Source organism: Ligilactobacillus salivarius DSM 20555 = ATCC 11741 (assembly GCF_001435955.1).
Taxonomy (GTDB): Bacteria; Bacillota; Bacilli; order Lactobacillales; family Lactobacillaceae; genus Ligilactobacillus; species Ligilactobacillus salivarius.
The window spans coordinates 115,344-173,014 of the sequence record NZ_AYYT01000001.1 but is presented as its reverse complement, the minus strand read 5'-3'; the positions used below and the strand labels follow the sequence as shown (position 1 = coordinate 173,014).

Here is a 57,671-nt window from a genome sequence, read left to right as displayed (position 1 = left end):
AGCATCCATGGTGTAATAACATTCAATTCCCATTGAACGTAATTCTTCTACAAGATTCATAACTTGAATACTTTCAGGAGAAAAATAACTAAAATGAGGATGAGCGCTTAAATTTAAAGCATGCATCTTCATAGCATTTTCTTCGGCTAATTCACCCATAGTAGTAAAATCTTGTTTGCTAATAGCTTCTTTCATCAATGGAATAGAGCAGTTAGCCTCTTTTATCCAAGAATTATAATAAGGAGAAGTATTAACAACAGTTTGCATACCAGCACGCGAAGTTATTTTTTTGGGTTTACTATTTATAACAACTGCAATCATTTTTATGTCCCAAGACACATTTTCAATAAATGGAACAGCATAAGAATTTAGATCATTATCACCTGCTTGCCATTCAACAAAACCACCATAAATAGAGCGAGTAGCTGATCCCGATCCACGTCTGGCTAAACGAGATAAATCGCGACGAGATAAATTCATACCACTAGCTTTACTTGCAGCAGCAGCTAATGCAGCAAAAGCAGAAGCGGAAGATGCTAATCCAGCAGTTGTAGGAACATGATTAGTTGAGTTAACCTTTGCGAATTCTGAAATACCAGCTTTTTCTCGAACGATGTTTAAAAATTTATGCACATTTTCATTAGGAATTTCTTTTCCATTCAGAATAAAAGTATCTTTAGTATAACTTGAATCAAAAGTAACTGAAGTATCAGTATAGAAATGATCCAAAGTTAGTGATAAAGAATTATTCATAGGTAGAATAAGCTCTGTATCTTTTTTTCCCCAATATTTAATTAATGCAATATTTGTGTGTGCTCGTGCAGCAGCGTGATTGGACACGATAAATTCCTCCTAAAGATTCGATAGGGGTTCTATCCAATTTTTAGTAACCCCGTGTTGATTTAAAATTTTAGCAAGTACTTCTGCCTCTTTTTTTGTCTTCAATAAACTGATAAAACATCCACCACGACCGCCACCAGTAAGTTTACTACCTAGTGAGCCGTTTTTAAGTGCTATAGTAATAAGATTATCTAATTTAGGAGTGCTAACACCTAAAGAAATTAAATCTTTTTGGGCTAAAGTAAATGTTTTTCCGAGTCCTACTATATCATTATTAGCCAGTTGATCTCTAGTGGTTTGTGCTAATCTACCTAATGCAGCTAACTTTGATGAAGTTGATATTTCGTCTGTATTAAGTTGGTCTTTAACAATTTTTATTGCTTCACTTGTTTGACCTTTAATACCGCTATCACTAATTAGTAGATAAGCATCTAGGTTAATTGGAATAGGTGTAATTTCTTTATTACGAATTAACCAGATAGGATTATCGCTAGCACTAGTTGTAGCATCTAAACCACTAGGATTGTTATGAGTAACTTTTTCAGCAATATCAGCGTATGATAATAGTTTTTTATGATTAATTCTAGTATCGGTAGCGTTGTAAAAACAACGAATAATAGAAATCGCAACGGCAGCTGAAGATCCCATACCTCTTTCTGCGGGTAATTGACTGGATAAATGTAACTCAAATCCATTTTCTATACGTAAATCAGAAACTAATTTTAAAATTAATTTCTTAATACCGAGCATATTTTTAGGCATATCATCAACTGAACCATCATAGTAAGAACTTGTAATAGTTTGTTCACTTGATGATGGTATAACTTTAATACTTGCAGTTGCGGTTACGGTTTTTAATGGCAGAGCGATTGCTGGATGACCATATACGACAGCATGTTCACCAATTAAAATAATTTTTGCATGACTAGAACCCTTAGCATCATGAAATATATGCAAATCACTCTTCTCCCTTCGAATTTTATATACCTCTATAGTAGTACAAACAGTGTAATTATACATGTTATTAATGATATAAACAATAATATAGCTAGGGATTTTTAAAAGAATATTTTTAAATTTAGATAAAGAAATAGGAAGTAGATACCTATAAAAAGTACGTGGAACAGTAAAGTATGTATACTGGTAATAAGAAATTATGCTAAGATTAAGATGGTTGAGAATTTTAGCAATGAAGGTGAGATTAATGATAAAAGAAAGAATATATGCAGTGGTTGATTTAGAAACTACAGGTCCTAAACAAGATGGTAGCGATAAAATAATTCAATTTAGCTGTGATTTTGTACAATCAAATAAAATTGTAAATCATTTTTCTACCTTAATAAATCCAGGGATGCCTATACCAGCTGAAGTAAAGAAACTTACAGGAATAAAAGATAAAGATGTACGGTACGCGCCATATTTTGATGAAGTTGCAGGAACAATTTATGCGATGTTGCAGAATACAACTTTTGTAGCGCATAACGTGAATTTTGACTATAGTTTCTTAAGTTCTGAATTAGAAAGGGCTGGATACCCAGAATTGGAATTACCAATGATGGATACAGTTCAGCTGACACAAATAATTTATCCAACATTAGTCTCATATAGGTTAATAGATGTTAGTAAGTATCTACAACTTTCTCATATACATCCTCATAAAGCGGATAGTGATACTAAAGCAACAGCTGAATTATTAATTAATTTAAAAAAGAGAATTGAAACTTTCCCCTTAATTCTATTGCAAAGATTAGCGAAAATGGGGGATTCTTTAATTGCTCAAACAGGTGAATTTTTTAATGAAGTATACCTTAATAAAAAGGATAGAGAAGAGAAGTTACCTAATGATTTAATGGTCGTAGAAGATATTGTCTTAAAAAGGCCTAAACTCATAGACGAAAAAATATCAAAACAAGAATATCCTGAGACAAAGGATGAAAAGCAAAATCTTTTTTCTGAAGTCTTGGAATGGCGTTCTAGTCAAATAAAAATGATGGATGATATTAATAATGACTTGAATGAAAAAAAATCAAAAAAATATATATATGATGCCGCAACTGGGATTGGTAAAACATTAGGCTATCTAATGCCTATTGCATATAAAGCTACTGAAGAAAAAGTTGTAATAAGTACCGCTACTACAACTTTACAAAATCAGTTAATAGATAAGGATATATCAATGTTAAAAGAAGTTATTCCTTTTAATTTGAATATTGTAAATTTAAAGGGAAGCCAGCATTATATTGATATAGATAAATTCTACCAAAGTTTATCTATCCCTCAGTCAAAAAAGGCCACTCAAATACAGATGACTTTATTAGTTTGGCTTATGGAAACTTCAACTGGCGATATGGAAGAACTTAACTTATTGAGTATGCAAGATACAATTTTTGCACAAATAGAGCATCATGGGATAAGAGGACTAAATAAAAAAAGTGCATTTTATTCAGTAGACTTTTTAAAGCGGCAAGAAATTTTGAGAAGACATGCGAATATAATTATTACAAATCATGCTTATTTATTAAGTCATGTTGATAAATTAGGCGGAAATGACACGGTATTAATAGTTGATGAAGCACAGCACCTGAATGATAATTTGCTTAAAGAAAATAGAAAAACAATAGATTTTGATCAAATAAAAATAATTTCTGATTCATTACTAGTAAAAATGGAATCACAATTATCTTTTTCATTTAGAGATTTAGTAGAGATAAATTTTATTACTAAAGCACAATATACTGAGTTAATAAGACCAATTCAAACTATAGACTATGAAATAATGAATCTAAGAGAAATTTTTATGACTTATCTTAATTCAAATATGAACAAAGCATCAGATGTATATGTTGAAGTTCCAATAAAACCTTTGAATCTTAGAGGAATGATTAAGGCAAATTTATTTATATTCAAAAAAATTGAGAAAGCTTTAAGAAATTTAAAAAGGCTTCAAAATAAATTTTCTCAAAAGTATAGCATAGCCATTGTTACTGGGAGATTGGGATTGGATGAAATTCAGTTAATAAATGATTATCAAAAGTTACTTAATCTTTTATTAAGCGAAATGAAAAGTTGGTCATATCTAGATTTAAATAGATTGGAAGATGAATTGGAAACAGAGTTTATCTGGTTGACATATCCATATAAACAAGAAAATGGACATTTACGTTTGAATTTTATCATGTTAGATGGTGAGAACTTCTTAAATGATAGAGTATATAAAAAATTTTCTACAGTTTTACTGGTAGGTGCAAACCTAGCTATGAAAGAAACTAGGGATTACATGTTTAGACAATTAGATCTCAATAGTCAGGTTAAGATTAAGAAATACGATAATATTTTTGATTATAGCAAACAAACTAGAGCCTATATTTTAAAAGATATTCCGGATATAACGTCGATTTCAAAAAAAGAATACATAGAGTATTTATCTCATGATTTAGAGAAAATATTGCTGAATAATAATAGACAGACATTGATATTATTTAATTCATTAGAAATAATTGAATCAGTCTATCCTAAGTTAGTTAAGAAAATTGGAAGTAAACGTGAGATTTTAGCGCAAGGTATAACTGGTAGTGTAGAAAAAATTAAAAAAAGATTTATGCTAGGAGAAGGAAAAATTTTATTAGGAGCAGGTGCTTTTTGGGAAGGTATTGATTTACCTGAAAATAATTTAGAGATGGTAATAGTCACACGATTGCCGTTCCAGTCTCCAGATACTGTCCTTAATAAAGCTAGGTATAGAAAGTTAGAAAAAAAAGGAATTAATTCATTTTATAATCTAGCTTTACCAGAGGCAATTTTAAGATTGCAACAAGGGTGGGGAAGATTAATAAGAACTCCTAAAGATAAAGGAATATTTGTATTACTTGATTCAAGAATTGCTAATAAAAACTACGGAGAAAAATTTATTAGTTCGTTTCCAGATGGAGTTAATCTTAAAAGTTTGAAAATTGATGATCTATTAAAAGAAATTACTTCATTTTTGGGTGAATAAAGAGAAAATATGAGTTTTTTACACATTTTTTATCAATTTTAAATTTTAAAGTTTGCTTTTTTTATTGTATAATATTGCTCAGATACTAATGATTTAATAGTATAGAATCAAATAGAAATTTTGGTGAGAAAATTGAGAAGAAAACATGATTCAAGGATAAATAAGAAATTTTATTTTTGGAGTACAATTATTATTATTGTTCTTTTAATAATTTTAGGTTACGCAAAAGCTCAAAGCCCGCAAGTTCAAGAAAAAAAAGAAGCTTATTTGGTGGCTAAGAAATATGGTAACGTAAGAAAAGTTGAAGACTTTTATGTATTTAATAGAAAACAGACTTATTACACTATTTACGGAACAAATGCGCGTGGTCAAGAGGTATATGTTATTACTTCTCAAAATGGCAAAAAAGTAAATATATATGCACAGGATAAGGGGATTTCTGTAAATAAAGCTAAGAATATCGTTAAGATAGAAAGAAATCCTAAAAAGATAACAAAAACTTCCTTAGGATTGGTAAATAACAAACCTGTTTGGGAAGTAACATATTTGAATAATCAAAATAATATTTGTTATGATTTGATAAGTTTTAAAACTGGAAAGATCATAAAATCCATTCAAAATATATAATTTGGAGGCAGTTATCTATGCAAATTTCACAAAGAGCTAAAAATATACAACCATCTGCAACGCTTGCACTATCAACTAGAGCTAATGCAATGCGTGCTGAAGGAATTGATGTAATTAATTTAACGGTAGGAGAACCTGATTTTCAAACACCTAAGAATATAAGAGATGCTGCTATTGCTGCAATTAATGATGGAAAAGCAGATTCATATACTCCTGTATTAGGTATAAAGGAATTGAGAGAAAAAGTAGCAGAGGTTACTAACAAAGACTATAACACTAACTTTACGAGTGATAATGTTGCAGTTACGACTGGTGGGAAATTTGCTTTATATGCCATAGCACAATGCTTGCTAAATCAGGGAGATGAAGTGATTATTCCACTCCCATACTGGGTAAGTTATGGTGAGCAAATTAAATTATCGGATGGGAAACCTGTATTTGTTAAACCAAGTAAGGGACTAAAAGTAACAGCATCAGATTTAGAAAGTGCTAGAACCGACAAAACAGTAGCGATGATTTTAAATTCACCACAAAATCCATCCGGCTTAGTATATACAAAAGAAGAATTGGAAGAAATTGGAAATTGGGCTGTAAAGAATGACATAGTTATAATTTGTGATGACATGTATGGAAAGTTGGTTTATAATGGTACTCGGTTCGTATCATTAATGGATTTAAGCGATGATATTAGAAAACAGACAATTTTAGTAAGTGGATTATCTAAATCTTATGCGATGACAGGCTGGAGAGTTGGATATGCGGTAGCTGATGCAGAATTTATTAAAAAGATTGCTGCAGTAGCTGGACATTCTACAAGTAATTTGACAGCAGTTAGTCAATACGCAGCTTTAGAAGCTTTAAATGGAGATCAAAGTAGTGTGTCTACTATGCGAGAGGCTTATGAAGAAAGATTAAATAAAATCTATGAGGAACTTAAAGAAATTCCGGGATTTGTGTTTGATTCAAAACCTCAAGGAGCTTTCTACCTATTTCCTAATGTTGCTAAAGCCGCAGAGTTGGTAGGATGTAGTAATGTCTCTGAATTTGCAGAATTTTTATTAGAAAAGGCACATGTTGCTGTGGTTCCAGGAGTTGCATTTGGAATGTCTGATTACATTAGAATAAGTTATGCTGCAAGTTTAGATAATCTTGAAGAAACGGTAAAACGTATTAAAATGTTTGTTGAAGAAAGAAAATAGGAGGTTATATTAGTGAAGACGATTAGTATTATTGATGCTAAACACCATGTTAACGAAAAAGTAAAAATAGGTGTATGGCTTACTAATAAACGTTCCAGTGGGAAGATTGCTTTTTTACAATTGCGTGATGGATCAGCATATTTCCAAGGAGTAGTTGTGAAAAATGCTGTTAGTGAGGAAACATTTGCTCTTGCTAAGGAAGTAAAGCAAGAGACTAGTTTGTATGTTACAGGTGTCATTCATGAAGATAAACGTTCACATTTCGGATATGAAATCGAAATTGAAGAAATAGAAGTTGTTGGTGAAAGTAATGAATATCCTATTACACCCAAAGAACATGGTACAGACTTTTTGATGGACCATCGCCATTTATGGCTACGTTCTAAGAAACAATTTGCTATTATGCAAATTCGTAATGAAATGATTCGTGCAACTTATGAATTCTTCAACAAAGAAGGTTTCATTAAATTAGATGCACCTATTTTGACTGGTAGTGCACCAGAGGGAACAACTGAATTGTTCCATACAGAATATTTTGACAGAGATGCATATCTATCACAATCTGGACAGTTATATGAAGAAGCTGGAGCAATGGCTTATGGAAAAGTATTTTCATTTGGTCCTACTTTCCGTGCTGAAAAATCTAAGACACGTCGCCATTTGATTGAATTTTGGATGATTGAACCTGAAATGGCATTCATGCATCAAGAAGAAAGTCTAGAAATTCAAGAACGTTATGTTGCATATTTAGTACAAAGCGTTTTAGATAACTGTCAATATCCTCTACAAATCCTAGGTAGAGATACAGAAGTTCTTAAGAGATATACGGAATTACCATACCCACGTATTTCTTATGATGAAGCAATTGAATTATTGCAACAATCTGGTAAATTCCCAGATGTAAAATGGGGAGAAGATTTCGGTTCTCCTGAAGAAACATATTTAGCTGAACATTTTAGTAAACCAGTTTTTGTTATGAACTATCCAAAAGCCATTAAGCCATTCTACATGAAACCACATCCAACTCGTGATGATGTAGTAATTTGTGCTGATATGTTAGCACCTGAAGGATACGGTGAAATCATTGGTGGATCTGAACGCGCTACAGATCCAAAGTATTTGGAAGAACAAATTATTAAAGCTGGCCTAGATGTAAAGGATTATGAATGGTATTTAGACTTGCGTAGATATGGTAGTGTTCCACATTCTGGTTTTGGTTTAGGATTAGAACGTGCTGTAACTTGGATTACAGGTGAAGATCATATTCGTGAAGCAATTCCATTCCCAAGATTATTGAATAGGATTTATCCATAAATTTATTTTGAAGAGGTCTGATGAATTTTCATCGGCCTTTTTAAATTGCTTTTTAATAGTAATATATGTTTAAATCAAGGTAGTGAATTAAGAAACGGGTGATAAAAAATTGGACAGTACATTAAGAGAGTTTCTACATCAAGGAAATACGGTAATTTCAAACCTGGTATTGAAAAACTATAAGAAATTAGGAATGACTGATACGGAATTTATTTTGTACTTACAACTTAATAGTTATCTTCAAAAAGGGGAAACATTTCCTGAACTAGAAAATATAGCTAAAAGTTTGCAAATATCTGTTAATGATGTATATACACAATTACACAATTTAATAGAGAAAAAAATACTGAAGATTGAAACAATTATAAATCAACAAGGACAAAAAACTGACAGTTATAGTTTTGATTTCTTATACCAAAAACTAGATTCATTGATAGATGAAGAAAAAAAAGAACTATTAAATGTATCGGCAGAAAAAGATAGACAAAAAATATTTAATGCTTTCCAAGTAGAATTTGGTAGGGATTTATCTCCAATAGAATTAGAAATGATAAATGATTGGATAGAAGAAGATAAATATAAAACAGACCTAATATTACTTGCTTTGAGGGAAGCTGTTTTAAGTCAGGCATATAATTTAAAATATATTGACAGGATTTTACTCAGTTGGGAAAAACAAGGAATTAGATCTAAGGTAGATGTAGAAAATTTAAAGAAAGCTAGAGAAAAAAGGAAAGAAAACATTAATACAATAAGCGACAATAATAAAAATAAAGAGAACAAACCTAAAATACCATTGACAAAGTGGTTGGATTAAGTGGGGGAGATTATATGTTAGATAGTAAAGAAACACAATATGCGCTACAAGAAATGGGAAAAATGTTTCCAAATGCGACAACTTCATTAATAGCTGATAGTGATTATCATTTTTTATTAGCTGTTATCTTGAGTGCACAAACCACAGATAAAGCGGTAAACAAAATCACCCCAGCATTGTTTGATAGGTACAAATATCCGATAGATATGGCTAAGACTGATCCAAAAGAAGTTGCTAAATATATCAAGACTATCGGTCTTTATAAAAATAAAGCCAAATATTTAGTAGAATGCTCGAAAATGCTAGTGGAGAATTTTAATTCTGTTGTGCCTAAAACACATAAGGAGTTGATGTCCTTATCTGGTGTTGGAAGAAAGACGGCAGATGTTGTATTAGCTGAGAGATTTGGTGTTCCTGCTTTTGCAGTTGACACACATGTACATAGAATTTCTAAGCGTTTAGCAATAGTTCCAGAAGATGCTACAGTTAGGGAGACTGAAAGAATATTAATGTCAAAGGTTCCTAAAGAAGATTGGATAAAATCTCATCATCGAATGATTTTCTGGGGACGCTATCAATGTATGGCGAGAGCCCCTAAATGTGAAACTTGTCCATTATTGGAAATCTGTCAAGAAGGGCAAAAAAGGATAAAATAATATTAGAAAACATGATATAATCAATCTAATGAGTTTAATGAACGAGGTGACTTATATGAGTAAAGATACTGCTATTTTTGCAGGTGGATGTTTCTGGTGTATGGTAGAGCCGTTTGATAAGATGCCGGGGATTATTAGTGTTCGTTCAGGATATACAGGGGGCTTTGTTGAAAATCCAACTTATGAGCAAGTATGTTCTCATACAACAGGTCATACAGAAGCTGTAAAAATAGTTTTTGATCCTGAAATCATTTCCTATGCAGAATTAGTGAATATCTATTGGCGCCAAACAGATCCGACTGATGCAATGGGGCAATTTCAAGATAGAGGGGATAGTTATCGCCCTGTAATTTTTGTTCATGATGAAGAGCAACGTAAAATTGCTGAAGAATCAAAGAAAGCCTTAGCTGAAAGTGGAGAATTTGATAAGCCAATCGTAACACAAATTGAAAATGCTAAACCCTTCTATGAGGCAGAAGAATATCATCAGGATTTCTACAAGAAAAATCCGGAAAGATATGCTTTAGAAGAAATGGGCGGTAGGGAACAATTTCGTAATCAGCATTGGAATTAATAAAAAGAGAGGAATTATAGATTATGGATGAGTTGCAAAAGGTGTGGAAGAGACACCAGTATTTTGCAAAAGCATCAATGGCTTTTATTTATGGTATTTTGGTATCAATTGCATTAAATTTCTTTTGGGATCCTGGTAAGATTTATTCTTCAGGTATTACGGGGTTAGCTCAGTTGATTTCTACATTAACTGCTTCAAGTGGAATTCATTTGTCGACAGCTCTAATGTTATTTGTGTTGAACTTACCTTTGTTTATATTAGCATGGTTCCAAATTAGCCATAAATTTACAATTTTTACAATTTTGGCAGTTGTTTTTTCTAGTATTATGATGAAAGTTATTCAGCCAGTTACTTTGACCAATGATCCCATTATTTGTGCAATTTTTGGTGCTACTATTAATGGCTTTGGAACAGGATTAGCATTAAAAAATGGTATTTCAACTGGTGGATTAGATATTATTAGTTTAACTGTGCGTAAACGTACTGGGAAATCAGTTGGTACAGTAAACTTGGTTTTTAATATGTTTATAATTATAGCTGCTGGTTTCGTTTTTGGTTGGCCACATGCCTTTTATTCAGCTTTGGGAATTTTTATTAATGCTCAAGTAATGGATATGGTTTATACTCGTCAACAAAAAATGCAAGTGATGATAGTTACTAATAAACCAGATCTTGTAGTTAAGACTATTCAACATCATATGAGAAGGGGAATTACAATTATTCATGATGCTGAGGGGGCATATCAGCATGATAGAAAGACAGTATTATTAACTGTAATTTCTCGTTATGAAATGTTTGACTTAAAAGAAGCCATGCGTGAGTCAGATCCTAAGGCATTTGTCAGCATTGCTGAAAATGTACATATATTAGGAAGATTTTATGAACCAAGTATGTAAAAAAGAGGAGTAGGGATGGTTTCCATTTCCTACTCTTTTTAGTAGATATTAAGATTGAGGTAGGTTATGTATGAATAACATAATTGTTTCTATGTATAATAAGAGTCAAAACGAAGCTGGCCCCAAGGCAAAGATAGACGTTGAAAATTTTTTAAAAATTTATGATTTTAAGATACAAGACTTCTATTTTTATGGTGGAAGACGTGCAGAGTTAGTTAGTTATAGACAGAGTTTATTTGATATACCCTTTAGATTAAAAGGAAGATATGAGAATGCTATTTTTCAATATCCAGCACTTAATGAGCGTACTAATAAGGCGATAATAAGGAATTTAAAGAAAAATTCTCAAAAGGTATACATCTTAATCCATGATTTAGAGTCATTACGATTTAAAAATGGTGGAAACAATTTTGAGCTGGATTTGTTAAATATGTCTGATGGTGTAATTGCTCATAACAAAAAAATGATTGATTGGCTAAGAAATAGTGGAGTAGAGGTACCAATTGTTGATTTAGAAATTTTTGATTATGATAATAATATTCCTCTACAAGAAAATAATATTTTTGATAAAAGTGTTTGTTATGCAGGCAATTTGAATAAAGCTGCATTTCTAAAAGAATACGAGCCAGATTTTAAATTGACATTATTTGGGCCTAACTTTTCTCCAGCTTTAATAAGTAAACATATTGAATATAGAGGATCATTACCACCTGATGAATTAGCTAAAGAATTGCTAACTCAAAATTTTGGCTTGATATGGGATGGAGACAGTAGTAAAGAATGTAGTGGTGTATACGGTGAATACCTTAAATATAACAATCCACATAAAACTTCTTTATATTTAAGTTCAGGTATGCCTATCATTATATGGCGAGAGGCAGCATTAGCTGAATTTGTTGATAAAAATAAATTGGGCATAGTAGTTGATAATTTATCACAAATTAAACCAATTTTAGATAAAATGACTAGAGAAGAATATCAAGAGATTAAATCCAATACTATAAAGATAGCTCATAAACTTCGATCGGGATTCTATATAAAGAAAGCTATTACAGAATTAGGGGTGATAGATCAATGATACCTAAAGTTATTCACTACTGTTGGTTTGGCGGAAATCCTCTGCCCAAAGAACTTCAAGATTATATTGATACATGGAAAGAAAAATGTCCTGATTATGAAATAAAATGTTGGAATGAAAGTAATTATGATTATACAAAAAATGAGTATATGAAACAAGCTTTCGAAAAAGGTAAATGGGGTTTTGTGTCTGATTACGTCGGATATGATGTAGTATACAAATATGGTGGAATATATTTAGATACAGATGTAGAAGTTATTAAGAACTTTGACGATTTATTGGAAAATAAAATATTTATGGGTATTGAAAGTAATGAGAATGGATATTTTATCAATCCAGGTTTAGCATTTGGAGCTGAAAAAAATAATAATGATATCGGTAACCTACTTCATGAATACGATAAAATAAAGTTTATTAATGAGGATGGGAGTCTTAATTTGATTTCTATTCCAATATATGCGACAAACTATTTTTTAAAAAAAGGGTTCAAGAAGAAAAATGAATTTCAAAAATTGGATAACGGTATTTCAATTTATCCAATGGAATATTTTTCACCAATGAATTTTTTGACAGGAAAGATAGCTACAACTGATAATACGCATAGTATCCACCATTATAGTGCATCATGGCAGTCTAAAACTAATTTAAAACATATTGAAATAATTAGGAAGAATAATGCTATATTTGGTGAAAAATTAGGGAGATATGTAAATTTAGTGTTCAGAATATTTTGGGCGATTTCTAGAAGAATTAAAAAGGTTATAAGGAGAAAAAATGACGAAAATTAGTATAATTGTGCCAATTTATAATGTAGAAAAATATTTAAAAAGATCCTTAGATAGCTTAGTGAATCAAACACTAGAAGATATAGAAATTATTTTAGTAGATGATGGAAGTACTGATAATTCTCATAAAATTGCTGAAGATTATAAAGAAAATTATTCTAATGTATTATTAGTTACTAAAGAAAATGGTGGGTTGTCTGATGCAAGAAACTTTGGTTTACAGTATGCATCAGGAGAGTATATTGCTTTTATTGACTCCGATGATTACGTTGAAAGTCAAATGTTTGAGAGAATGTATAATTTATCGGAAAATGGTCGGAAGAAAATTATTGAAAGTAATTTTCTTTGGGAATTCCCAGATAAAAAAGTAAAAGATGTAGTGAAAAAATATAATTCATTAAATGAATACTTAGTAAAAGGTAGAGTAGTGGCTTGGAATAAAATTTATAAAAAGTCATGGCTAGATACATTGGATTTTAAATTTCCAGTTGGACGATTATATGAGGATCAGGACTTCTTTTTCAAGATGGTTGCTAATTTACAAAATATAGAGGAAATAGCTGTAGATGATCATATAGGAGTTCATTATGTACAAAGAAGTAATTCGATTTCTTATAATGAATCTACAAGAATTAGAGATATTTTTTGGATATACAATGATATAATTAAATATTATCAGGTACATAAAGTAACATGTTATAAAGATGAGATGGAATATAGATTCACTAGGAATTTACTGGGAAATGTATTGATTAGAAAAGTTTTAAAGCAAAAAGATAGGAAATTAAAAAGAGAATTATTATCTGAAATAAAAAGTTATATTGATACAAATTTTCCAAATTGGAAAAGAAATAAATATCTCAGTGAAAGAAGTAAACAAAATCTATATTTAAAAATGGTAAATTCAATAACATATAAGTTATTCTATTTATATTAGAAGGGATGTTAATTTATGAATAGAAAGAGTCTATTTGAAGAAGGAACATTTTGGGTTGCAATAATTTCGTTCGTATGTGCCTTTTTCTGTTTATTTGTAGGAGTTTTTGAAGCTTTTATAACTGCAATATTTTGGGCAGTTTTTGGAATTTTTACGTTGAATTATGCAATTTTAAAAAATAGAAGAAGAAATAGGAGGTAGCGATGTTTAAAGATTTAATTAAACAACTTAACTTTTGGGTATCTATTTTTTGTTTTATTTTATCATTTTTCAATCTTTTTATTTTTGAAAGAAAATATCTTTTACTAACGATTTTAATTCTTATTATTGGTGTGGTAGATATGTTTAATGCGGTTATGACAGTAAGAGTGAATAAGAAAGATAAGTAAGGAAGAACCTTGTAATTATTGGAAATTAAAAATTACAAGGTTCTTTTTGATATACAAAAAAAGCATAATATCGATAATACATCGGAATTATGCTTTAGATTGCTTAATCTTCACTATCAAGACTTTCAATAATAAGGGTTGCTGTTTCTTCAATAGACTTAGTTGCTACATTAATTTGTAAGCATCCTAATTCTTTATATAGATTAGTTGCAAATTCTAATTCTTGATTAATATTATCCATATTTGAATAAACAGTATCTGGATCTAGACCATAAGAAATCATGCGTTGACGTCTAATATTGTTTAAAACTTCAGGATCATTAGTCAAGCCAAAGATACGTTTTTTATCAACTTGATAAATTTCTTTAGGAATTTGAGTTTTAGGAACTAGTGGAAGATTGGCAACCTTATATCCTTGGTTAGCAAGATATAGTGATAAAGGTGTTTTAGATGTTCTAGAAACACCTAAAAGTACAATATCTGCTTTAAGGAAACCAGATGGATCTTTACCATCATCATAGGTAACTGCAAATTCAAGAGCTTCAATACGCTTGAAATAGTCTGGATTGAGTTTGTGCTTTAATCCAGCTGCATTTAAAGGTTTTTCTCCAGTTATCTCGGCTAAAATTTGGACCACACCAGTTAGAGCATCAATAACATGCAAGTTATTTTCTTTACCAAAATTATTAACATAGTCAGATAATTCAGGATTAACAAAAGTATGTAAAATAATGGCATTTTCTCTTTTTGCCTTATTCAAAATACCTTGAAGTAAGGAAATAGTTTTTGTTAGTGGAAAACGGCGAATGTTAAATTTACTATTAGGAAATTGAACGGTACCTGCAGTAATTAAACTAAGACCAGTTTCGCCAACTGAATCAGAGATAACAAAAATATTAGTAATAGAATCAGACATATTATCACTCCTATAAAAGCGTTTTACATGTAATTAATTATACATTTAAATAGATATTATTTCCATATGGAATGAAGAATTAATGTATTATTAGCTAAGTAAAGAATAATATGTCAAGAAATTACAAATTATTTATTGATATATTATTGACACTAGATAAAGCATTAGTTACAATAGAAAAGAACTGTTGAAATATGTACTTTTGCTATTTAAGACGGTTACATTTAAGCTCGGAGGGAGGGAAACACACATGTCAAAAACAGTCGTTCGTAAAAACGAATCTCTTGATGACGCTCTTCGTCGCTTCAAACGTTCCGTTTCAAAAACAGGTACTTTGCAAGAATATCGGAAACGCGAATTCTACGAGAAGCCAAGTGTAAAGCGTAAGAAGAAATCCGAAGCAGCTCGTAAACGTAAAAACAAGCGTCGTTTCTAATTTAGGAGGCTTGATGTAGTGAGCTTATTAGAGTCATTGCAAAAAGATATGATTGCAGCTATGAAAGCAAAAGATAAGGTCAAACTTGGCACTATCCGTATGTTAAAAGCTGCAGTTGTGAACGAGCAAATTGAGGTTGGACATGACTTATCTTCAGATGAAGAAATAGCTGTGTTATCTCGAGAGTTAAAGCAACGTAAGGATTCTCTTGAAGAATTTAAGAATGCTGGCCGTGATGAAGCTGTTCAAAATCTTAAGAATGAAATAAAGGTTGTTGAAAGCTATTTACCAGAGCAACTTAGTGAAGATGAAGTGAAGACCATTGTTCAAGAAACGATTGACCAAGTTGGAGCAACGTCCAAAGCTGATTTTGGTAAAGTCATGGGAGCAGTAATGCCAAAACTCAAAGGAAAGGCTGACGGAAAGTTAGTCAATGCAACCGTAAAAGAATTATTAAATTAATAATTACTCGATTTACTACCACATTATATTTGTGGTAGTTTTTTTATGCTTTTATAATATGATATAATGAAAGCGATATATAAAGGGGAGGACTATTTACAATGAAAAAATACATAAAAAATAAATTATATGCTCATAGAGTAAGGGTTAAAAAATTATGGGCAGTTTGTTTAATTTTAATAGGAATTAATAATATTATAGTTGGTATAGGCAAATATTTTAAAGCTAATTCTGATAGAAAATAAAATATTTTGTAGATCATTAATTGAATTATACATACATATAAAAATGACAAGATTTAATTTGAAAAATCTTGTCATTTTTAGTTATTCGGTTGTACTATAAGATTTTTGGCGATAATAATTTAATGATGTAAGATCTTCTAATCTTAATTGCTGAATAAGTTGTGTATCGCTTAAATTTTGATTATTTAGAATAAAATAACATACGGCATTTTGATATAGTTCACGAGGAGATAACTTGATATCGATACTCTTTTGGTCCTTCTTTAAATATTTGTGTAATCCAGGTAAAGTTAATTGGGGTGAAACAATATCCAATCTCTTTTTCAAAAAGATATCGTGAGTATGTTGTCGTTGCTGAAGGTTTATAATCTCCTCATTAAATAAATTGATAAATTCATACTCAAAATCTGTAAATTCTATCTGATTTAGTTCCTGATAAAAGTCTCTTTGTAAAATCTCTTTTATTGTATAGAAATGTGATATCAATAAGAGAGTCATACGAGTATAAAGGCTCAGATTATCATCAACTAAATATTCAGCTAACTTTTCAGTCCAAGCTAGATCAGTAGCTTTATTTACAGTACGTTTTCTTCCTTTAATAGATAGAGTAGGCAAAACAGGTGATAAATTATTAATAAATAAAAATTTAAAGTAGGTATTAATATGGGTAAGCATCTTATTATAAGTAGTATTTTTAATATTATTAGTTATTGATAAGGTGTTTAAATACTCTTTAATATCATTGCTAGAAATTGATGAAACTTTTAGTGAATCACGGTAATTTGGATTATTTTGTCTAAGATAATTAAAGAAACGTGTGATATCACGAGTTAAATCAGCAATGGTATTTTCTTCTAGAAAACGTTCATTACGCAAATACAAGATAAATCTCTTTTCATAAGGAAAACTCAAAAATTTATCCTCCCTTTTTAATGTACTTCAATAGTGAACGACTTGGGGTATTAAAACTAAATCCGTCGCCCATTGCCTCAGAAACTTCAAAAATAGAGACAAATGCCTCACTATCATGATGATTGATGTATCCTTTTAATGTATTTAGTTCATTAGGACTAACGACACAGTATAATGCTTTTCGTTCTTGTCCAGAAAAAGCACCTTCAATTTTAAGATAGCTGACACCACGTTCCATTTTCTGAATTATATCATTAGCAATCTCTGTTGGATGATTAGTTATAATAATAACCCCTCGTGCAGCATAGGCACCTTCTTGAATGAAGTTAACAACTTGGGCAAAAACATATGAACCAAGTAAAGTGTACATCATTTGGCGTAAGTCTAGATAACTTAAAGAACAAGTTAAAACGATAACATCTAAGGCAAGTAATGTTTTTCCCATAACAATACCACGTTTCTTTTCAAAAATACGTGCAACTATATCGGTACCACCAGTAGTTCCTCCAAAACGATAAACCAATCCAGAACCAGTACCACCAATTAAACCAGCTAAAACACCAGCAAGGAACAAGTCGTGATGAATATTGATATTAATAGGAATCCTTTGCCAAAGCCAAGTCCAAATTGATAACATGGTAGTTCCGTAGATAGTATATATTAAAGCTTTCTTTCCTAGATAACGATAACCAATCCAAATTAAAGGAATGTTAAGTAAAATAATTGAATATGCAGGATCGATATGTAGCCAATATCTAATAATTAAGGTAATACCTGTTGCTCCACCTTCGGCAAGGTTATTGGCAATATTTACAGTAACTAAGCCAAAAGCGTATAAAGAACAACCGATAGTAATAAAAATTAAATCTTTAATACTAATTTTTTCATTTTGATAAGTCATTAATTATTCACCCCTTATATAAGTTCACTTTTTCATAGATAGTATTTATAGTTCTATACTATCATGAATTTCAAAGATATAATATTATTTATAACTATTAGATAGTCGGTATTTTAATAAATACGATGAGTATTGTATAATTGATATTAATATAATGCATGGGAGGACTTTTTTATGATAAATGTTTTAGTTGCTGGATTCAAAGGAAGTATGGGAAATAAAACAATCCATATGGTAGCAAACAATGATAAATTTAAGCTTGCAGGTGTTTATAATCCCGTAGTTACTGAAAAGAATGTTAATGAAGTTGCTGAATTTGCAGACTTGGATGTGCCTGTATATACAGATTATGAACAAATCCCAGTTAATGATATTGATGTATGGATAGATTTTACAATTCCAAGTGCTGTTTATCAAAATGTTAAGTTCGCACTAGAAAATAAAATTTCAGTTGTTGTGGGTACAACTGGACTTAAGGATGAACAAATTGTTGAATTAAAAGAAATTGCTGCAAAGAACGGTATTGGTGGATTGATTGCACCTAACTTTGGTATTTCAGCGGTTTTATTAATGCAATTTGCAAAACAAGCTGCAAAATATATGCCTGATGTAGAAATTATTGAAATGCACCATGATAATAAGTTGGATGCACCAAGTGGTACTGCTATTAATACTGCAAAATTAATTGCTGAAGTTCGTGAAGAACATCAACAAGGTAATCCAGAAGAAACTGAAAGTTTAGATGGAGCTAGAGGTGCTAATTATGAAGGAATGCATATTCATTCTGTTAGATTACCTGGATATGTAGCTCATGAACAAGTTCTCTTTGGTAGCAAGGGAGAAGCTTTAACAATTAGACAAGATTCATTTGATAGAGAATCATTTATGACAGGTGTAGCTTTAGCTGTAGAAAAAATTGGTGATTACAATGAATTGATGGTAGGTTTGGAGAACTTATTATGATTGTAGAAAATATACCAGATGAGTTTAAAAAAGCGTTACCTATTTTAGAGAAAATTAGAGAAGTTGGATTCGAAGCATACTTTGTCGGTGGTAGTGTTCGCGATACTTTACTTGGTTTACCAATTCATGATGTTGATATCGCTTCAAGTGCCTATCCTGAGGAGATTAAACAAATATTTAGTAAGACTGTTGATACAGGTGTAGAACATGGTACGGTGATGGTTTTAGACCACGGTACTGGATATGAAATTACTACTTTTCGAACAGAATCAACTTATCAAGACTATCGAAGACCTGATAAGGTTGAGTTTGTGCGCTCTTTAGAAGAAGATTTAAAACGAAGAGATTTAACAATCAATGCTCTTGCGATGGATGATAAGGGTAAAATCATAGACTTATTCGATGGATTGAAAGATTTGAAAAATGGCATTATAAGAGCCGTTGGAAATCCTGAAGAACGATTCCATGAAGATGCATTACGTATGATGCGTGCCGTCAGATTTGGTAGTCAATTAGATTTTAAAGTAGAACTAGATACCTTCAATGCTATTAAGAAAAATTCCCATTTACTTGAAAAAATTGCAATTGAAAGAATTCATGTAGAATGGGTTAAACTTCTCTTGGGTAAAAACCCTAAACAAGGATTACAAGAATTTTTAGATACAGAATTATATAAATATTGTCCATTATTTGCAGATAAATATGCTGAATTAAAGTCTATATTAGAATTTTCAGACTTTAAATTAAATACAGAAGAAGAATGTTGGACATTATTATCTGATGTTTTTAAGTTAAAAGATACTGATATAAGCAATTTATTACGTTCTTGGAAGAGTTCTAATAACATTATTAAATATGTTATTGCAGCTAGTTTATGTGTCCAAAAAATCAAAGATAGTAAGTTAGATATTGAGACATATTATCAAAATGGAATAGAAATTATTTTAACAGCTAACCAAATTGCAAAAATACGAGGATTTGGTATGGATGATAATGAGCTTAAAATCAATTATGATAAATTACCGATTAAATCTAGAAAAGAAATGAAGATTAATGGTAAAGATCTTGTGCAAGAAGCAGGGGTCAAACCTGGAAAAATAATGGGTGAAATTTTAAATAAACTTGAAAAAGAAATAGTTTTTGGGAATATTATTAATGACAAAGAGATATTAATAGAAAATGCAAAGAAACTATTAGAAGAGAAAGTGTGAGTAGTGTGCAAACTTTACGTGTAGAAAGTTTAACCAAGACATATGGCGAAAAAACGCTATTCAAGGATTTAAACTTTTTAATAAATGAACATGATAGAATTGGTTTAATTGGAACGAATGGTTCTGGAAAAACAACACTATTGAATGTTTTAACTGGAATTGATTCAGCAGATTCTGGAAATTTAATAAAACCAAATGATTATCGTATAAGTTACTTAAAACAAGCACCTGAATTTCCACAAAACAGTACAATTATGGAAGCTATTTTTACTGGAGCTGCTCCTGTATTTCAAACAATTAGAGATTATGAAGAAGCTCTAACTGAATATGGTGCACATCCAGATGATAAAAAAGCCGAACAACGTTACATCAAAGCTGAAGAAAAAATGAATCAAGAAGATGCATGGACAGCCGATAGCGATGTTAAGACAATTCTAACTCAATTACACATAGAGGATTTAACGCAAAAAATAGAAGAGTTATCAGGTGGACAAAGGAAACGTGTAGGCTTAGCTCAAGTATTGATTCAAGCGCCTGATTTGTTGATACTAGACGAACCAACTAATCATTTGGATTTTGATTCTATTGAATGGTTAGAACAATATCTTGCTAACTATAAAGGAGCATTATTAGTAGTTACACATGATAGATATTTCTTAGATCAGATAGCTACTGAAATAATGGAATTGTCATTTGGTAGTTTATATTCGTATACTGGAAACTATCAAGATTTTGTTAGACAAAAAGCTGAACGGGTTGAAAGAGAACTTGTTCAAGAACATAAACAACAGCAATTATATAAAAAAGAATTAGCTTGGATGAGAACAGGTGCTAAAGCACGTACTACTAAGCAACAAGCTAGAATTAATAAATTTAATGAATTAAAAAGCAATTTAAATAAAGTCCAAGTTGACGAAAATGTTGATATTAATTTAGGACAACAAAGATTGGGAAAGAAAGTATTAGAATTAAAAGATGCAAGTTTAACAATTGGAAATCATAAAATAATTGAAGATTTCAATTTGCTAATCCAAGCTGGAGACAGAATCGGTATTACAGGCGTTAATGGTGCCGGGAAATCTAGTTTTTTAAATGCTTTATCAGGTGAATTGCCATTAGATTCAGGTATTTTGACAATCGGTGAAACTGTAAAGATGGCTTATTATCGACAACAGACGGAAGAGATTCCTGAAGATAAAAGAATTATTAGTTATTTAAACGAAGTTGGTCAAAATATTGTAAATAAAGATGGTGAGCGAATTAGCACAACTCAATTATTGGAACAATTTCTATTTCCAAGATTTATGCATGGAACATTGATTCGTAAACTCTCCGGCGGTGAAAAGAGACGCTTATATCTTTTGAAATTACTGATGTCTCAACCTAATGTTTTATTATTGGATGAACCAACTAACGATTTAGATATAGGAACATTAACAGTTTTGGAAGATTATTTAGATAACTTTAACGGAACTGTTATCACCGTATCACATGACAGATATTTTCTTGATAAGGTAGCTGATTCATTATATATCTTTGAAGGGAATGCAAGAATCAAGCATTATGTCGGGATGTTTACAGATTATCTGAAAAATGCCAAGAATGAAGCAGTTAAAACTAAAAAACAAGCATCTGCAGCAAAAGTAGAAAAGGCAGATAATGCAGAAGACAAAGTTAAGAAGAAAACTAAGTTAACTTACGCTGAAAAGATGGAATATGAAAAATTAGAATCAGAAATCGACAAGCTTGAAAATGATAAAACAAGTTTAGAAGAAGAAATGCAACATGTTGATGGGGCTGATTATACTAAATTAGCAAGTTTACAGCAACAAATTGATGAATTAGATGAAGATATTATGGAAAAAGTTCAACGTTGGGACGAACTTAGTCAGTATGTTGATTAATAGGAAGGAGAACACCGATGTCTATAGTAGAAGAACCGTATTTACAGTTAATTCGTGATATTTTAGAAAAAGGTCATGAAAAGAGCGATAGAACTGGAACAGGGACAAAGAGTCTCTTTGGTTATCAAATGAGATTTAATTTAGCAGAAGGTTTCCCATTATTAACGACTAAAAAAGTTCCATTTGGCTTAATAAAGAGTGAATTGTTATGGTTTTTAAGAGGAGATACTAACATTAGATTCTTATTGGAACATAATAATCATATTTGGGATGAATGGGCATTTAAGAATTGGGTTGAAAGTGATGAATATCATGGACCAGATATGACTAATTTTGGTTTAAGAGCCCAAGAGGATGATAACTTTAATAAGGTTTATCAAGATGAAAAGAAAAAGTTCTGTCAGAAAATTGTTGAAGATCAAGAATTTGCTAATAAATTTGGCAATTTGGGAGATGTATACGGCGCTCAATGGCGTCATTGGCAAACAAGAAATGGTGAAACTATAGATCAAATAAAAGATGTTATTGAGACTATTAAAAATAATCCAGACTCACGTCGCATGATTGTAACAGCATGGAATCCAGAAGATGTTCCATTAAGTGCTTTACCACCTTGTCATACATTGTTCCAATTTTATGTAAATGATGGAAAACTGAGTTGTCAATTATATCAACGTTCTGCAGATGTATTTTTAGGTGTACCTTTTAATATAGCAAGTTATGCATTGTTGACACATATGATTGCTAGAGAAACTGGGCTTGAAGTAGGAGAATTTGTTCATACTCTTGGCGATGCACATATTTACTTAAACCATCTAGATCAGGTTAATGAACAGTTGCAAAGAAAGCCTAATGATGCTCCAACATTATGGTTAAATCCAGAAAAGAAAAATATTATGGATTTTGAAATGGAAGATATTAAGGTAAAAAATTATCATTCACATTCAGCAATTAAAGCGCCAGTTGCTGTTTAGTCTGTGAGGTGTGCACTATGATTTCATTTGTATGGGCAGAAGATCAAAAACATCAAATAGGATATAAGGGACATTTACCTTGGAGACTTCCAGCCGATTTGGCTCATTTTAAAGAAGTTACAATGGGTCATCCAATGGTAATGGGGAAGAAAACGTTTGATAGTTTTCCTGGTTTATTACCAGGACGTCAACATATAGTGTTAACCCATGATACTAACTTAAAAGAAAAGTATAAAGACAATCCCCAAGTAGAAATTATGAATTCTATTGATGAATTAACTTCTTGGTTAGATGAAAATCAGTTTCAAGAAGTTAGCGTTATTGGTGGAGCGATGTTATTCAACTTACTTCTTAATAAAGTAGATAAATTATATAAGACTGAAATACTAAGTGAGTTTAATGGCGATACGGTTATGCCTACTATTAATTATGATGAATTTAAACTTGTTTCAAAAAAAATCGGTAAGGTAGATGAAAAAAACAAGTATCCTTATGTATTTTTGGAATACGAAAGAAAATAATTTCTAATAAAAATAATGAAAGATGAGTAAGACAATTTTGTAGTACTCATCTTTTTTTACATTTTTAAGGCTTAAATGTTGACTTCAAGTTAACTTGAAGTTTTATTATAGATATGTAAGTTCATATAGGGTTGATATTAAAAAATCTAAATTTTTAATAGAAGGATGTGCTAAATATGCAAAAATTATCAAGTTTAACATCGCCATTAGTTCTAGCGAATGGTGTTGAAATTCCAGGACTAGGCTATGGTACTTACCAAACTCCACCTGAAGATACATACAAAGTAGTATCAGAAGCATTATCAATCGGTTATCGCCACATTGACACAGCTGCATTATATGGCAATGAAAGTGGTGTAGGTAAGGCTGTTAAAGATAGTGGGTTGAAGCGTGAAGAAGTATATATTACTAGTAAGTTATGGAATACTGAACGTGGATACGACAAAGCAATTGCTTCCTTTAATAAGACTTTAGAAAATCTTGAGACAGATTATTTAGATTTATTCCTAATTCATTGGCCAGCTAATGAAAAGCAATTTGGGGATGAAGCTAATAAAATTAATTTAGATACATGGCGTGCTTTTGAAGACCTCTACAAAGAAGGCAAAATTAGAGCAATTGGTGTATCTAATTTCATGCCAAATCATTTGGAATATTTATTAGAAAATGCAGAAATTAAGCCAATGGTTAACCAAATTGAAGTTCATCCTGGTTGGCCACAAACAGAAGCAATTCGTTATTGCCAAAGACATGATATTTTAGTTGAAGCTTGGGCTCCATTGGGTGAAGCAGCAGCTTTAAGTAATGAAGTTTTACAAAGAATTGCTAAAAAATACGATCATACAACTGCACAAGTATGCTTACGTTGGGGAATTCAACAAGGAATATTGCCATTACCAAAATCTGTTCATAAGAATAGAATTGAAGAAGACACACATATTTTTGATTTTGAATTAACAGATGATGAAATGGATGTTATTGGTTCACTTCGTAATCTTGGTGGACAATGCAAAGTTCCAGATCAAGTGGATTTTTAATATGAAAACGGAAGAAAAAATATATCGAATCGGTGAAATTGCTGAGATGTTTGATCTTAGTAAATCAACTATTCGTTTTTATGAAGAAATTGGATTATTTCCTAATTTAAAACGTTCTCCAGGTGGACTACGACTTTTTTCTCAAGAGGAAATTAACTGCATTGAAGATGTTGAATGTTTAAAGAAAACAGGAATGTCTTTAAAGGATATTGCAGCATATGTAAGTTGGAAACAAGAAGGAGATTCCAGTCTTCTAGCAAGATTAAATCTCATTAGAAATCAAAGACTTACTTTAGAACAAAATATTCGTAATCTTGAAAAAGAATTGACAAAGTTAACACACAAACAATGGTATTATGAACAAGCTGTTGCAGCTGGAACAGAATCTATTTTTAATGGGGATTGCGAATATGAGTATTATCGTGCTCATCCTGATGAACAACAAACTGAAAGTGAGGGGTAATAAATGAGACAAATTGTTTTAGGTAATGGTGAAATTACTGCTTCCCAAGTTGCACTTGGAATTATGCGTATGGGTAAGAAGAGTGTAGAAGATGCTACAACTGTTCTAAAAACAGTCTATGACCAAGGAGTAAATTTCTTTGATTCTGCTGATATATATACAGATGGTGAATCAGAATTAGTTTTTGGTAAAGCTTTAAAAAATGCAGGTATACCACGTGATAAAGTCTATATTCAATCTAAAGCTGGAATTGTATTAGATCATGCACGAACAACTGCTAATGGATTGGTATTTGGACAAAGATATGATTTTTCTAAAGAACATTTATTACAAGCTGTAGATGGAATTTTAGAAAGAATTGGTGTAGATTATTTGGATACATTCTTGTTACATCGCCCTGATCCATTAATGGAACCAGATGAAGTAGCGGAAGTATTTAATACTTTATTGAGAAGTGGAAAAGTTAGAAATTTTGGTGTATCTAATTTTAATGCTAGTCAAATAGATGTGTTACAACAAGCTGTTGGCCAAAAATTAATCATCAATCAAGTTCAATTAAGTTTGAAGCATACACCTTTAATTGATAGTGGAATTTTTGTAAATAGACTTGAAGATGAAGCTATTGATAGAGAAAGTGGGATGCTTGAATATTCTAGAAAAAATAATATTACTCTACAAGCATGGTCCCCATATCAATATGGAATGTTTGAAGGTGTATTTATTGATAATCCTAAGTTCCCAGAATTAAATGCAATGATGGATGAAATTGCTAAGAAGTATGGGGTTACTAAAAATGCGATTGCGACTGCTTGGATTACTAGATTGCCACATAATGTTCAAGTTATTTTAGGTTCAATGAATCCACAACATTTGGAAGAAAGTATTGCTGGTGCTGATATTCGTCTAACACGACAAGAATGGTATGATTTATATCTTGCAGCAGGACACAAATTACCTTAAAAAATATTGAATTAAGTAAAAAATAGGCGTCAATAAGATAATATATCAATAAAAGATATATATCTTACTGGCGCTTTTTGTTTAAAAAATTAATAGTGTTATTAACCATGAAGTAGTAGCAAAAGTAAATAAAATTGTTTCTAAAAGTTTGGTATATTCAAATTGGCGTATAATAATAATCACATTAAATGAGATTAGAACTATTATGGATAGTATAGTTGATAAAGTACTAATTCTTAGATTAAGTAAAGAAAGTAAACTATATATAAAAAATAATATATTAGTAACTGAAAAAAGTATTTTTTGTTGATGATAACATAAACAAGTAAATAAAACATTAAATACTAGTAGAGCTAAGCTTAATCCAAACCCAATCCAACCAAGAACAGATAGGTGGAATCCAATAAATACAGCTATGTAAATAGTAGTTGTATATAAATAGAGTAAGCATGATGAAATTATATCCATAACTTTGGCAGCCCCGGTTAATTTAAGAGATATACTAACAATTTCAAATGATGAGTAAATAAAAAGTGTAGCTAATATGAGAGCTAAAGATGTAATCATCGCATAATTAGTAGTTCGAGAGAACTTAATTAGAGTGATGATTAGTAATAACATTGAAGAAATTAAGGATAATCCCAAAAGAATAGAGCTACTAATTATAGTAATTAAGGGATGTTTATTATTAAAATTTTGCATTAGTATCACCTATAAAATTTTGTTATAATTTACGATGTATGTATCTTTTATTGTAACATAGATATTTTAGTTTCTAGAGGTAATAAAAATGAATTATAAAAAAATAGTATTGTTGTGGTCATTGGTTGCAATTTTAATCGGAGTTATTACTTTAATTACTATTAATAGTAAGAAAAATATAAGCAAAAGTAATGAAGTTCAGCTAAAGAGGACTAGAAAAAATGTTAAGGCTGTAAAAGTTTCTAAAATTAAGCTTGTAGGATTGGGAGATTCTTTAACGTACGGAGTTGGAGATCAAACTAATAAGGGTGGATATGTACATCTTATTAAAGAAAAAATAGAAAAGAAAGAATCTATAAAAGTAGTTACCAAAAATTATGGCAAAACCGGAGATAGAAGTGATCAAATATTAGCAAGACTTTTAACGAAGAAGAATATCCAAAAAGATATCAAAAATGCTGACGTGATTACAATGACAGTTGGTGGTAATGATCTAATGCAAGTTATGGAGAAAAATTTTTCTTCAATGGCAGATGATAAGATGCAACCAGTTGTAGAAAAATCGGCAAAGAATTATCAAAGTAATTTACAAAATTTAATAGGAAAAGTTAGAAGTTTAAACAAGAAAGCACCAATTTTTTTATTTAGTGTATATAATCCATTTTATGTATATTTTCCTAATATTACGCAGATGCAAGATTATACTAATAAATGGAACAAAATTGCTAGACAAGTTACTTTGGAAGAAAACAAAGTATATTTTATTGACATAAACAAACAACTTTCAATGGGGCAATATGTAAATTTACCTAAAGAAGATTTGGTGAAAAAATCAGAAACAGATTTAGATAAAAAATCAGGTAAACAATTAGAAAATATTTTATCAAATACAAAAGAAAAGAATGACTATTTATCTGAAGATGATCATTTTCATCCTAATTTAAAAGGATATAAGTATATGACAAATAAGTTATTTGATGAAATGAATAGACATAAAAATACATGGTTGGTGAAATAATAGAATGGAAGAGAAAAAAGTAAATTATTGGAAATGGGCTTTTTTTGTATTAGTGGGAATTTTATTTATAAGTGGTTGTTATCTCGCAACAAAAGTAACTTCACAAACAAAAGAGCAAACTAATATAGCTAAAGTTTCAGATAAGAATTCTAAGCAAAAGTATACAAGTGTTGATGTTACATTAGATAAGAAACAAGCTAATGCGACAATCAATTATTATTTACGGAAAAATCAGAAAAAAGGTAAGATTAAATATCGTTTTTTGGTAGATAAATCTGCAATCATGATGGGAACAACTAAGATTTTAGGGAAAAATGTGTCATTTACATTATATACAAAACCTACCTTAGATAAGAATGGAAATATTTTATTAAAAGTTAAATCAGTGGCCATTGGTTCATTAAACGCTCCAGCTGGATTTATATTGAAATATGTGAAAAATAATTACGACTTAGGGAAAGTGGCAATTATTGATCCAAAAGCAAAAACTATAACTTTAGATTTAAATCAATTAACTAAGAAACAAGATGTTTTAGTTAAGGGTACTAAGTTGGATTTGGTGAATGATGAATTTAAATTTAATGTAAAAGTTCCACTGAAATGAGAGGTGTTTTTATGAGTAAAAGACAAAGTTTTTATCAATTTCTAATGACTGAAAGAAATCCAGATAGTACAGATGAAATTGCACAATTTGCTAATAATGCATTTTATGATCAAAGCTTTCCAAAACAAGCAGATGACTATGATTCATTATCGCAATATTTAGAATTGAATGGAACATATTTACCAAGTATGGTGATTTTTGACAATGCTTGGACTAAGTATGAAGAATTTATGAGTTAGAGAAAAAGTATGTTAATATGAATTAGACTAGTATTTTAACGAAAGGATATGATATGTAATGGCGATTATACAATGGTTTCCTGGACATATGGCGAAAGCTTTACGTCAGGTAAAAGAAAACTTAAAATCTGTAGATATCGTACTTGAATTGGTAGATGCACGACTACCAGAATCATCGCGTAATCCACAATTAGCTGAAGTTTTACAAGATAAACCTAGTATTATTGTATTGACTAAAATGGATTTAGCTGATCCCGCTGAAACAAAAAGATGGATTAACTATTATGAAAGTATGGGACAACCTGCAATAGCTGTTAATAGTAACAGTGGTAATTTGAAGATAATTGAAAAGAAGATTAAGGAAATTCTTGCAGATAAGCTTCAAAGCAGAAAAGAAAAGGGAATTCAAAACCAAAAATTACGCGCGATGTGTATTGGAATTCCTAATGTTGGCAAGTCAACTTTATTAAATCATCTAGTAAAAAAGAATGTTGCACAAACTGGTAATCGTCCAGGGGTTACTAAGGCTCAACAATGGCTTAAAGCTGGAAAAGATTTGCAATTATTAGATACACCAGGAATATTATGGCCTAAATTTGAAGATCCTTTAGTAGGGAAAAAATTAGCATTAACTGGTGCCATAAAAGATACATTATATGCAAAAGATGATGTTGCTTTATATGCAGTAGAACATTTTATCCATACCAATCCAGATGCGCTTGCTCAAAGATATAGATTAACACAATCAGAATTAGAAGATACAACTGTTGAGACTTTGTTAGCTATTACAAGAAACATGGGATTTAAAGAAGACTATGATAGAGCTAGCGAAAGATTAATTTTTGAAATTCGTAAAGGTAAATTGGGCAGATATACTTTGGACAAGCCGCCAGTAGATGCTAGTCCAGAAAATTAGAGGAAGTAAATGGAAAAGTTAACAATAGCTCAAATAAAAAAGATGCTAACTGAAGAAATCTCAAGTGAGCAATTAGCAGAATTGAAGTTAGATGAGCGTAAAGGCGTTCAATTAGCAATTAAATCTTATGAAAAAAGGCTAAAGAAAATTGAAAATGAAAAATTAAAATTTCAAAATAGATTGAAAATTGAGCGTGATTTATGGAATAAGGGTATTGAATATATTGCTGGTGTGGACGAAGTTGGCAGAGGCCCGTTAGCAGGTCCTGTTGTAACTGCAGCGGTTATTTTGCCACATGATTTTGATATTTTTGAAGTTAACGATTCAAAGCAATTAAGTGAAAAAAAGCGAGAAGAATTATATAAAAAAATATTAGAAAAAGCAGTTGCTGTAAGTGTAGGCTTATCTGATAATAATTTAATTGATGAAGTAAATATCTATGAAGCTACACGTTTAGCAATGAAACAAGCGATAGAAAGTTTAAACATTACACCACAAAAGATAATTGTTGATGCAATGACAATTGATACAAAAATTCCTCAATTACGGTTAATAAAGGGCGATGCTAAAAGTGCATCTGTTGCTGCTGCAAGTATTGTTGCTAAAGTTACCAGAGATCATTTGATGCAATTTTACGCACGTATTTATCCAGGATATGGTTTTGAAAAGAATGATGGTTATGGAACTAAACAACATTTGGAGGGCCTTGAAAATAAAGGAGTTACTCCAATTCACAGACAAAGTTTTGAACCAGTCAAAAAAATCTTATTAAAATAATACAAAGAAAACCTTATTTCTACGTATCTTATTAGATAGATTGTAGCAGAAATGAGGTTTTTTTATGGAATTAAGAGATTTTTTAATAAGAGCACATATTTGTAGTCAATACTATGGTGGTTCGGTAAAAAACGTAGCATATTTTATGAATGAAATACAAAAATTACCTACAGAAGAAGAATTTATCAAACTATTGAAACTTAGTGAAAAGAAAATTGGAAAGTATATGGCTTATTTTCTTAGTGATGGTTTAACTAAAGAAGTAGAAGAAAATAAAAATTATGGTGGAATATGTACAATTTTTGATGAAGATTACCCAGTTTTATTAAAAGAAATATATAATCCACCGCTAGTATTTTTTTATAATGGAAATTTTTCACTTTTGAATGCTCCTACATTAGCGATTGTTGGAGCAAGAAAGCATTCACCATATGCGAAAGAAGTATTAAAAAAGTTACTACCAGATGTTTTAGGTGAAGGTATTGCAACAGTTAGTGGCTTAGCGAAAGGAATAGATAGTCTGGCACATAAGATAACATTGTCAGAGAAAGGAAAAACGATAGGTGTCATTGGGACGGGACTAGACAGGACATATCCACGTGAAAATTTTGAGCTACAAGCCAATATGGAAAAAGAAGGGATAGTTTTAAGTGAATATGCGTTGGGACAAAAGCCCTTACGTTTTCATTTTCCAGCTCGAAATAGGATAATTTCAGGTTTATGTCAATCATTACTAGTTGTTGAAGCTAGAAGACAAAGTGGCAGCTTAATAACTGCTAATATGGCATTACAAGAAAATCGAAATGTCTTATCAGTTCCGGGAAATATTAATTCAATATTATCAGAAGGATGTAATGAGTTAATTTTGGAAGGAGCCAAACCAATTTTAGAAGCAAAGGATATTTTAGAGGAATTTAAAATATAGCTAGGATATGGTTTCTGAAATAATTCCGCTTGCATAATTTGAATATCTAGTATAGGATAATATTTGAATTTTTAAGCAGAGGAGGTATGGGCTTAATTTTAAAGATGACATTTTAGCTTAGTAATGTTAAAGTTATCTTGATTAAAAAATTTTGAATAAGTTAATTAATGACAAAGGAGCTGGGTTAATGCCTACTACTCAGAAACCAAAGAAAAAGACAACGAAAAGAACACGAAAGAAAAATTTAGTAATAGTAGAATCGCCTTCCAAAGCGAAAACAATTGAAAAGTATTTAGGGTCAAATTATAAAGTTATGGCTAGTTTAGGTCATATTCGAGATTTACCTAAAAGTAAGATGGGGATTGATGTTGAGAATGGATATGAACCACATTATATCTCTATTCGTGGTAAAGGCGATGTTATAAAAGAACTTAGAAAAGAAGCAAAAAAAGCAAGCCATGTTTATCTAGCAGCCGATCCGGACCGTGAAGGAGAAGCTATTGCTTGGCATTTATCATATCTTTTAGGATTGAACCCAGAAGATAAAAATCGCGTTGTGTTTAATGAAATAACCAAAGATGCTGTAAAGAATGCATTTAAATCACCACGTTCAATTGATATGAATTTGGTAGATGCACAACAGGCTAGACGTGTGTTAGATAGGCTTGTTGGTTACTCAATTTCACCATTGTTGTGGTCAAAGATAAAGAAGGGCCTTTCTGCTGGACGTGTACAATCAATAGCATTGAATTTAATTATCCAACGTGAAAAAGAGATTCGAGACTTTAAACCTGAAGAATATTGGACTATTGATGCTAAGTTTAAAAAAGGTAGAACTAAATTTGAAGCTGACTTCTGGGGTGTAGATAATAAGAAGAAAAAATTATCTAACGAGAAAGATGTTAAAGAAGTCATTGAAAAGATTGATAAAGATAAACCTTTCAACGTTATTAATATTGAACAAAAAGAACGTAAAAGAATGCCACCATTACCATTTACAACTTCAACAATGCAACAAACTGCTAACAATAATTTGAAGTTTAGAACTCAAAAAACAATGATGGTTGCACAACAATTATATGAAGGTATTAATATTGGACGAGGTGGAGCTGTAGGTTTAATTACTTACATGCGTACTGACTCTACTCGAATTTCGAGTGTTGCTAAGCATGAAGCAGCTGTCTTTTTACATGAAAATTATGGTGAAGAATATGCTGCTTCTAAACCACGTCAGGGTAAATTATCTGAAAATGCACAGGATGCTCACGAAGCTATTCGACCATCATCAGTTGAACGTACACCTGAAAAGATGGCTAAGTATTTAGATAAGGATCAATTAAAATTATATACATTGATTTGGTCAAGATTCGTAGCAAGTCAGATGACACCAGCCGTTTTTGATACTATGCGTGTAGATATAGAACAAAATGGAGTTCAATATCGTGCAAATGGTTCTAAGATGAAATTCCCTGGATTTATTAAGGTATATAAAGCAGCAACAAGTAAAGATAACTTATTGCCAGAATTGAAGGTTGGCGATGAGGTTGACATGGTTCAAAATCAACCAAATCAACATTTTACTTTACCACCAGCTCGCTATTCTGAAGCTACTTTAATTCGTACTTTAGAAGAAAATGGTGTAGGTCGACCATCTACTTATGCACCTACTTTAAGTACAATTCAAAAGCGTTATTACGTGAAGTTAGTCTCACGTAAGTTTGAACCAACTGAACTAGGCGAAATTGTTAATTCCATGATTGAAGAATGTTTCCCTGATATTTTAAATGTTGATTTTACAGCTCATTTGGAAGATCAATTAGATGATGTTGAAGAAGGAAAAGAAGAATGGGTTAGAATTATAGACGAATTCTACCAACCTTTTTCTAAGGAAGTTGACAATGCTCAAGTAAAGATGGATAAGATTAAGATCAAAGATGAGCCAGCAGGAATTGATTGTGAAATTTGTGGTGCTCCAATGGTCATTAAACTAGGTCGTTATGGTAAATTCTATGCCTGCAGTCGTTTCCCAGATTGTCGAAATACTAAGGCGATAGTTAAGGAAATAGGCGTAGTTTGTCCTAAATGCCATAAAGGTCAAATTATCGAACGCAAATCTAAGAAAAATAGAGTCTTCTATGGTTGCTCATTGTACCCAGATTGTGACTTTGTTTCTTGGGATAAACCAATTGGACGTGATTGTCCAAAATGCAGTCATTACTTAGTAGAAAAGAAAACTAAGAAGGGCATGCAAGTTAAATGTAGTAATTGTGATTATGAAGAAGCAATTCAAAATAATTAAAAAGCATTAAGGAGATGAAAATATGACAGCAAGTGTAAATGTTATCGGTGCTGGCCTTGCAGGAAGTGAAGCTGCATGGCAAATTGCAAATCAAGGAGTTAAGGTAAGATTATATGAAATGAGACCACAAAAATTAACTCCAGCACATCATACTGAAAATTTCGCGGAATTAGTATGTACCAATTCTTTAAGAGCAAATCGTTTAACCAATGCTGCTGGTTTGCTTAAAGAAGAAATGCGAACTTTCAATTCTATTATTATGGAGTCTGCAGATAAGCATTCTGTACCAGCTGGTGGTGCGCTTGCTGTTGACCGTGAAACTTTTTCGAAAGAAGTAACAGAAAAGTTACACAATCATCCAAATGTTGAGATTATAAATGAAGAAATTGATGAGATACCAGAGGGATTAACTGTAATTGCTACAGGTCCACTTACATCTGATGCTTTAGCTAAGGATATTACTAAATTTACTGGTAGCGATGGATTGTTCTTCTTCGATGCTGCTGCTCCTATTTTAGAAAAATCTTCTTTAGACATGGATAAAGTTTACTTGAAGTCTCGTTATGATAAGGGCGAAGCTGCTTATCTAAATGCACCTATGACTAAGGATGAATTTTATAATTTTTACAATGAGTTAATTAAAGCAGAAACAGCAGAATTACATGACTTCGAAGACGATAAATTCTTTGAAGGATGTATGCCAATTGAAGAAATTGCTTCTCGTGGTGCACAAACAATGCTGTATGGTCCTTTAAAACCAGTTGGATTGGAAGATCCACGAACAGGGAAAGAACCTTTTGCAGTAGTTCAATTGCGTCAAGATAACGCTGCTGGAGATCTATACAATATTGTTGGTTTCCAAACTCATTTGAAATGGGGCGAACAAAAGAGAGTATTTTCCATGATTCCAGGCCTAGAAAATGCACGTTTTGTAAGATATGGTGTAATGCATCGCAACACATTCTTATGTTCCCCAGAAGTTATGCAAGCAACATATCAAACAAAGAAACGTCCAGACTTATTCTTTGCTGGTCAAATGACAGGTGTAGAAGGTTATGTTGAAAGTGCTGCTAGTGGATTATACGCAGGTTTGAATGCGGCTAGAATTGCTCAAGGAAAGGATCCAGTTATTTTTCCTGAAGAAACAATGATGGGAGCAATGGCTCATTACATTACGCATGCTTCCGTGAAGAATTTCCAACCTATTAACGCAAACTTTGGAATTGTACCAAAATTACAAGAAAGAATTAGAAATAAGCAAGAACGTAATTTGAAGATTTCAGAGAGAGCTATTGATAGAATTAAGAAGTTTAAAAATTTAAATTTTGACTAATTTATTAAGCCGTTAGATGATAAGTCTAAAGGCTTTTTTATTGTATTAATATCATATATAATGTAAAAGGAATTCGGTTGTGGTAAATTTATTTGATAAAAAAAGAGGGTGACAAAAGTAAATGTTAGAAACATTAAATAATTTTTTCACTATTTTTGGTGCCAGCATCATAGTACCAATAATAATTTTCATTATTGCTCTATTTTTACATGTTAAATTTTCCAAAGCTATAATGAGTGCTTTTTATGCAGGTGTAGGATTAACAGGGTTTAACTGGGTTATTGCTGAATTCACACCAATTGTAACTAAGATTGTAAAACAAATGGTTAATAATACTGGAATTAAATTACCAGTGGTCGATATAGGGTGGCAAGCAGGCTCCTTAGCAAGCTTTGGCTCATCTGTAGGAATAACTTTCTTTGTATTTGGCTTAATTTTTGAATTAATTATTTTTGCATTGGGTATCACCAAGGTCTTTATGGCATCTAATTTATGGAATAATTTTGGATTTATGATTTGGGGGACCTTAGCTTACTATGTAACTCATAATTTTTGGTTATCATTAAGTTTATCCTTTTTCATGTTATTATACACTTTAGTAATTGCAGAAATTCAAGCTGATAGATGGTCGGAATATTTTGATATAAAAAATGCGACAGTAGCTTCATTGCATAACATAGAACAGACTATTCCTGCAATTTTGCTGGATCCTTTATGGAACTTGTTGGGATTTAATAAGGTGAAATTAACTCCGAAAGTTTTCAAGGATAGATTAGGAGTGTTTGGGGAGCCAACAAGTTTAGGAATAATATTAGGAATAATTATAGGAATTTTAGGTAACTTAAACAATTTAACGGATATAGATGCTTGGGGAGAGGTATTAAAGTTTGCAATTCAACTTGCTGCCGTTATGACCATTTTTCCATTAATTACAGACGTTTTTGCTAAAGCATTCATTCCTTTGGCTGATGCAATTGATAGTAGACAAAAAGAGGAAATGAAAGAGAAAACACACCCTAAGAGATGGTTCTTAGGTATTGATGATGGTGTAGGTTATGGAGAACCAGCTACTATAATATCTGGGATGATATTGATTCCAATCATGGTACTACTTGCATTTGTATTACCAGGTAATAGGACATTACCAGTGGTAGATTTAATAGCATTACCTTTTATGGTTGAGTCAATAGTTGCAATAACTAGAGGTAATATCTTAAAAATCATTGCAAATGGAATTATTTGGTTTAGTTTAGGATTATATGCATCAAGTTGGTTAGGTTCAGTTTATACAGAAGCAGTATCAAATTATGGTGCTACAATTCCAACTGGTGTAGTGTTGATTACAAGTTTTAATCTAATGGCCAGACCATTAAATGCAGTGGTATTTGCAGCATTTATTTCACAAAATCCATTTTGGATAGGGTTATGCTTAGTAATTTATCTCGTATTGTTATTCTTACTTAGAAGATATAGAAGTCAGATATGGAGCTATCTAAGAAAAATGTCAGAGAAAAATATAAATTAACATAAATAAAAATTACTCAGATTTTAAAGTCTGGGTAATTTTTATTTATCTTTCATAATTATATTAGAATTTGGAGCAATGCCTTTCAACAGTACTTCAGTCCATTCTTTAGTAAAAGGGAGGGCTTGTTGATATATTTCAGGTTGGGAAAAGCCGTTAACCATCGCTTGAGTATATGGAAGAAAACGGGCAATTAGAAATATTGAATTCGTTGCATATTGGTTCGCAAGCCTCTAGTATGGCAACAAATTTATTGGTACTTTTACATACAGTTTTAACAATTATTTTAGTTAGTGGAATTTTAGTATCTTACAATGTTAGTTCTATAGATCTTAAAGGTAGTTTGTATTTTGCATGTTCATTAGGATTAGCTAGTTTGTTAGGTGCATCAATAGCTTATCTTTGTACTCAAATCTTTGCTACAAGCTCACAAGCACGTGGAATTTTCTTTAGTATAGTGGGAATATTATATGTACTTAGGGCAGGTACTGATGTTAGTAATTTAACATTATCTAAGTTTAATCCACTAGCTTGGACTTATTTAGGTCATCCTTTTTATCAAAATGATTGGTATTATTTGATAGGATTATTCTTATTAATTTTAGTTGTATTTAGTATTGGTTTGGTGCTTGAAAGTTCACGAGATTTAGGATCTAGTACAATTGCTCCAAAAAAGGGTAAAACTAAAGCTAGTAAATGGCTAGCTACACCACTAGGATTTTTCTTTTACTTAAATAGATCTACTATTATTTCTTGGTTACTAGCTGATGGCGTAATTGCATTAATGTATGGTTCAATTTATGGAGATATTGATACATTTGTCAGCAGTAATAAATTAATTAGTCAAATGTTTGCTAATAATTCTACAACATTGATTAATTCATTTACTTCTTTAATTATGGTGGTAACGATAGCAATTGGTTTAGTGATGCCACTAGTAGTTGTTCATAAAGTGCAGTTTGAGACAAATAAAGAACGATTAGGTTATCTTTTAGTGCAGCGAGTAAGTAGGTTGAAAGTTTACTATTCTAGTTTAATTTTAGCTTTATTTTTTGGGACTTTAGCTATACTAATAAATGGATTTTGTTTAGGAATAGCAGCTACTTCATCAATGCAGGCTAATAATGGAAAATTTATTACAACTTGTATAAAAGCATCGTTAAATCAATGGCCATTAGTTTGTTTATTTGTTGGACTAATGTTACTAAGCTTGAGTTTGCCTATATTTGTTGGTTGGTTAGTTTATGGATTATTAGGGTATAGTTTTTGTGTAACATACTTTGCTGTACTGCTTGATTTACCCAAGTGGATGATGCATACTTCATTATTCAACGTACTTGCAAAAATGCCAATGGAGAAATTTGATTTGATGTCATTTGCTATTTTAACTGGTATAGGGATATTGGCGATGTTATTAGGAGGAATTTTGTATACACGAAAGGAAATAGTGTAGATAGTTAACTACAGAACAGTTGGATTTGTTTCAACTGTTTTTTATTTTAAAAATATCTTTTCAACTTATTAAGAATATGGTATATTAGTTCTCCTGTTCAAAAATAGAATAGGAAATATGATCTTAGCTAAATTTAATATTTAAAGTAGTTAATTTTTATAATATAATTATATCAGTATTAAGTTATGTAAAGGGGTGAAGGTTTGAAAAAGGTAACGTTTATTTGTAATAAAAAACAAAAATTTAGTTATCATTTAGGACCGCAATTCCATGGATGGTTAATGGAAAATATTTCAGAAGAAGCTGCTGATTATTTACATGAATCAAAGATTAATTGTTATTCAATAAGTGTAAGTAATGATGATAAAAATGTGTATTTTACTATTAATTTGCTGAATGAAGTTGCAGAAAAGATATTTAGTTATCTAGTTTTAGACAAAGAAATAGATAAGATAGTGTTAAATAATTCTATACAGAAAGAATTTTTGGTTCTTAATAAGCAAATTGAAGAATTAACTGCGAAGCAATTAACTAGAAATTTTTATGAAGGAATATCTTCAAGAGAAGTTGTAGTAGATATTATGTCTCCCATGTCATTCAAAGTTCAAGGAGATTACTATTTTTTCCCAGATTTAGAGCTAATGTTTAGAAATCTTATGCAGAAATACAATGCTACTTTTGAGAATACAAATATAGTAGATAATGATTTATTACAAGAAATTTTAGAGAATTCAAAAATAGTTAGTTATAAGATACAATCTAGTTATTATCCTATACATAAAGCATTTATACCTGGAACTATCGGAAGAATAAAGATTAGGTTTAAAGGAAATCAAACTTTAACAAACTATACTCAAATGTTGCTAAATTTTGGTGTTTTTTCAGGTATAGGAGTTAAAACAGGTATGGGTATGGGGCATATATCTATAGCTAAGTAAAAATATAGGAGGAGATACCATTGGATGACAAGATGAATAGTTTATTTTATGGTAGCGTTTTACATGATATTGGTAAAATAGTTCAAAGATCAACTAATGAAAGAATTACTCATAGTAGAATAGGTGTAAATTACTTAAAGAAATTCACAGATAACATAGATATATTGCATCAAATTAATTATCATCATGTGAAAGAAATTAATGGTGCTAAACTTGAAAATGATGATCTAGCTTTTATCACATATATAGCTGATAATATTGCTGATGGGATAGATGGGATGGAAATAGAAGAAGATATCAAGCAACAATGGAATAGTAAAACAAATCTTGAAGATATTTTTAATAGATTTGGAGAACATCCTACTAGAAGATATATTGTCCCTTCTATGTTGAGTAAAAATGCTAGTAAAAGTTTTCCCATAAAGGATAAAGTTGAATTTAATGATAGCGAATACACTGAAATAATCTCAAGAATCACCAATACTTTATCAGATATAAGTTTCACACCTGACTACCAGCAGAGTGTTTTAAATTTGGTTGAAGCAACAGCCAGTTTTATTCCTAGTTCTACTAATATTCAAGAAACAGTAGACGTTTCTTTATATGATCATATGAGATTAACGGCAGGAATTGCATGTGCAATCTACCTATATCTAGAAGAGAAACAAGAATATAACTATAAAGATACACTCTATGATGACTCGCAAAATTTTTATAGGCAAGATGCTTTTAAATTAGTGAGTTTTGATATATCTGGAATTCAAAAATTTTTATATACAATCACAACTTCTGGTGCACATAAGCAATTAAGAAGTAGATCTTTCTATTTAGATATGATTAGTGAAACTATTGTTGATTCATTATTAAGTAAGTTAGATCTAAGTAGAGCTAATGTTATTTACACTGGTGGAGGACGTGCATACTTTATACTCCCTAATACTAAGCATGCTGATAAAGCAATACAAGAAGTAGAAAAAGAATTCAATCAATTTTTTATTGATAAATTTAATGTTCAACTTTATGTTTCGTTTGGTTCATCAATATTTACAGCTAATGATTTGATGGATAAAAAGGATAATAATGGAAAAACATATAACCGTATTTTTAGGGAAGTTAGTCATCAAATAAGTAAACATAAGTTAAGTAGATATGATGTTAATACGATAAAACAGTTAAATATGGGTGGCAAAAAAGTAGGTAGAGAATGCATAATTTGCCATAGCGTTGATAGTCTTATTGAAGGTGAAAATAAATGTCGACTTTGTTTTTCACTTGAAAACTTCTCTGGTGATTTACAAAAGGAAAAATATTTTGTTGTAGACGAAGAAGTTAGTGGATTGCAAATAGGTCCTAATATGTATATACATAAAGTGTCAGAAGAAGATATAAGATCAGGAAAAATCAATGGTAAAATTTATACCAAAAATGAATTTGTAACAGGTGCTGACCAATCTATAAGATTAATGATGGGTGATTATTCATACCTTCATAACAATGAATTTGGTAAGTATAGTGATAGAGATTGGACTAAGGTAGATAGTAGTTCTAGTCCAGTTGGTATAAAAAGAATAGCAGCTTTAAGATGCGACGTTGATGATTTGGGCTATGGATTTATTGGTGGTTTTAAGGAACAAAATTCTGGTAAGTATAATACTTTTAGTAGGATAGCAACTTTCTCAAGAAGAATGAGTATCTTCTTTAAAACATATATTAATTCATTCGCAAAGGATAAACGTTTGACTATAATTTACTCTGGCGGGGATGATGTATTTGTACTTGGTGCTTGGGATGAAGTTATAGAGTTTGCGGTTGATTTACGACAAAAATTCATCGCGTGGACTGATGGGAAACTTACACTATCAGCAGGTATAGGAATGTTTGATTCTAAGACACCGATAAATGTTATTGCAAGAGAGACAGGAATGCTAGAAGATGCAGCTAAAGATAACGATAAAAATAGCATAGCATTATTTGATACTAAATATATATTCAATTTTGACTACTTTATCGATAACATTTATAACTCAAAATTATCATATATTAAAAAATTTTTTGAGAATCAATCTGAACAAGGAAAGACATTTATATATCGATTATTGTATTTAATAAATAATCGTGACATTAAAGATAAAATTTCATTTGCAAGAATTGCATATACTCTAGCGAAAGCTGAAGAAAATATGTCTGATAATCAATTAGAAGATTTTAAGGTTTTTAAATCTAAGATGCTAGACTGGTTTGAAGATGAAAAAGAAATATTAAGTACAGAACTAGCACTAATGCTATATATTTATCAAATTAGAAAGGATAGATAATATGTATAATAATCAAAAATCAAGAAGAACATATTCTCAAGAAAAGAATAAAGGAAACTATGACAAGGTTATTAAACAAAAATTTCCTCTGAAATTTACAGACGAATCCTATGTTGATGAAGCTAGAAAAATTATAGAAATTTTTGAAGGAGAAAATTTTGAAATTTTTTATAATAAAAGAAAAAAAGAAAGGTTAACAAATACACAGTTAAGAAATTTATTGGCTATGACAAGTGCAGTTTATGACGAAGCACGTAATAATGGCTTTGATCATGTTAATGAAAAAATTGCATACTTAAAAGTACAATTTATTTATCAAAGTGGAAGAAATTTAGCAGTTAAGGCATTTGTTGAAGTAGCTCAACTTGTTGAATTAGTAGATAAGATTAGAGATCTAAAAAAAATGGATGATTTATTACGTTTTTGCCACTATATGGAAGCTTTAATTGCTTACTTTAAATATTATGGTGGTGCAGATAAATAATTTTTAGGAGGATGTAGATATGTTAAAAAAATTAAAAATTGAGGGCACAATTAAGATAGAAACAGGGTTACATATAGGGGGAAGTACAGAATTTGCTGCTATAGGAGCTATTGACTCTCCTGTTATAAAAGATTCTTTAACGAATTTACCAATTATTCCAGGCTCTAGTTTAAAAGGAAAAATGCGTACACTTTTAGCTAAAGCATATAATGATGCACCATTAACTAGTGGAACATCTGCCAATAATGATGACTATAGAATTAAGCGATTATTTGGAGCAACTACTCAAAATGAGGATGGCCAGTTAATTATTGGTCGTTTGATATTTAGAGATTCAATTTTAAGTAATAAAGAAGAATTGGCACAGCTAGGAGCTAAAAGTTATACTGAAACAAAATTTGAAAATACAATTAATCGTTTTACAGCTATTGCTACTCCTAGACAAATTGAAAGGGTTATTCGTGGAAGTAAATTTGATTTTGAACTCATATACGATGTGGAAAAAGAAAGTGAAGTAGAAGAAGATATTCAATTAGTAAAAACTGGTTTAGAACTTTTGGAAAATGACTATCTAGGTGGAAGTGGTAGTAGAGGTTATGGAAAAGTGAAGTTTGAAAACTTATCTATAAAATCAGTTTTAGGAGATTATGATGTAAAAGGATTAGATGCCATATTGGAGGGATAGTAAGTGGAAGTACAAGCATATAAATTGGATTTTCAGACTGTTCACTTTGGGAATGGTAATTTGAATGAGAGTATAGGATCGTTTAATGCATCTAGGTTATATAGTGCATTATTTTTGGAATCTCTGAAGTTAAATGTTGACAAAGAATTTTTAGATTTGTCAAAATCTGATAACTTTCTTTTAAGTGATTCTTTTCCATTAAAAGATGGAGAATTCTACTTACCTAAACCAATTGGTTATCCTAAAATGCCATTAAATAGTGAAAGTACTAAAGAAACGCGAAGAAAAACAAAGAAAAGTAAAAAGTTGCGATATATAAAATATACAGATATAGAAGATTATGTTGAAGGTAATTGTGATGTAGAAAAACTCGATGGAATTGACAGCTTTTTTTCGAAAAATACAGTAGTTACTAAAAAGGGAATTGATCCATATGAAGTTGGTATTACTAACTTTAAGACGTCTTTATATATATTAACTATTAAGCACGAACTGTTAGATATGTTGATGAATAGCTTACAATATAGTGGTATTGGTGGAAAGCGAAGCAGTGGGTATGGGCGATTTACTGTTGAAAAGTTAGATATACCTAATGAATTTTCCAAAAATATTGTAATTAATGATAGTGAATATGGTGTATACATGACTTTAAATACATCAATTCCTAATAATGACGAATTAGATGTAGTATTACCAACAGCAGAATATTTATTAGAAAAATCAAGTGGTTTTGCATACAGTACGGCTTCAAAGAGCTTACTGAGAAAACAAGATTTATATAAATTTGTTGTGGGGACGACTTTAACTAAGACATATAGTGGAAATATTTTTGATGTAAGGCCTGATGGATTTCCACATCCTGTATGGAACTATGCAAAAGGTTTATTTTATAAATTACCATATTTAGATAGGGGAAGATGATGATGTTAAAGAAACAAAATTACGAATTTATGCTCCATACTTTAGCTCCTGTTTATATAGGTAGTGGGGTAAAAGCAACATCTAAAGAGTTTATTCAAGAAAATGGGGAGTATTATTTTCCTGAAATGGATAAACTATATTTATTTTTAGAAAAAAATTATCCTGAATCTCTTCCTGCTTTTGAACAATACTTGTTAGATAGTGGTAATAAAACAAATAAAAGAAAATCGCGTCTAATAGATTTTCTAAATGATCAGAAAATAGAAGAAAGAGATTTTGGTGGATTTAAAATAAAGCAGAATAATTTAGTAAAAAACTTGGGTGAAGTTTCGCTTTTTATTAGAGATGGATTAGGTAACCGATACATCCCTGGTAGTTCATTAAAAGGGGCTATACGTACAATATTAGAAAGTGAGTATTTTAGAGGTAGACAAATTCCATGGGGTGCCAAAAAAGGAAAAGCTTTTAATGATATATTTAATAATATTCGTGTGAGTGATAGTAGCTCAATAGAAGAATCCCTCTTTTCTGTAGTGGAAAAGTGGGATTATGCTAAAGGTAAAGCTCCTAAAAATTTGAATATATATAGAGAGGCACTTTTGCCAGAACAAGATGTAGTTTTTAATATATCTGCAATAGGCGAGAAAGCAATCTTTCTAATGAATAACCTAGAAAATATAGCTGAAAAACACTATTTATTCTATAAAGGGTTCTTTTTGGACAATGGCTTCGATAAAAAATACGTTCAGAATAATATAAATGCACCTATCTATTTAGGAGCTGGAAGTGGTATATGGACTAAAATAAATATACGACAAATGGATAAGAAAAAAATTGATAAAATTCAAATAAAAAATAGGATGAAAGACAAAGGAGTCATGAAGTTAACAAAATATCCTACAAATGTTAATTCGAAGATTGTAAAAACCAAGGATTTTTATGAAATGGGTAAGTGTAATTTCGAAGTTAAAAAGAGATCATAATCGGTCATGTATGGGGGAATAGTTATGAGGGATATAATCTATATTGAAAATAAACATTTTGTAGGAATAACTAAAGATAGTTTTAAATTAAAAAATGTTGTTGATGAATCCGAGCGTTATTTTCCTTTTGATGAAGTTGACTACTTGATTTTTGATAGCCGTAGTAGTTTTATATCAGAAAGGGTTATTACTACTTGTGTAGAAAATAATATAGGTTTGATATTTTGTGACAAAACACATACCCCTCAACTATTAATGACTAGCATATATGGGCAAAATGAAAGATTTAAGAGACAGAGTAAGCAACTTGCTATGAGCAAAAAAACTAAGGGAAGAATTTGGCAAAAGATTATTAAAACAAAAATAAATAATCAGGCAGATTGTTTAAAGTATGTTGTAAAAAATGATAAAGTGAGTGATATAGTAAGATCCATTGGTAAAACTGTAACTGAAGGTGATAAGAATAATCATGAAGCGTATGCTGCTAGAGTTTATTTTTCTAACTTATTTAGTAAAAGTTTTAAGAGAGGTCGCTATGACGATATCATAAATTCCTCTTTGAATTATGGATATGCTATTTTAAGATCAGCCATAAGAAAAGAGCTAGTAATATATGGGTTAGAGCCTTCATGGGGAATACATCATGTATCTACTGAAAATCCTTTTAACTTATCCGATGACATTATTGAAGTCTACCGGCCATTTCTAGATGCTTTAGTGGTAGAATTGCTAAATAATAATGAATCAGAAGAATTAGATATTGAATTAAAAAAAGAAATTATAAAGGTTCTTTTTGAAAAATGCATTATTGATAACAAAGTTTATAACTTATTAGATGCTATCAAGATAACTATAAAATCTTTTGTCTCTTGTGTTGATAAAAATAGTGCTACAGGACTGAAATTGCCAACTTTCATTGAGGAAGGAAGATAAGAATGATGCTATTAATATGTTTTGATTTACCAAGAAATACAAAAGAAAATAGAAGGGCTGCGGCAAAGTATCATAAAAAATTAATAGAATTGGGCTTTACAATGAAACAACTTAGTATGTATGAAAGAGAAGTGAGACAAAAATCTACTAGAGATAGAGTAATTAAAGTATTAAAAGACGAATTACCTAAGGCAGGATCAATTACTTTATACTTACTTCCTAATGAGGTAAATGATTCACAAATAACAATTTTGGGAAGAGAATCTATTAAAAAAACTGTTAGAAAACCTCAATTTATTGTAGTATAATATAACTACACTAATTGCTAGATAATAAGATTAAAAGTTTGTCTAAAATTTAACCAAACAATGCTTATTAATGTGACCTATTGCCCATTTAGGGTACCATTAAAAATGTTAGTTATTGTTGATATATCAATTAACTAATTAAAGAATGAATAAGAACATATCTCCGAATGAAGGAGACGAAAACCTGCTTAAACGTTTACTTAGCTGGATCGTCTGGTTCAATAAGAACATATCTCCGAATGAAGGAGACGAAAACTCAGTTACCTTGACAATGTCGCAACCATCTGATGTAATAAGAACATATCTCCGAATGAAGGAGACGAAAACAAAGTTGATTGTAGACCTTGTGCGATAATTTCATCGCTAATAAGAACATATCTCCGAATGAAGGAGACGAAAACCATAATCACCGCCTAATTCATATCTTTCTTTTTCTTAGAATAAGAACATATCTCCGAATGAAGGAGACGAAAACTCTTTCATCTAGTGATAATTCCATGTAGTCTATCATAAAATAAGAACATATCTCCGAATGAAGGAGACGAAAACTCAAGCGCTTCGGACGATGTTATTTTTTTGAGTTGTCTAATAAGAACATATCTCCGAATGAAGGAGACGAAAACTTGCAATTCTTCCAACGAACCAGCAAAGTGCATAACGAATAAGAACATATCTCCGAATGAAGGAGACGAAAACAATAGTTAATGTTTTCATTGCAACACTCCTTTATTCCTGATAAGAACATATCTCCGAATAAAGGAGACGAAAACTCTTCGTGTCGTGTGATTGCATTGTATTTATAACCATCAGAAGTAAGAACATATCTCCGAATAAAGGAGACGAAAACTGATTAGCACCCTCCATACTGTCTATGTTGTCATATAGTAAGAACATATCTCCGAATAAAGGAGACGAAAACTTTTTTGTTATGCAAATATTTCTTCTTTTTGTGTTAGTAAGAACATATCTCCGAATAAAGGAGACTGAATCTAATTTAATTAAAGTAGACAAGAGAAAGCGAAAATTAGAAAAAATAATATATAATATAGATAACTAATTAGAAAGTGGTGTAATTATGACAACATTAATATCGTGTATTGGTGATACAGATCCTATAAGAAATAGACACGATGGAGCTTTATTACATTTAGTAAGGGTATTTCGTCCCCAAAAAATATTATTAATATATTCTGAGCGTGCTTTATCAAAAGAGACTAATATTTTGTTAGCATTGAATTCTATAGATGGATATAATCCTATGATCGAAAAAAGTGATGAAGTCATTTCTGATAGTGAAGTATTTATTTTTGATAAAATGTATGAAGTACTAAATGGAATAATTTCAAAATATTCTAAAGAAGATGAAGATCTAATTTTGAATTTGTCTAGCGGTACGCCACAAATGAAGTCAGCGCTATTTACTATTAATAGATTGAAAGATATCAATGTTAAGGCTTACCAAGTCGTAACTCCTAGTCATTCTTCAAATGAAGGTATAAAGCATGATAATAATTTAGATATAGATTATTTAATTTCAACGAATCTTGATAATAGAGATGATTTTAAGAAGAGAATTTTAGAAGACAAAGCTGAAAAATTTCAACAAACTCTTATAAAGAGAACAATGAAAGATTTATTAAATAGTTTTGATTATGAATCTTTGTATAATTTATCTACAGGTCAACACAGGGTAATGAGTAAAACTAAGACCAGAAAGTTAAACTCATCGTTACAAGACTTAACGGAAGCTGTAAAATATCAAAAATTATTAAAAGTTGTCAGTCAGACAAAATATTCCGAAAAGGAAAAAAAGTTAATTAACTCATATTTGATTATATTGTTACAAGCAAATAGGGAATTGGTTAGTGAAGTATTGATAAGATCTAAAAATATTGGTGAATATGCTTGTGAATTATATTTAGAAAAAAATTACCCAGACTTGATTTTATGGGATAAAGGTAGACCATACCTTAATTCAATAAATTATCCAGATATAGAAGATAAATTGTTAAATAATGAAGATATTCATTATAGAAAAGAACAATATTTAAACATTCATTTCTATATTCAAATTCTAAAAGAATTAAATGAGAATGAAGAGTTAATTGAAGACTTGCTCAAGCTAAGTGGATATAATCAACAAAGAAATAAAGTTGCGCATGGACTAAGTGAGATACCTTCTAGTCAAGTAAAAGTACAAAAGATAATCAATTTATGTTATCAAGTTATAGGTAAGTGTATTGACTTAAAAGAAGATTGGAGTAAATTTTACGATCAATTTAATAATGATATTAGTACAATATTGGATGAATAAGAAATACAGAACAGTTGGATTTGCTTCAACTGTTTTTTTATATATTAAAATCAATAACTTACTTGTAGATTATGGAGAATACGAGTAAACTTGAATTAGTTTTTATTATTATTTTGAAGTTATTTTAATTATTAAAAATAAAGGTGAGGTTAGTATGACAAGACTTTTTTTTGTACGCCATGGAAAAACAGAATGGAATTTAGAAGGTAGATACCAAGGGGCACATGGAGATTCGCCATTATTACCTCAAAGTTTAGAAGAAATAAAGCAATTGTCAGAGTATTTAAAAACATATCGTTTTGCGAAAATATACTCTAGTCCAATAAAGAGAGCATTAGTAACTGCTCAAAAAATAAAAGAAAACCTACCTTATAATGTACGTTTAGAAGCAGATGCTGCATTTTCTGAGTTTAATTTAGGTAAAATGGAAGGTATGAAATTTACTGAAGTAGCAGAAAAATATCCAGCTGAATTAGATGCTTTTAGAAATCATCCTGATAAGTATGATCCAACGACAATAGAGGGTGAATCATTTCCTGAATTGTTTGCAAGAATGACTCCGAAAATTAGAGATATAGTTAAAAGATATCCTAATGATGATATTTTGATTGTTAGTCATGGTGCGGCTTTATGTGCTGAAATTCGTTATCTCCAGGGAATACCATTAGAAAAGATTCGTGCAAAAGGTGGATTGGCTAATACAAGTACAACGATTTTACAAACTGTAGATGACAACCAAAAATTCAAATGCTTAGTATGGAATAAAACTGATTATCTAAAGAGAGACTTAGATGCAACTGATGTAGTATAAAGTGGTGGTGAAATAGTGGATAAAAATATTAAAAATAAGGCTGAAGAATTAATTAAAGATCTTATACAGAAAATAGATAATAATCCTTATGATGCGCAAGCGTATTATAATTTAGGAGTAGCTCTTAATGATGCTCATTCTTCTGAACAAGCAGAAGAACTATTTAAGAAAGCATTGAATATATTTGTTAATAGCAAAGAAAAATCATCACTTATGCATTATGGATTGGGAAATGTATATTATACTAATTCGATGTATGATAAAGCTATAGTGGAGTTTAAGAAAGTTCAATCTGAAAAGTTAAAACAAGATTCAATGTTAATGATGGCACAGGCATATTACGCTCAAGAAAATTATCCTCAAGCTATGATGTATGCATTAACAGTTTCTGAAAATACAAAACATAATGTAGATGCGATTTCTTTATTAGCATCATGTTTTATGGCTACAGGTGATTTGATTAATGCAAGAAAATACTATTTAAAGGCTTTAGAATATGACAAAGATAGTGCAGAAGTATTGTTTCAATTAGGAGTAATAGAACTTAGTTTGTCAGGAGAAGCAGATAAGTATTTTAATCGAGTTAAGAATTTGGATGATGAATATTACAAAAAAATGCAACAACGTTTGGCAGATGTTCAACGTTTCTTAATGACGCAAAAGAAAGGAAAATCTGATGAGTGAGGAATTAGATCTTTTTGACCAAGAAAGTAATGGTAAGTATCTTATAGGAACAGTAAATGCTGTCTATTTCGAGGCTTCTGATAGTTTTTATAAAGTTTTACAAATCTTGATTAAAGAAACTAATTTCGACTGGGATGATCAGAAAATAACCGTTACTGGAAGTTTTGCTAATATCCAAACAGATTCTTTATATCGATTTGAGGGAAATGTTGTAGAGCATCAACGTTATGGAAAACAATTCCAAGCTGAAAGTTACCAAATAGAATTACCTTCTACAAAAGATGGTGTAATTGCATATCTTTCGAGTGATGAGTTTGTTGGTATAGGTAAAAAGACAGCTGAAAAAATAGTAAAAAAATTAGGTATAGATGCTATTGACGTTTTAAACAATGATATGGATAAATTAGAAGAACTTGGATTATCTGAAAAGCAAAAGGATAGTATAAAAAAAGTTTTAAAGGAAAATTATGGAATTGATAAAATCATAATTGAACTTAATAGTTTAGGTTTTACTAGTACAATGGCTGGAAGGATTTATAATAACTATACAAATAGTACCTTGGAAATAATCCATGAAGATCCATACAGGTTATCCGTAGATATTGACGGAATTAGTTTTACTAAAGCAGATCAAATAGCACAACAATTTGGCTTTGCTAGTGATTCCCCTGGTAGAATTCGTGGAGCTATTTTTCAATCATTATATGATCTGACTTATGCTACAGGAGATACTTATGTTGAGTTAAAACCCTTAGTAACTGAAACCTTAAAGCTTCTTGAAAGTAATCGCAATGAAGCAATTGATCCACAATTAGTTGCAGATCAGTTAATTAAGCTTGCTGAAGAAGATAAAATTAAGTCTGATGATAATAAAGTATACAGTAGGACCTTTTTCAATGCTGAGTGGAATATAGCAGAGAATTTATATCGACTATTGAGATCGGGCAACAGTGATTTACCAAATAATGATACGTTATTAGATAAACTCTTAATAAAAGCTGAGGATCAATTGGGAATAGATTATGATAGTGAACAAAAAAGGGCGATAAAAGATGCAATTAAATCACCAGTTTTTCTGTTAACAGGTGGTCCAGGTACTGGTAAGACAACAATTATTAATGGAATTGTTGCAGTATATGCTTTATTAAACGACATAGATTTAGATATTGGTAAGTACGATAAAGATAATCCATTTCCAATATTGTTAGCTGCACCAACGGGACGAGCTGCTAAAAGAATGGCAGAATCGACGGGATTACCAGCTTCTACAATTCATAGAATGTTAGGAATAAATGCTCATGATGATAAGTTACCTGAAGATATTCAAGAACTTGAAGGTGCATTGTTAATTGTCGATGAAACATCTATGGTAGATACACTTATCATGGATTTATTGTTAAATAGTATTCCTAGTCATATGCAAGTTATTTTTGTGGGAGATAGAAATCAACTTCCATCAGTACAACCAGGACAAGTATTTTCTGATTTATTAGTTAGTGATACCTTACCTAAAAAAGAATTAACGAAAATCTATAGACAAGGTGAAGGTTCCTCAATAATTAATTTGGCACATTCAATAAAAAATGGAGAACTGCCGGTAGACTTCACTAAAGCACAATCTGACAGAGCATTTATTCCATGTGAAGCTGGGCAATTAACTTCTGCGGTTGAGCAAGTGGTAAAAGCTGCCTTGAATAAGGGAAATAGTAAAGATGATATTCAAGTATTAGCTCCAATGTATCGTGGTAATGCAGGAATTAATAAGTTAAATACTATTTTACAAGAATTATTGAATCCAGCTAAACCTCGACAAAAAGAAGTTATTTTTAATGAGCAAGTATTTAGAATTGGAGATAGAGTTCTTCATTTAGTGAATGATCCTGAAAACAACGTCTTCAATGGTGATATTGGAAAGATTGTGGGAATAAATATACCTAAAACTAAAAAAGATAAAAAGGGTGAACAGATAATAGCAGACTTCGATGGAAATGAAGTGACTTTTGATAAAAAGGATTGGATTAATTTGACGTTAGCTTACTGTATGTCCATCCATAAATCCCAAGGTAGTGAGTTTCCAATTGTAGTATTAGCAATGTTGCCACAATATCAAAGAATGTTTGCTAGAAACTTGTTATATACAGGAATAACTAGAGCTAAGCAAAAATTAGTTCTTTTAGGAAATATTTCTTCATTTAGACAAAGTGCAGAGATTATCTCTCTTAATAGAAAGACTGGATTATTGAAACGTATAAGAATGGAATTCGGAGTAGAAGAAAAACCAGTAGAAAAAACTGATAATGAAGAAGTTGCCGTGAATAATGACGAAAAACAAGATGCCACTGTTGAAGAAAAGGATGAACCGTTCATTTATAATGATGGTGTATTGACCATGGATATTATTGTTAATAACAAAGTTGATGCAATGATAGGTATGGATGATATAACACCTTATGATTTTATGAGATAATAAATATTGTTCGAAATGCTAAAAGCCTAGATTTTCAGATGAGTTTTAGAAAATAGTAGCACCAAAAACTGCTAGAAATTAGCGAGGTTAGTGACGTAGTTTCTAACAATTTTTAAGTTTTGAGACTTTTTAGTCAATTATTTAATGCTACAAACACATTGTATTATAATATGATGTAATGAAAGTATCTAATATCTTATAAAGAATGTAGGGTCTGCCTTATTGGCAGGCTCTTTTATCTTATAAAATGAATAATATGTGTGCAAAATGCGTGCAGACTTTTTTAAAATGTACTAAAACATATGAAAACTAAAAAAACACTTACAAACGTTATTAAGACAAGGTTTATAAGTGTTTTTAAAATTATTTAAATATTGTTCATAAAAAGGAGAGTACAGGATTTGAACCTGCGCACCAGTATAAACTGGCTCGCCGGATTTCGAGTCCGGTGCATTACCACTCTGCCAACTCTCCACAACAGGAATAGTATAGCAAAAAATTATTATTTAAGCAATACTTATCAATTTTAAGAAAAATTATCAATAAAGTCAAAAATAAAATGATATAATCTTCTCAAAGAGGTGTTTATATATGGGAATACTATTTTTAATACTTGGTATATGGATAGCGTGGAAGATTTTAAAAGTTGCAGGGAAATTATTTTATTGGATATTCTGTATTGCACTTTTCGTATGGCTAGTTTCACATATATGGTTACTTGGGCTTATTTTTATTGCAGCTATCGGTGGAATATACTCTCTGGCCAAAAGCTAATTTCTATGAGAAACTAATTCCCAACGAATACTAATATAATTTCCTAAAAAGTCGCCATGTTCTAGTTCAGGTAAAATTTCTGCCAATGAAACGTCGTAATTGACAGGAATTGGATTGACATCATAACGAGGACGACCGTACTTCTCAACGAAATCAGGATTGTTATAAAATTTCATTTCATGTTTAGTGATTGAATAACTATCCGAATTTTTTAATAGGTCTAATTTAAAACGAGGTCTAGGTATTAAACTATTAGGAATAATATTTAAGTAAACGAAAAATTCTGAAAAATCACCATTTTCAATTTTAAACTGGACAGGACTAATGATAGTTTGTAAAGCTGGTGACTTTGCAGGAATCGAAGGCATGTTTTGATCAGGTAAGTATGCATATGATGGATACGAAATATGAATTATATAAATGTATTCGTCGCTTTCGTCAGATACTAAAGCTCCATCAATAACTAATCTGTATAATTGCATCATCAAAACTCCTTAGTATTAATTAATTGTGATAATGATACGATAATTTTTAGAATATTTCAACTTAACAACCTTGTCGACAATATTAATTCATTCTATAATCTAATAGACAAATATATTAGAGGATGTGTAAATAATTGGAAATAACATCAACAAGTAATAGTAGAGTAAAAGAATGGAAGAAATTAAATACTAAAAAGGGAAGAAAAAAACAAAATAAGTATATTCTTGATGGTTTACATTTAGTGAAAGAAGCACTAAAAGCAAATAAGAAAGTTGAAGAATTGTTAATAACTTCTAAATTTGAGCATCTAAATGAAATAGAAATACCAGATGAAACTAAAGTGATTATGATTTCTAAGGAAGTTTCGAAAAGTATTTCAGAAACTCAAACGCCACAAGGAATTTTTGGAATTGTATCTATTGAAGAAGAAAAGATCACATATCCTCAAAAGGACGTAGGTGCTTGGTTAATGTTAGATGGTGTTCAAGATCCAGGAAATATTGGAACAATGGTACGTACTGCAGATGCTGCTGGTTTCTCTGGAGTAATCTTAGGAGAAGGGTCGGCAGATTTATATAATCCTAAAGTCGTAAGAGCAATGCAAGGGAGTCAATTTCATATTAAAGTTATTAATGATAATCTCTCTGGTTGGATTAGACATTTTAAAGATATGAAGGTCCCTGTTTTTGGAAGTGAACTTAACGAACATGCTAGAGAGTATACTAATGTCGGACAACATACTGATTTTGCTTTAGTTATGGGAAACGAAGGAAATGGAATAAGTAAAGAAATTCTAGAGATGACTTCAATTAATTTGTATATTCCAATAACTAATGCTGAATCACTAAATGTAGCGGTGGCTGCAGGCATATTAATGTTTGCTTTGAAGAAATAAATAAAAAAGTGTTAAGGTGTGCTAAGAATTATTGATTTTTCATAAAAAATCTGTATTATTATCTAGTAGTAGAGTACGAATAGATAATTAGTGAGGTAACGATACTATATGAAAGATAATATTTGGCGTAATGATGAAGAATATATGAGTTATGTCGGGAGCTTGTTGGAAACTAAAGAAGTTCAAAAACTTGCTAATTATACCCAACATCATTTTTCTACTCGTTTAGAGCATGTGATAACTGTTTCTTATGTAAGTTATCGAATTGCTAAGACATTAGGTTGGAATGCTAAAGCTGTAGCTCGTGCAGGTTTATTACATGATTTGTTCTATTATGATTGGAGAACTACAAAATTTGACCGTGGCACACATGCTTGGATTCATCCTAGAATAGCAGTTAGAAATGCAGAAAAATTAACAAAATTAAGTGATTTAGAAAAAGATATTATTATTAAACACATGTGGGGAGCTACATTGTGCCCTCCAAAGTATAAAGAAGGTTATATTGTAACTATTGTAGATAAGTACTCTGCTACAGCAGAATATTCAGAGCACTTAGTACAAAAAGTTGAAAAACTATTTAGAGGAAGAAAAAATAGTACAGCGTTTGACTTTGAAAAAGTAAGTAAATAGTGTAAAATGTCCTTAGGGCAGTATTAGTGGCCTTTGCTATAATGCAAAGGTTATTTTGTTAGATTTATTTACTTCTAGTAACAAATTAGATTTGACTAGTAAAGTATTGATTCAAAAATATATTTGGAAGGAGTGAACTTTATGCCAGTGGATACTGAAAATAAATACACACTTTGTCCTAAATTTACAAAGACTTTTGGAATCTTGGGAAGAAAATGGAACGGTTTGATTATTGAAGTTTTATTAGAAAAAGGCCCTCAAAGATTCAGAAATTTAGCTGATAGCGTTGATAAATGTAGTGACAGAGTGATGGTAGAAAGACTAAAAGAACTTGAAGACGAAGGTTTAGTAGAAAGAATGGCACAACCAGGTAGTACACGTGTCTTATATAGATTGACTCCCCAAGGTGAAGACTTGAAAGAAATTATGTCTGATATTCATAAATGGTCTGATAAATGGTATTCTGTCGAAGATTGTGCTAATAGTTAATTTTATTTCATTGATAAGCCCTTGACTAAAATCAGTAATATAGTTTAAACTAAAAAGCATAATATTAAAGATGTAGATGGAAAAGAGTAAGATAAGGTAATATTTTAAGAGAGAAATTAGTTTTGGTGAGATAATTTCAATATTTTTTATCTGAAGTTCACTTCCGGAATCGCTATCGGAATACGATTTAAGTTGAAAGATAGAACGTTGATGCTACGTTAAAGGCATATTAGAGTGTTGTTGTACAATTTTGTATAACAAAACAAGGGTGGTACCGCGAGCCTCGTCCCTTTTGGTAGGGATGAGGCTTTTTTATTTGAAAAAGTCAAAGAAAGGAACATAGCAATGAATCTTAAAGAAAAGCTTGCTGAGCTAAAAGAACAAGGATTAGCGGAAATAAAAGAAGCAAAAGACTTAAAGAAAATTAATGACATTCGTGTAAGTTTGTTAGGTAAGAAAGGTCCAATCACTGAAGTTTTACGTGGAATGCGTGATTTGAGTGCAGAGGAACGTCCAAAAGTGGGACAATTTGCCAATGCAATCAGAGATGAATTGACTCAAGCATTGGCTGATAAGAAAGATGAAATTGAAGTTATAAAAATGGCTAAAAAACTGGAAAAAGAAACAATTGATGTAACTTTACCAGGTGTGCCAGTAACTACAGGTAACACACATATTATTACACAAATAATTGATCAAATAGAAAAATTATTCTTGGGAATGGGATTTCAAGTTGTTGATGGTCCTGAAGTAGAAGAAGATCATTATAACTTTGAAATGCTTAACTTACCTCAAGATCATCCAGCACGTGATATGCAAGATACTTTCTATATTACTGAAAAGATTTTAATGAGAACTCAAACATCTCCTGTCCAAGCTCGTACAATGGAAAAACATGACTTTAGCAAGGGACCACTTAAAATGATTTCTCCAGGTAAGGTTTACCGTAGAGATACTGACGATGCAACTCATTCTCATCAATTCCATCAAGTAGAAGGACTTGTTATAGATAAGCATATTACTATGGCTGATTTAAAGGGTACTTTGCAATTAATTGCACGTACTATTTTCGGTGAAGATAGAGAAATCAGAATGCGTCCAAGTTATTTCCCATTTACAGAACCATCTGCTGAAATTGATGTTTCATGTTTTAAGTGTAATGGTAAAGGTTGTTCTGTATGTAAATACACTGGATGGATCGAAGTTCTAGGTGCTGGAATGGTACATCCTAACGTATTGGAAATGGCAGGAGTAGATTCCAATGTTTATGGCGGATTTGCATTCGGTTTAGGACCAGATAGATTTGCAATGTTGAAATATGGTGTAGACGATATCAGAGAGTTCTATCTAAATGATGTTCGTTTCTTAAGTCAATTTTCACAGAAGGGATAGTATAAAATGAAAGTTTCTACAAAATGGTTAAACGATTATGTAAAAGTAGATGATTTAGCTGTTGAAGAATTAGCTGAAAAAATTGAAAGAACAGCAGTTGAAGTGGATGAAACATACAGACTTGAAGAAGGATTAAAAAAGATTGTTGTCGGTAAAACTTTAGAAGTTGTAAAGCATCCAGATTCCGATCACTTAAATATTTGTCAAGTTGATGTAGGTGAAGATGAACCAATTCAAATTATATGTGGAGCTCCTAATATTGCTGCTAATCAAAAAGTTATCGTAGCACTTTCAGGTGCAAGAATTGCCGGGAATGTTAAAATTAAGCGCGGTAAAATGAGAGGTCAAGTATCTAATGGTATGATTTGTGCTTTACAAGAAATTGGCTTTTCAGAAAGTGTTGTTCCTAAAGAATATGCTGACGGAATTTATGTATTACCAGAATCTGCTGTTCCTGGAGAACCTGTATATAATTATCTAGGAATGGACGAAGATATAATTGACGTTGACGTAACACCTAACCGTGGTGATATGTTAAGTATGCGTGGAGTTGCACGAGATGTAGCTGCTGTTTATGGTAGAGAATTAACTTTACCAGTGGGAACTGTTAACGAAGATGATGGATTACATATTAAAGACTATTTGTCAGTAAAGGCAGATAAAGAATTAGCTCCAGCTTATAAACTACGAGTTATTGATAATGTTACTGTTAAACCTAGTCCTATGTGGTTACAAAAACGCTTATGGAATGCTGGTGTAAGACCTATTAATAATGTTGTTGATGTTACTAACTACATTTTGATGGATTATGGTCAACCACTTCATTCTTTTGATTACAACAAGATTAATTCAAAAGAATTAGTAGTAAGATTAGCTGAACAAGGAGAAAAAATCACAACTCTAGACGATCAAGAACGTGAATTACAATCTGGAGATATTGTTATTACTAACGGTAAGGATCCAATTGCTTTAGCTGGTGTGATGGGTGGAGCTAATACAGAAGTTGATGACAATACTACAACCGTAGTACTTGAATCTGCAATGTTTGATTCATCAAGCATCAGAAAAACTTCTCGTCGCGAAAATATTCATTCCGAAGCATCAATGCGTTTTGAAAGAGGGATTAATCGTGGAACAATCGAAGAAGCATTAGATTATGCTGCTAATTTGATTGCGGAATTAGGCGATGGTAAGGTAGCTACTGGAATTGCGCAAGAACAAGATATAGATGTTCAAGATACTACGGTAGAAATTTCATTAGAAAAAATAAATAATGTCTTAGGAACAGATTTATCAGTTGCAGATGTGACAGATATTTTTGAACGTTTAGGATTTAAGGTTGAAGAAAATGCTGGCG

Annotated in this window: 57 protein-coding genes, 1 tRNA gene, 1 pseudogene, 1 CRISPR repeat array and 1 other annotated feature (2 of these 61 cut by a window edge); of the genes and pseudogenes, 51 read left to right on the top strand and 8 right to left on the bottom strand. The window is 31.0% G+C overall.

Annotation, left to right across the window (positions count from 1 at the left end; genetic code table 11):
• Together mvaD and mvk are read right to left on the bottom strand one after the other, a co-directional pair.
• On the bottom strand, positions 1 to 840 hold the 5' portion of the coding sequence (mvaD, locus tag FC55_RS00860) for a diphosphomevalonate decarboxylase (RefSeq protein WP_003700072.1). Its footprint begins 129 nt before the window's first position; the window shows 840 of its 969 coding nt (coding positions 1–840); its start codon is at positions 838 to 840; its stop codon lies beyond the left edge, outside the window.
• A gap of 12 nt (positions 841 to 852) precedes the next feature.
• Positions 853 to 1,797 carry a mevalonate kinase gene (mvk, locus tag FC55_RS00855; RefSeq protein WP_035149727.1) on the bottom strand — a complete coding sequence of 315 codons (945 nt, stop codon included), beginning with the start codon at positions 1,795 to 1,797 and terminating at the stop codon, positions 853 to 855.
• A gap of 247 nt (positions 1,798 to 2,044) precedes the next feature.
• Between mvk and FC55_RS00850 the strand changes: the two genes are divergently transcribed.
• The 13 genes from FC55_RS00850 (at position 2,045) to FC55_RS00790 (ending at position 14,106) form a co-directional block, all read left to right on the top strand.
• Positions 2,045 to 4,834: a helicase C-terminal domain-containing protein gene (locus FC55_RS00850; RefSeq protein ID WP_035149729.1), complete on the top strand. Its 2,790-nt coding sequence runs from the start codon at positions 2,045 to 2,047 to the stop codon at positions 4,832 to 4,834.
• Positions 4,835 to 4,957: 123 nt separating this feature from the next.
• Positions 4,958 to 5,461 carry a cell wall elongation regulator TseB-like domain-containing protein gene (locus tag FC55_RS00845; RefSeq protein WP_003700076.1) on the top strand — a complete coding sequence of 168 codons (504 nt, stop codon included), beginning with the start codon at positions 4,958 to 4,960 and terminating at the stop codon, positions 5,459 to 5,461.
• A 17-nt stretch (positions 5,462 to 5,478) separates the two neighbouring features.
• The gene (locus FC55_RS00840) at positions 5,479 to 6,660 is read left to right on the top strand and encodes a pyridoxal phosphate-dependent aminotransferase (protein ID WP_003700077.1); all 1,182 of its coding nucleotides are present in this window, start codon (positions 5,479 to 5,481) and stop codon (positions 6,658 to 6,660) included.
• Positions 6,661 to 6,672: 12 nt separating this feature from the next.
• Entirely contained in the window at positions 6,673 to 7,974 is a 1,302-nt protein-coding gene (gene asnS / locus FC55_RS00835) for an asparagine--tRNA ligase (protein WP_003700078.1), read from the top strand.
• A 109-nt stretch (positions 7,975 to 8,083) separates the two neighbouring features.
• Positions 8,084 to 8,791, top strand: coding sequence for a DnaD domain protein (locus FC55_RS00830; protein WP_003700079.1), 708 nt, complete (start codon positions 8,084 to 8,086; stop codon positions 8,789 to 8,791).
• 14 nt (positions 8,792 to 8,805) lie between these two features.
• Positions 8,806 to 9,447, top strand: coding sequence for an endonuclease III (gene nth, locus FC55_RS00825; RefSeq protein WP_035149732.1), 642 nt, complete (start codon positions 8,806 to 8,808; stop codon positions 9,445 to 9,447).
• Between the two features lie 55 nt (positions 9,448 to 9,502).
• Positions 9,503 to 10,021, top strand: a complete 519-nt coding sequence (gene msrA, locus FC55_RS00820) for a peptide-methionine (S)-S-oxide reductase MsrA (RefSeq protein WP_003703770.1) — start codon at positions 9,503 to 9,505, stop codon at positions 10,019 to 10,021.
• A 23-nt stretch (positions 10,022 to 10,044) separates the two neighbouring features.
• The gene (locus tag FC55_RS00815; RefSeq protein WP_003700082.1) at positions 10,045 to 10,917 is read left to right on the top strand and encodes a YitT family protein; all 873 of its coding nucleotides are present in this window, start codon (positions 10,045 to 10,047) and stop codon (positions 10,915 to 10,917) included.
• A gap of 70 nt (positions 10,918 to 10,987) precedes the next feature.
• Entirely contained in the window at positions 10,988 to 11,995 is a 1,008-nt protein-coding gene (locus FC55_RS00810) for a sugar transferase (protein ID WP_003700083.1), read from the top strand.
• Entirely contained in the window at positions 11,992 to 12,783 is a 792-nt protein-coding gene (locus tag FC55_RS00805) for a glycosyltransferase family 32 protein (protein WP_003700084.1), read from the top strand. Before FC55_RS00810 ends, FC55_RS00805 begins: the two co-directional genes overlap by 4 nt.
• A complete protein-coding gene (locus tag FC55_RS00800; RefSeq protein WP_003700085.1) occupies positions 12,770 to 13,717 on the top strand; it encodes a glycosyltransferase family 2 protein in 948 nt (315 codons plus the stop codon). Before FC55_RS00805 ends, FC55_RS00800 begins: the two co-directional genes overlap by 14 nt.
• A gap of 15 nt (positions 13,718 to 13,732) precedes the next feature.
• The gene (locus tag FC55_RS00795; RefSeq protein ID WP_003700086.1) at positions 13,733 to 13,918 is read left to right on the top strand and encodes a hypothetical protein; all 186 of its coding nucleotides are present in this window, start codon (positions 13,733 to 13,735) and stop codon (positions 13,916 to 13,918) included.
• A 2-nt stretch (positions 13,919 to 13,920) separates the two neighbouring features.
• Positions 13,921 to 14,106, top strand: coding sequence for a hypothetical protein (locus tag FC55_RS00790; protein WP_003700087.1), 186 nt, complete (start codon positions 13,921 to 13,923; stop codon positions 14,104 to 14,106).
• Positions 14,107 to 14,209: 103 nt separating this feature from the next.
• Here the strand turns inward: FC55_RS00790 and FC55_RS00785 are convergent, their stop codons facing one another.
• Positions 14,210 to 15,022, bottom strand: coding sequence for a pyruvate, water dikinase regulatory protein (locus tag FC55_RS00785; protein WP_003700088.1), 813 nt, complete (start codon positions 15,020 to 15,022; stop codon positions 14,210 to 14,212).
• A gap of 250 nt (positions 15,023 to 15,272) precedes the next feature.
• Between FC55_RS00785 and rpsU the strand changes: the two genes are divergently transcribed.
• From rpsU to FC55_RS10010, 3 genes are all read left to right on the top strand, one after another.
• Entirely contained in the window at positions 15,273 to 15,458 is a 186-nt protein-coding gene (rpsU, locus tag FC55_RS00780; protein ID WP_003694124.1) for a 30S ribosomal protein S21, read from the top strand.
• 18 nt (positions 15,459 to 15,476) lie between these two features.
• Positions 15,477 to 15,920, top strand: a complete 444-nt coding sequence (locus FC55_RS00775) for a GatB/YqeY domain-containing protein (RefSeq protein WP_003706153.1) — start codon at positions 15,477 to 15,479, stop codon at positions 15,918 to 15,920.
• Positions 15,921 to 16,021: 101 nt separating this feature from the next.
• On the top strand, positions 16,022 to 16,165 hold the full coding sequence (locus tag FC55_RS10010) for a hypothetical protein (RefSeq protein WP_003700090.1): 144 nt from the start codon (positions 16,022 to 16,024) through the stop codon (positions 16,163 to 16,165).
• A gap of 81 nt (positions 16,166 to 16,246) precedes the next feature.
• On the opposite strand, the gene FC55_RS00765 is transcribed toward FC55_RS10010, so the two are convergent.
• Together FC55_RS00765 and FC55_RS00760 are read right to left on the bottom strand one after the other, a co-directional pair.
• Positions 16,247 to 17,077, bottom strand: a complete 831-nt coding sequence (locus tag FC55_RS00765) for a site-specific integrase (protein ID WP_003700091.1) — start codon at positions 17,075 to 17,077, stop codon at positions 16,247 to 16,249.
• Positions 17,078 to 17,081: 4 nt separating this feature from the next.
• Positions 17,082 to 17,978, bottom strand: coding sequence for a YitT family protein (locus tag FC55_RS00760; protein WP_003700092.1), 897 nt, complete (start codon positions 17,976 to 17,978; stop codon positions 17,082 to 17,084).
• Between the two features lie 174 nt (positions 17,979 to 18,152).
• Here FC55_RS00760 and dapB point away from each other — a divergent pair, with 174 nt between their 5' ends.
• The 17 genes from dapB to FC55_RS00670 all read left to right on the top strand — a co-directional run bounded on the left by dapB (position 18,153) and on the right by FC55_RS00670 (position 36,349).
• Positions 18,153 to 18,941: a 4-hydroxy-tetrahydrodipicolinate reductase gene (dapB, locus tag FC55_RS00755; RefSeq protein WP_003700093.1), complete on the top strand. Its 789-nt coding sequence runs from the start codon at positions 18,153 to 18,155 to the stop codon at positions 18,939 to 18,941.
• Positions 18,938 to 20,152 carry a CCA tRNA nucleotidyltransferase gene (locus FC55_RS00750; protein ID WP_003700094.1) on the top strand — a complete coding sequence of 405 codons (1,215 nt, stop codon included), beginning with the start codon at positions 18,938 to 18,940 and terminating at the stop codon, positions 20,150 to 20,152. The genes dapB and FC55_RS00750 overlap by 4 nt, the downstream gene beginning before the upstream one ends.
• 5 nt (positions 20,153 to 20,157) lie before the next feature.
• Positions 20,158 to 22,056, top strand: a complete 1,899-nt coding sequence (locus FC55_RS00745) for an ABC-F family ATP-binding cassette domain-containing protein (RefSeq protein ID WP_279621774.1) — start codon at positions 20,158 to 20,160, stop codon at positions 22,054 to 22,056.
• Positions 22,057 to 22,073: 17 nt separating this feature from the next.
• Positions 22,074 to 23,030: a thymidylate synthase gene (locus tag FC55_RS00740; RefSeq protein ID WP_003700096.1), complete on the top strand. Its 957-nt coding sequence runs from the start codon at positions 22,074 to 22,076 to the stop codon at positions 23,028 to 23,030.
• 17 nt (positions 23,031 to 23,047) lie between these two features.
• A complete protein-coding gene (locus FC55_RS00735; RefSeq protein WP_003700097.1) occupies positions 23,048 to 23,551 on the top strand; it encodes a dihydrofolate reductase in 504 nt (167 codons plus the stop codon).
• A 176-nt stretch (positions 23,552 to 23,727) separates the two neighbouring features.
• Positions 23,728 to 24,588, top strand: a complete 861-nt coding sequence (locus FC55_RS00730) for an aldo/keto reductase (protein WP_003700098.1) — start codon at positions 23,728 to 23,730, stop codon at positions 24,586 to 24,588.
• 1 nt (position 24,589) lies between these two features.
• Positions 24,590 to 25,051 (top strand): MerR family transcriptional regulator, encoded by a 462-nt coding sequence (locus tag FC55_RS00725; protein WP_003700099.1) that lies wholly within the window; start codon positions 24,590 to 24,592, stop codon positions 25,049 to 25,051.
• Positions 25,052 to 25,054: 3 nt separating this feature from the next.
• Positions 25,055 to 26,011, top strand: a complete 957-nt coding sequence (locus FC55_RS00720; RefSeq protein WP_003700100.1) for an aldo/keto reductase — start codon at positions 25,055 to 25,057, stop codon at positions 26,009 to 26,011.
• A gap of 790 nt (positions 26,012 to 26,801) precedes the next feature.
• Positions 26,802 to 27,731 carry an SGNH/GDSL hydrolase family protein gene (locus FC55_RS00710; protein ID WP_003700103.1) on the top strand — a complete coding sequence of 310 codons (930 nt, stop codon included), beginning with the start codon at positions 26,802 to 26,804 and terminating at the stop codon, positions 27,729 to 27,731.
• Between the two features lie 4 nt (positions 27,732 to 27,735).
• Positions 27,736 to 28,335 carry a YpmS family protein gene (locus tag FC55_RS00705; RefSeq protein ID WP_003700105.1) on the top strand — a complete coding sequence of 200 codons (600 nt, stop codon included), beginning with the start codon at positions 27,736 to 27,738 and terminating at the stop codon, positions 28,333 to 28,335.
• 11 nt (positions 28,336 to 28,346) lie between these two features.
• Positions 28,347 to 28,574, top strand: coding sequence for a YozE family protein (locus FC55_RS00700; protein ID WP_003703777.1), 228 nt, complete (start codon positions 28,347 to 28,349; stop codon positions 28,572 to 28,574).
• A gap of 58 nt (positions 28,575 to 28,632) precedes the next feature.
• The gene (gene ylqF / locus FC55_RS00695; protein WP_003700107.1) at positions 28,633 to 29,490 is read left to right on the top strand and encodes a ribosome biogenesis GTPase YlqF; all 858 of its coding nucleotides are present in this window, start codon (positions 28,633 to 28,635) and stop codon (positions 29,488 to 29,490) included.
• A gap of 9 nt (positions 29,491 to 29,499) precedes the next feature.
• Positions 29,500 to 30,267, top strand: a complete 768-nt coding sequence (locus FC55_RS00690; protein WP_003700108.1) for a ribonuclease HII — start codon at positions 29,500 to 29,502, stop codon at positions 30,265 to 30,267.
• A 64-nt stretch (positions 30,268 to 30,331) separates the two neighbouring features.
• Positions 30,332 to 31,192: a DNA-processing protein DprA gene (gene dprA / locus FC55_RS00685; RefSeq protein ID WP_003700109.1), complete on the top strand. Its 861-nt coding sequence runs from the start codon at positions 30,332 to 30,334 to the stop codon at positions 31,190 to 31,192.
• A gap of 187 nt (positions 31,193 to 31,379) precedes the next feature.
• Positions 31,380 to 33,491: a type I DNA topoisomerase gene (topA, locus tag FC55_RS00680; protein WP_003703765.1), complete on the top strand. Its 2,112-nt coding sequence runs from the start codon at positions 31,380 to 31,382 to the stop codon at positions 33,489 to 33,491.
• 22 nt (positions 33,492 to 33,513) lie between these two features.
• On the top strand, positions 33,514 to 34,824 hold the full coding sequence (trmFO, locus tag FC55_RS00675) for an FADH(2)-oxidizing methylenetetrahydrofolate--tRNA-(uracil(54)-C(5))-methyltransferase TrmFO (protein ID WP_003700111.1): 1,311 nt from the start codon (positions 33,514 to 33,516) through the stop codon (positions 34,822 to 34,824).
• A gap of 121 nt (positions 34,825 to 34,945) precedes the next feature.
• A complete protein-coding gene (locus tag FC55_RS00670) occupies positions 34,946 to 36,349 on the top strand; it encodes a PTS transporter subunit IIC (protein WP_003700112.1) in 1,404 nt (467 codons plus the stop codon).
• 41 nt (positions 36,350 to 36,390) lie between these two features.
• On the opposite strand, the pseudogene FC55_RS09870 reads toward FC55_RS00670, so the two are convergent.
• A pseudogene (locus tag FC55_RS09870) lies at positions 36,391 to 36,525 on the bottom strand (TetR/AcrR family transcriptional regulator); the annotation flags it as partial.
• Between FC55_RS09870 and FC55_RS00665 the strand changes: the two are divergent.
• From FC55_RS00665 to recD2, 13 genes are all read left to right on the top strand, one after another.
• A complete protein-coding gene (locus tag FC55_RS00665; protein WP_003700115.1) occupies positions 36,525 to 37,802 on the top strand; it encodes a hypothetical protein in 1,278 nt (425 codons plus the stop codon). The pseudogene FC55_RS09870 and the gene FC55_RS00665 sit on opposite strands and share 1 nt — an antisense overlap.
• A 203-nt stretch (positions 37,803 to 38,005) precedes the next feature.
• Positions 38,006 to 38,740 (top strand): CRISPR-associated endoribonuclease Cas6, encoded by a 735-nt coding sequence (gene cas6, locus FC55_RS00660; RefSeq protein WP_157769226.1) that lies wholly within the window; start codon positions 38,006 to 38,008, stop codon positions 38,738 to 38,740.
• 20 nt (positions 38,741 to 38,760) lie between these two features.
• Positions 38,761 to 41,055 carry a type III-A CRISPR-associated protein Cas10/Csm1 gene (gene cas10 / locus FC55_RS00655; protein WP_099452476.1) on the top strand — a complete coding sequence of 765 codons (2,295 nt, stop codon included), beginning with the start codon at positions 38,761 to 38,763 and terminating at the stop codon, positions 41,053 to 41,055.
• A gap of 1 nt (position 41,056) precedes the next feature.
• Positions 41,057 to 41,539, top strand: coding sequence for a type III-A CRISPR-associated protein Csm2 (csm2, locus tag FC55_RS00650; protein WP_003700118.1), 483 nt, complete (start codon positions 41,057 to 41,059; stop codon positions 41,537 to 41,539).
• A 19-nt stretch (positions 41,540 to 41,558) separates the two neighbouring features.
• Entirely contained in the window at positions 41,559 to 42,224 is a 666-nt protein-coding gene (gene csm3 / locus FC55_RS00645; protein WP_003700119.1) for a type III-A CRISPR-associated RAMP protein Csm3, read from the top strand.
• A gap of 3 nt (positions 42,225 to 42,227) precedes the next feature.
• Positions 42,228 to 43,145 carry a type III-A CRISPR-associated RAMP protein Csm4 gene (gene csm4, locus FC55_RS00640; protein ID WP_003700120.1) on the top strand — a complete coding sequence of 306 codons (918 nt, stop codon included), beginning with the start codon at positions 42,228 to 42,230 and terminating at the stop codon, positions 43,143 to 43,145.
• Between the two features lie 2 nt (positions 43,146 to 43,147).
• Complete coding sequence (gene csm5, locus FC55_RS00635) at positions 43,148 to 44,128, top strand: type III-A CRISPR-associated RAMP protein Csm5 (RefSeq protein ID WP_099452478.1); 981 nt, start codon at positions 43,148 to 43,150, stop codon at positions 44,126 to 44,128.
• A gap of 24 nt (positions 44,129 to 44,152) precedes the next feature.
• The gene (cas1, locus tag FC55_RS00630) at positions 44,153 to 45,061 is read left to right on the top strand and encodes a type II CRISPR-associated endonuclease Cas1 (RefSeq protein ID WP_035149744.1); all 909 of its coding nucleotides are present in this window, start codon (positions 44,153 to 44,155) and stop codon (positions 45,059 to 45,061) included.
• 2 nt (positions 45,062 to 45,063) lie between these two features.
• On the top strand, positions 45,064 to 45,369 hold the full coding sequence (gene cas2, locus FC55_RS00625) for a CRISPR-associated endonuclease Cas2 (RefSeq protein WP_003700124.1): 306 nt from the start codon (positions 45,064 to 45,066) through the stop codon (positions 45,367 to 45,369).
• A 148-nt stretch (positions 45,370 to 45,517) separates the two neighbouring features.
• A CRISPR array of direct repeats spans positions 45,518 to 46,359; the repeat unit is 36 nt; unit sequence AATAAGAACATATCTCCGAATGAAGGAGACGAAAAC.
• Positions 46,360 to 46,444: 85 nt separating this feature from the next.
• Positions 46,445 to 47,683 (top strand): type III-A CRISPR-associated CARF protein Csm6, encoded by a 1,239-nt coding sequence (gene csm6 / locus FC55_RS00620; RefSeq protein ID WP_003700128.1) that lies wholly within the window; start codon positions 46,445 to 46,447, stop codon positions 47,681 to 47,683.
• 154 nt (positions 47,684 to 47,837) lie between these two features.
• Positions 47,838 to 48,494, top strand: a complete 657-nt coding sequence (locus FC55_RS00615) for a histidine phosphatase family protein (protein WP_003700129.1) — start codon at positions 47,838 to 47,840, stop codon at positions 48,492 to 48,494.
• A gap of 15 nt (positions 48,495 to 48,509) precedes the next feature.
• Positions 48,510 to 49,178, top strand: a complete 669-nt coding sequence (locus FC55_RS00610; protein WP_003700130.1) for a tetratricopeptide repeat protein — start codon at positions 48,510 to 48,512, stop codon at positions 49,176 to 49,178.
• Positions 49,171 to 51,645 carry an SF1B family DNA helicase RecD2 gene (gene recD2 / locus FC55_RS00605; RefSeq protein WP_003700131.1) on the top strand — a complete coding sequence of 825 codons (2,475 nt, stop codon included), beginning with the start codon at positions 49,171 to 49,173 and terminating at the stop codon, positions 51,643 to 51,645. The genes FC55_RS00610 and recD2 overlap by 8 nt, the downstream gene beginning before the upstream one ends.
• 386 nt (positions 51,646 to 52,031) lie before the next feature.
• On the opposite strand, the gene FC55_RS00600 is transcribed toward recD2, so the two are convergent.
• Together FC55_RS00600 and FC55_RS00590 are read right to left on the bottom strand one after the other, a co-directional pair.
• Positions 52,032 to 52,119 (bottom strand) — tRNA-Ser (locus FC55_RS00600).
• A gap of 296 nt (positions 52,120 to 52,415) precedes the next feature.
• Positions 52,416 to 52,901 (bottom strand): hypothetical protein, encoded by a 486-nt coding sequence (locus FC55_RS00590; protein ID WP_080563888.1) that lies wholly within the window; start codon positions 52,899 to 52,901, stop codon positions 52,416 to 52,418.
• 137 nt (positions 52,902 to 53,038) lie between these two features.
• On the opposite strand from FC55_RS00590, the gene FC55_RS00585 reads away from it, so the two are divergent.
• From FC55_RS00585 to pheT, 5 genes are all read left to right on the top strand, one after another.
• Positions 53,039 to 53,800, top strand: coding sequence for a TrmH family RNA methyltransferase (locus FC55_RS00585; protein ID WP_003700134.1), 762 nt, complete (start codon positions 53,039 to 53,041; stop codon positions 53,798 to 53,800).
• A 108-nt stretch (positions 53,801 to 53,908) separates the two neighbouring features.
• Entirely contained in the window at positions 53,909 to 54,433 is a 525-nt protein-coding gene (locus FC55_RS00580; RefSeq protein WP_003700135.1) for an HD domain-containing protein, read from the top strand.
• A gap of 141 nt (positions 54,434 to 54,574) precedes the next feature.
• Complete coding sequence (locus FC55_RS00575) at positions 54,575 to 54,922, top strand: winged helix-turn-helix transcriptional regulator (RefSeq protein ID WP_003700136.1); 348 nt, start codon at positions 54,575 to 54,577, stop codon at positions 54,920 to 54,922.
• Between the two features lie 64 nt (positions 54,923 to 54,986).
• Positions 54,987 to 55,216: a binding site (T-box leader), on the top strand.
• 51 nt (positions 55,217 to 55,267) lie between these two features.
• On the top strand, positions 55,268 to 56,314 hold the full coding sequence (pheS, locus tag FC55_RS00570; RefSeq protein ID WP_003700137.1) for a phenylalanine--tRNA ligase subunit alpha: 1,047 nt from the start codon (positions 55,268 to 55,270) through the stop codon (positions 56,312 to 56,314).
• Between the two features lie 6 nt (positions 56,315 to 56,320).
• On the top strand, positions 56,321 to 57,671 hold the 5' portion of the coding sequence (gene pheT / locus FC55_RS00565; RefSeq protein WP_003700138.1) for a phenylalanine--tRNA ligase subunit beta. The gene runs 1,067 nt beyond the window's last position; only the first 1,351 of its 2,418 coding nucleotides appear in the window; the start codon lies at positions 56,321 to 56,323; the stop codon falls past the right edge of the window.

Excerpts from the sequence above, each read along its gene's own strand:
- FC55_RS00850 (WP_035149729.1), top strand. The coding sequence starts at position 2,045 with ATGATAAAAGAAAGAATATATGCAGTGGTTGATTTAGAAACTACAGGT.
- FC55_RS00840 (WP_003700077.1), top strand. The coding sequence starts at position 5,479 with ATGCAAATTTCACAAAGAGCTAAAAATATACAACCATCTGCAACGCTT.
- nth (WP_035149732.1), top strand. The coding sequence starts at position 8,806 with ATGTTAGATAGTAAAGAAACACAATATGCGCTACAAGAAATGGGAAAA.
- msrA (WP_003703770.1), top strand. The coding sequence starts at position 9,503 with ATGAGTAAAGATACTGCTATTTTTGCAGGTGGATGTTTCTGGTGTATG.
- FC55_RS00815 (WP_003700082.1), top strand. The coding sequence starts at position 10,045 with ATGGATGAGTTGCAAAAGGTGTGGAAGAGACACCAGTATTTTGCAAAA.
- FC55_RS00810 (WP_003700083.1), top strand. The coding sequence starts at position 10,988 with ATGAATAACATAATTGTTTCTATGTATAATAAGAGTCAAAACGAAGCT.
- FC55_RS00805 (WP_003700084.1), top strand. The coding sequence starts at position 11,992 with ATGATACCTAAAGTTATTCACTACTGTTGGTTTGGCGGAAATCCTCTG.
- FC55_RS00800 (WP_003700085.1), top strand. The coding sequence starts at position 12,770 with ATGACGAAAATTAGTATAATTGTGCCAATTTATAATGTAGAAAAATAT.
- FC55_RS00795 (WP_003700086.1), top strand. The coding sequence starts at position 13,733 with ATGAATAGAAAGAGTCTATTTGAAGAAGGAACATTTTGGGTTGCAATA.
- FC55_RS00790 (WP_003700087.1), top strand. The coding sequence starts at position 13,921 with ATGTTTAAAGATTTAATTAAACAACTTAACTTTTGGGTATCTATTTTT.
- FC55_RS00785 (WP_003700088.1), bottom strand. The coding sequence starts at position 15,022 with ATGTCTGATTCTATTACTAATATTTTTGTTATCTCTGATTCAGTTGGC.
- rpsU (WP_003694124.1), top strand. The coding sequence starts at position 15,273 with ATGTCAAAAACAGTCGTTCGTAAAAACGAATCTCTTGATGACGCTCTT.
- FC55_RS10010 (WP_003700090.1), top strand. The coding sequence starts at position 16,022 with ATGAAAAAATACATAAAAAATAAATTATATGCTCATAGAGTAAGGGTT.
- FC55_RS00760 (WP_003700092.1), bottom strand. The coding sequence starts at position 17,978 with ATGACTTATCAAAATGAAAAAATTAGTATTAAAGATTTAATTTTTATT.
- dapB (WP_003700093.1), top strand. The coding sequence starts at position 18,153 with ATGATAAATGTTTTAGTTGCTGGATTCAAAGGAAGTATGGGAAATAAA.
- FC55_RS00750 (WP_003700094.1), top strand. The coding sequence starts at position 18,938 with ATGATTGTAGAAAATATACCAGATGAGTTTAAAAAAGCGTTACCTATT.
- FC55_RS00740 (WP_003700096.1), top strand. The coding sequence starts at position 22,074 with ATGTCTATAGTAGAAGAACCGTATTTACAGTTAATTCGTGATATTTTA.
- FC55_RS00735 (WP_003700097.1), top strand. The coding sequence starts at position 23,048 with ATGATTTCATTTGTATGGGCAGAAGATCAAAAACATCAAATAGGATAT.
- FC55_RS00730 (WP_003700098.1), top strand. The coding sequence starts at position 23,728 with ATGCAAAAATTATCAAGTTTAACATCGCCATTAGTTCTAGCGAATGGT.
- FC55_RS00725 (WP_003700099.1), top strand. The coding sequence starts at position 24,590 with ATGAAAACGGAAGAAAAAATATATCGAATCGGTGAAATTGCTGAGATG.
- FC55_RS00720 (WP_003700100.1), top strand. The coding sequence starts at position 25,055 with ATGAGACAAATTGTTTTAGGTAATGGTGAAATTACTGCTTCCCAAGTT.
- FC55_RS00710 (WP_003700103.1), top strand. The coding sequence starts at position 26,802 with ATGAATTATAAAAAAATAGTATTGTTGTGGTCATTGGTTGCAATTTTA.
- FC55_RS00705 (WP_003700105.1), top strand. The coding sequence starts at position 27,736 with ATGGAAGAGAAAAAAGTAAATTATTGGAAATGGGCTTTTTTTGTATTA.
- FC55_RS00700 (WP_003703777.1), top strand. The coding sequence starts at position 28,347 with ATGAGTAAAAGACAAAGTTTTTATCAATTTCTAATGACTGAAAGAAAT.
- ylqF (WP_003700107.1), top strand. The coding sequence starts at position 28,633 with ATGGCGATTATACAATGGTTTCCTGGACATATGGCGAAAGCTTTACGT.
- FC55_RS00690 (WP_003700108.1), top strand. The coding sequence starts at position 29,500 with ATGGAAAAGTTAACAATAGCTCAAATAAAAAAGATGCTAACTGAAGAA.
- dprA (WP_003700109.1), top strand. The coding sequence starts at position 30,332 with ATGGAATTAAGAGATTTTTTAATAAGAGCACATATTTGTAGTCAATAC.
- topA (WP_003703765.1), top strand. The coding sequence starts at position 31,380 with ATGCCTACTACTCAGAAACCAAAGAAAAAGACAACGAAAAGAACACGA.
- trmFO (WP_003700111.1), top strand. The coding sequence starts at position 33,514 with ATGACAGCAAGTGTAAATGTTATCGGTGCTGGCCTTGCAGGAAGTGAA.
- FC55_RS00670 (WP_003700112.1), top strand. The coding sequence starts at position 34,946 with ATGTTAGAAACATTAAATAATTTTTTCACTATTTTTGGTGCCAGCATC.
- FC55_RS00665 (WP_003700115.1), top strand. The coding sequence starts at position 36,525 with ATGGAAGAAAACGGGCAATTAGAAATATTGAATTCGTTGCATATTGGT.
- csm2 (WP_003700118.1), top strand. The coding sequence starts at position 41,057 with ATGTATAATAATCAAAAATCAAGAAGAACATATTCTCAAGAAAAGAAT.
- csm3 (WP_003700119.1), top strand. The coding sequence starts at position 41,559 with ATGTTAAAAAAATTAAAAATTGAGGGCACAATTAAGATAGAAACAGGG.
- csm5 (WP_099452478.1), top strand. The coding sequence starts at position 43,148 with ATGTTAAAGAAACAAAATTACGAATTTATGCTCCATACTTTAGCTCCT.
- cas1 (WP_035149744.1), top strand. The coding sequence starts at position 44,153 with ATGAGGGATATAATCTATATTGAAAATAAACATTTTGTAGGAATAACT.
- cas2 (WP_003700124.1), top strand. The coding sequence starts at position 45,064 with ATGATGCTATTAATATGTTTTGATTTACCAAGAAATACAAAAGAAAAT.
- csm6 (WP_003700128.1), top strand. The coding sequence starts at position 46,445 with ATGACAACATTAATATCGTGTATTGGTGATACAGATCCTATAAGAAAT.
- FC55_RS00615 (WP_003700129.1), top strand. The coding sequence starts at position 47,838 with ATGACAAGACTTTTTTTTGTACGCCATGGAAAAACAGAATGGAATTTA.
- recD2 (WP_003700131.1), top strand. The coding sequence starts at position 49,171 with ATGAGTGAGGAATTAGATCTTTTTGACCAAGAAAGTAATGGTAAGTAT.
- FC55_RS00590 (WP_080563888.1), bottom strand. The coding sequence starts at position 52,901 with ATGCAATTATACAGATTAGTTATTGATGGAGCTTTAGTATCTGACGAA.
- FC55_RS00580 (WP_003700135.1), top strand. The coding sequence starts at position 53,909 with ATGAAAGATAATATTTGGCGTAATGATGAAGAATATATGAGTTATGTC.
- FC55_RS00575 (WP_003700136.1), top strand. The coding sequence starts at position 54,575 with ATGCCAGTGGATACTGAAAATAAATACACACTTTGTCCTAAATTTACA.
- pheS (WP_003700137.1), top strand. The coding sequence starts at position 55,268 with ATGAATCTTAAAGAAAAGCTTGCTGAGCTAAAAGAACAAGGATTAGCG.